This is a genomic window from Micromonospora sp. NPDC085948, assembly GCF_040686315.1.
GTDB lineage: Bacteria > Actinomycetota > Actinomycetes > Mycobacteriales > Micromonosporaceae > Micromonospora.
This window is the reverse complement of sequence record NZ_JBFBJW010000003.1, coordinates 341,726-399,396: the sequence shown is the minus strand read 5'-3', so window position 1 is coordinate 399,396 and position 57,671 is coordinate 341,726. Positions and strand designations below refer to the sequence as shown.

Below are 57,671 nucleotides of genomic sequence, written 5' to 3'. Positions count from 1 at the left end.
CCGGTCGGTGAGCCGAACGCCGAGGATGTGTCGGCGAACGTGTCGGCCGGCGGCCAGCAGCGCCGACCGCCAGGCCGCCGCCGCGAGTCGGGTCACCAACTGCCGGCGGGCCGGCGAGGTGCCGGGGGGTGGGCCGCCCAGCAGCGCGCGCCGCCCCTGCCACCAGCCCGCCTCCAACAGCCGGGCGTACGTGTCCTGCTGCTCCTGGGGCACCCAGAGCCGGTGCAGTTCGTAGCGGCGGCGCAGGCCCCCGACGGCGACCTCGTGCGTGACCGGAATATCCAGGCGGGCGAGCAACTGCCGCATCCGCTGCGCGGCGTCCTCCCGGTTGAACTCCACCCCCGGCGCGTGCGCCGGGTTCGGCCGGGCGGTGGTCGGCGGCGGCGTGCAGCGCAGCAGGCAGGCGGCCTCGAACGCGTCGCCGAGCGTCAGCCAGTCCAGCGGGGGCGGCGGCGCCGACGAGCGCGGCCGGTCGAGCAGGGCGGTTTCGCGGGTCAACGAAGGCTCCCTCGTCGGAGTCTGGGTGCCCCTACCGTGGCCCCTGCTTCGTCGTTACGGAACTCTTCCGGCCCAGCCTTGAGCAAATCTTGCGACTGCTCGCACCGCTACAGGTCGGTGACCACCAGGTCCACCTGCCGCACCCGGCCGGGCGCGGCGGCCTGCTCCTCGACCGTGTACTTCAACTCCCGCAGCGTGCCGAGCAGTTCCGCCGCCGAGCGCGGTCTGGCGCCGGCGACGAGGAGATCACGGACCAGCCGGCCCTTGGTCGCCTTGTTGAAGTGGCTGACCACCGAGCGGACCGGCACGCCGTCGACCTCCCGCTCGTGCAGCACCCGCACGCTGACGGTCCGTTCGGCCAGCCCTCCCCGCGGCGTCCAGGTGGCCGCGTACGCGCCGGAGCGCAGGTCCAGCACCGGACCGCGGCCGGCGGCGGCGTCCAACGCCTGCGTCAGCTCCCCACGCCAGTACGCCGACAACGCCCCGACGCCCGGCAGGCGGGCGCCGATCGGGCAGCGGTACGGGGGGATCCGGTCCGCCAGCCGGACCGCGCCCCACAGCCCGGAGCTGATCAGGATCGACCGACGGGCCGCCCGCTGCGCCGCGACCGGCAACGAGGTCAGCTCCAGCGCCTCGTAGAGCACCCCGGTGTAGAGCCGTTCCGCCGGCGCGGTGGCCGCCTCCCGCAGCCGGGCGTTGCGGCGCAGCTCGTCCCGCTGGCCCTCGCTGAGGCCGAGCGCCGCCCGCGCCGTCGCCTCGTCCGGCCCAGCGCTCAGCGCCACCAGCGCGTCCACCACCCGCTCCCGGGCCGGGTTCAGCTCGGGCAGCGAGAGCCGGTCCGGGGCCCAGCGCCGCCCGGTGCCGGCGTCGGCCTTGCCCTCCGAGGGCGGCAGCAGGATGAGCATCGGGTCTCCTCGACGGGCGGGACGGCGGCCCGGCCAGCGTACGACCCGCCCTCAGCGCCAGGGCCGCACCGGGGTCTCGGGGTGGTACACGCGATAGCCGCCCACCTCGCGCACCGGTGTGGCGTCGGCCCGGTCGGCGAGCAGCCGGCGCAGCCGCCGATCCATCGGGGAACCGGCCTCCACCACGTAGCCGGGCCGTGGAGCCCGCCCGACCTGCCGCCAGTACGGCCGGTAGCGGTTCTGCCCGGGGGACAGGTCACCGTCGAGCACCGCGCAGACCACCGTCTCGTCCGTGTTGAAGATCAGTCGGTTGCAGGTCCAGTAGTCCCCGTACACCTCGTGGGGTCCGTCGGCGCGCAGCGCGGCGGCCAACTCCCGGGCCTGGCGTTCCTCGGTCCGCGAGGCGGCGGTGCCGGTGGCCGCGAAGAGCACGGTGACCACGAGCGTGGTGGCGGTCAGAGCGACGAGCGCGGCGGCGGACAGCGCTCCGGTGAACCGCCCCAGCACGCTGCTGGTGCCCCGCCAGGCGGTCAGCGCCGCCACCCAGAGCGGCCAGAGCACCGCCGGCAGCGACAGTTGCAGCACCGACAGGTAGCGGGCGTTGTCCAGTGGGCTGGTCGCGGCGAGCGGACTGCGGACGTACGACAACAGGGTCAACGCGGCACCGGCGACCAGCGCGAGTTGTACGACCGGCCCGACCCGCTCCCCGCGCGGGCTCGCGCCGGCCCGGCGGTACGCGAGCACCGCGAGCACCGCGCCGACCAGCAGCAGCAGCGGATACACCACCCCGAACCACTGTTGCCAGCGTCCGCAGCCGTCCACCGGGCAGAGCCCGTGCGCCAGCGGCACTCCCTCCAGCAGGCCGCCCCGGAGCCGCTCCGACCACGGCGGCGACGGCCCCGCCTTGGTGCTGACCTCCCGGAACACGGTCCACGAGTCCTCACCCGGCCCGGCGCGCAGGTTGTCCCAGACCATCGGCGCGATCCCGACCACGACGCCCGCCACCAGCAGCAGGCCGGACCAGCCGAGAAGCTCGCGCCGCAGCGCCCACACCAGCGCCAGCCCGGCCACCGCCAGGTACGGCAGGATCAGCCAGTCCGACCAGGCGGCGAGCCCGACGAGCAGGCCGAACAGCGCGACGGCGAGCCGCCGACGGCGTACGGTGCCGGTCGCCAGCCCCACCGTGATCAGCAGCATCAGCAGCACCGCCGGCTTCACCTCCGGCCGTCCCCCGACGACGGTGAGCTGGTCGCGGACCACCCGCTCACCACCGAGCGCGAGCAGGCCCACCACGAAGGTGGCGAACCAGGGCGCGCAGAGCCGGCGGGTCAGCCGGTGGATCAGGTAGAGGAACAGCGCGTACAGCGCGAGCATCGGCAGCCGCAACACCGGCCAGCTCGGCCCGGCCACCGCCACCAGCGGCGCGGCCAGGTACGACTCCAACATCCCCATGTAGTGCTGGCCGTACAGGAAGACCGGGCGTTCCCGGCCCTGCCCGATGTGCAGCGCGGCGAGGCCGAAGGTGGCCTCGTCGCTGTTCGACACCGGCACCGTGTACAGCGTCAGGACCAGCCGGTAGACGACCCCGGCCAGCCCGAACAGCAGCGCGACGAGCGCCGGCCGGTCGAGTCGCGGGCGCCATCGCCCACGGTGCTGCTCTGGATGCGACACGACCAACGCCCCCGTCGTCGTCCCGACCGGAGTGTTTCACGACCGGACGGGCCGCCGAGGTGGATCGGCGCAGCCGGGGTTGTCTGGGCCGGCTCCGCGGTGGCCGGGCCGCAGCGGCACGGCCGGGGTCGGCTCGCGTGGCCGTGGCTGTCAACGTGTGGCAGGGTTGGCGCGTGCCACCCACTCCCGCCGGTCAACTGGCCGTTCCGAACCTGCACCGGGCTGCGCGGATCGAGGACGCCGTGCACCAGCTCGTCCAGCGCCGGCTGCGGCGAACCGGCTGGCGGGTCAACATCGTCGCCTACACCGGTTATGGCGCCCCGGGCTGGGTGCGGGTGATGTGTCGGGTGCTGCTGGGCCGACCGGACACCCGGCAGCGGGGTCGGCTCGACAAGGTCCGGGGCTGGCGCAGCTTCACCACCCTGCCCAACAAGCACGTCACGGTGACCATCGAGGCCGGTGGGGTACGGCACGAGACGCAGGCCGACCGCAGCGGCTTCGTCGACACACTCGTCGAGGCCGACCTGCCACCCGGCTGGGGCACGGTCCGGCTCAGCGTTCCGGACGCCGAGCCGGTCGACGCGCCGGTGCGCATCCTCGACCCGGAGGTCAAGTTCGGCATCATCTCCGACATCGACGACACGGTGATGGTGACCGCGCTGCCCCGACCGCTGCTCGCCGCGTGGAACACGTTCGTGCTCGACGAGCACGCCCGCAACGCCGTGCCCGGCATGGCCGTGCTCTACGAGCGGCTGGTCACCGCGCACCCCGGCGCGCCGGTCTTCTACCTCTCCACCGGCGCGTGGAACGTGGCACCCACCCTGACCCGCTTCCTGTCCCGGCACCTCTACCCGGCCGGGCCGCTGCTGCTCACCGACTGGGGGCCGACCGCCGACCGCTGGTTCCGCAGCGGAATGGAACACAAGCGGGTCACCCTGGCCCGGCTGGCCCGGGAGTTCCCCGACGTGCGCTGGCTGCTGGTCGGCGACGACGGCCAGCACGACCAGGAGATCTACCGGGAGTTCGCCGCCGCCCACCCGGAGAACGTCGCCGGGGTGGCGATCCGCCGGCTCTCCCCGACGCAGTCCGTGCTGGCCGGCACCCTGCCCGCCCCGGCGGGTCGCCCGTCGTCGGGGCCGGTGGGGCAGAAGTGGCTGTCCGCGCCGGACGGCGCCGGCCTGTGGCAACTGCTGCGCGACGCCAACCTGGTCTGAGCGCAACTCTCGCCGGCATCCGAGAATTGCAGCGCTGGCTACGCCCAACGGCCATTCATTGTTCACCTACATCAGCGCTGGGTTGCTATTCGCTGTTTACCTTGGCCAGATCGGCGCCGGGGCGAATCGGATCCGCGAGCGGAGTTTGATCGGCGGGCGGGCGAGCGGCAATACCTGTATGCGTCGAACCGTCCAAAAGAAGATCAATGTGCGATTGAAGACTTCTCACTCTCTGGTGTTCGTCATTGATCGAAGTGGTGGTTGATCCTTAAGCTGGCGGTGGGACCACCGAGGTGATCGAATCCTTTCTGTCTGAGCATTCTGCTGACCCTCGTGCGTCCCCTTCCGGAATATTCGACCGAACATCCAAGGAGCCCTGGGCGGATGATTCGAACCACCCCCCGTGCGGTCCTCTCCGCTCTGACCGTTGCCGTGGTCAGCCTCGGACTGATCGTGGCGCATCCAGGAAGCCGGCCCGCCTTCGCTAGCAACTGGGGATCGATCTGCGATACTGCCATCGCATGTGTGAGCCTCGCGAACAACTCGCAACACGCTATCCGGTTCGTCAACCTGACATCGTCCGACACGCCGACTTATCCGAATGACATTCCACGCATGCAGATCGCCGCTAATCACGCGATCGCCCAGTACAACGCCACTGACATGGTGGTTTACCGTGACGAGTCAGACCCGCTGCCTGACGTCTGGGTGCATGATTGGAACTACGGCAGCGTTGATTTCTTCGGCATCACCTACTGCACGGATGAGAATTCTGGTACCGGTGGAAGTCACCCCAATCGTTGGTGCCGAGGTCAGCAGAACAGATTTAACGCCTACTGGTACTGGAATGCGAGCGGCGTCTTCGATACCGACTTCCAGCGCCGTCTGCTCACTTGTCACGAATTGGGGCACACCGTAGGGCTGCGACACAACACCGTGTCTTCGAATAGTTGCATTTGGTGGGACCCATTTGTTGCGAACACGGGCTCCATTCTCCACGCTCATGACATCAGCCACATCAACGCGCGCTACTGACGGGGTGAAAGAAATGAGGGCGACGACGTCGCGATTCGCTGGAACCGTCGTTTCTGCAGTGATAGCTGTGGCCATGACGGCCGCCTGTGGGCAGCAGGGCATGACGAACGCGGAGCCGGCCGTGTCAGCGAACGTGCTGGACCGGTATACCGCGCAAGACCTCGGGTTCTACAAAGCAGTTCGCCTGGGTGACGGCGCTGTCCTCAGGCCGCAGCCGGTGTCGCTGGAGGCTGCTTTAGACGAGAGCACAGCCACGGTGTTAGCGACGCCTATCGGTGTTCGCGCTGGGCGGTTGATCCACGATCTCCAGTTCGTCGATGTGGAGCTCCGCATCGCCGAAGTGCTCCACGGTGCGCTCCGGCCTGAACTGAAGGGCGTTGTGCAGGTCGAGTTCCCGGTGGCATTCCTGCCGGCACCGGTCCAACCGGCGGTCGATCAGATGAGCTCGCATCTGCCGAAGAACCCGGCCGTCTGGCTGCTGCGCTGGGATGGTAAGCCGCCCGCAACACGCAAGCCCGGCGTCCCTGCGGAGGACCCCACTGTCGACAAGACGAAGTACAAGCTGGTTCATACGAATTGCGGTGTCTTCACCCAGGGCGAGAAGGGCGTCGTTGCCGCGACTGCGCAGTCGGGTGAGGGGCACGAACCGACAAGCGGTGCGCAGTCGGAGGCGCAGTCGCTGCCCAAGCTGAGTGATCTTGTGACACTCGTGCGGAAGAAATAGTCCGGGCACCTGTAACGGTTTGGAGGCGACCGGACATCTACCGGTAGAGCCTGGTCGGCCAGCCACATGAGCCAGGCACCGATGCGCGAGGCGGAGCTGGGTGGGATCGGCGGAGTCAGCATGGTTCGAACGGGTCTTTTCAGAGCACTACGACCTCATCGTCCACTATGCGCTTCGCCGCACCGGCACCTGGGAGGACGCGGCGGACGCCGCCGCGGAGACCCTGCTCGTCGCTTGGCGTCGCCGGGACACCGCACCAGCGGGCGATGCCGTACGGGCTTGGCTGTACGGCATCGCCCGCCGCGTGCTTGCCAACCAGGCTCGTACCGGCCGCAGGCAGGAACGCCTGATCGCGCGGCTGCGGGCCGAGCCCATCCTGGTCGAGCAGAGCGCCGACAGGACCCGCGACCCGGTCTGGGAAGCGCTGCGCCGCTTGAAACCTGCCGACCGCGACATCCTCATTCTCACCGCGGTCGAGGGCCTCAGCCCCACCGAAGTGGCAGTGGTCCTCGAGTGCAGTGCCGTGTCCGCTCGTGTCCGCCTGCACCGAGCCCGAACACGTCTGGCCCGGGAGATGCAACTGCCGGTGTCGGGCCGGCAGCACCAGCGGACATCGTGATGACGAGAAGGGGTGTCATGCGTCAGGAAGAGAATGGGCTCGTCGACGGGTGGGTACGGCGGGCCGTCGTGCCTGATCCGGCTGCGGTTGTCCGGCTCACCAGCACAGAGGCGAGGCGGGTGATGCTCGAAGAGATCGTCTCAGCTCGCGACAGTGTTGTGGACGAGGACCACCGGTCCGGAACGAAGCGCCGAGCCGTGCTGGTCGCCGTGGCTGCCGCAGCCGTGACCGGTGCAGGTGTGTGGGCTGTGAAGGCGGACGACCTGGCACGCCCCCCGGTGGCGAATCGGCCGACCCCAGTCGACTCGGGCCTCGACCGCTACCGTGCCTCCGATCAGCCCTTCTTCGAAGCGCTACGACCTTCAGAGGCCATGTCCATGGTTCCGCCGCCCGGCACGCTGGAGGCGGCGTTCGCCAAGGCGACCGCGACGGTGATCGCCAGGGTCGCCGCCGTCAACATCGGCCGCATCCTCCACGATCTCCAGTTCGCCGATGTTGAACTCCACGTGCACGAGGTGCTTCGCGGCTCGCTGCGGCCCGAGCTGAACGGCGTCGTGAGGGTGGAATTCCCCGCTGCTTTCCTACCCGGCGACATCAATCCGGTGCTCGACCGCATGCGGTCCCGCCTACCAGAGAATCCCGCCGTATGGCTGCTGCGTTGGAATGGTGAGCCGCCCCCCACTCGCAAGCCCGGCGCCCCCATCCAAGACCCCACCGCTGACCTGAGCCGATACAAGCTGGTCCATCCGACCTGCGGCGTCTTCGCCCAGGGCGCCGACCATGTGATCGCGGCGACAGCCCCTTCGTCCTATCCCGCCTATCGAGCCCAGAAAGAAGGCGAACAGTTCGCTCTCCTGAGCGAGCTGGCGGACCGAGCAAGGCAGTGACCCGCTAGCCTCCGAAACCCGGCCTCAGCTACGCCCCGGCACCTACTCAGGCAGTTCGGCGCCGGAGCGCCGGCTAGCACCGAACAACGCGTCGTCACGCAGGCAGAGCACCAGTGGTCAGCCCTGACGGAGCCAGACGGCACCCAGCGGTGGCACCTGGAGGGCAGCCGAGGCGACCATCCCGTGCCACGGCACGTCCTCGGCGCGCACCGCGCCCAGGTTGCCCACCCCGGAGCCGCCGTAGTGGTGGGCGTCGGTGTTGAGCACCTCGGTCCACGTACCACCGGCCGGCAGGCCGATCCGGTAGTCGTGCAGCGGCTGGGCGGAGAAGTTCGCCACGCACACCAGGGTCGAGCCGTCCGGGGCGATCCGGACGAACGACACGGTGTTGTTGGCGACGTCGTCGCCGGCGATCCAGCGGAACCCGGCCGGTTCGGTGTCCTGCGCCCAGAGCGCCGGGGTGTCCCGGTAGACCCGGTTGAGGTCGGCGACGAGACGCTGCACGCCGGCGCGGGCCGGGTCGTGCAGCAGGTACCAGTCCAGGCCGCGCTCCTCGCTCCACTCCCGGTCGTCGGCCAACTCGGAACCCATGAACAGCAGTTGCTTGCCCGGGTGCGCCCACATGTACGCCAGCAGCGCCCGCACGTTGGCCAGCCGCTGCCAGGTGTCGCCGGGCATCTTGCCGGCCAGCGAGCCCTTGCCGTGCACCACCTCGTCGTGGCTGATCGGCAGCACGTAGTTCTCGCTCCACGCGTACGCCAGGGAGAAGGTGAGCTGGTGGTGGTGGTGCTGGCGGTAGATCGGGTCCTTCGAGGTGTAGAGCAGGGTGTCGTGCATCCAGCCCATGTTCCACTTGAAGCCGAAGCCCAGCCCGCCCTCCGTGGTGGAGCTGGTGACACCCGGCCAGGCGGTGGACTCCTCGGCGATCATCACGACCCCGGCGTGGTGCTTGTAGACGGTCGCGGTCACCTCCTGCATGAGCGCGATGGCCTCCAGGTTCTCCCGGCCGCCGTACTGGTTCGGGGTCCACTGCCCGTGCTCCCGGGAGTAGTCCAGGTAGAGCATCGAGGCGACCGCGTCCACCCGCAGCCCGTCGACGTGGAACTGGTCGCACCAGTAGAGCGCGTTGGCGACCAGGAAGTTGCGGACCTCGTTGCGGCCGAAGTCGAAGACGTACGTGCCCCAGTCCGGGTGCTCGCCCCGGCGCGGGTCCGGGTGCTCGTAGAGCGGGGTGCCGTCGAAGCGCGCGAGGGCCCACTCGTCCTTGGGGAAGTGCGCGGGCACCCAGTCGAGGAGCACGCCGATGCCGGCGGCGTGCAGCCGGTCGACCAGGTGCCGGAAGTCGTCCGGATCACCGAAGCGGGAGGTCGGCGCGTAGTAGCCGGTCACCTGGTAGCCCCAGGAACCGCCGAACGGGTGCTCCATCACCGGCAGGAACTCCACGTGCGTGAAGCCCATCTCGGTGACGTACGCGGTGAGCTGGTCGGCCAGCTCGCGGTAGCCCAACCCGGGTCGCCACGAACCGAGGTGCACCTCGTAGACGCTCATCGGCTCCTGGTGCGGCTGCCGCTCGGCCCGTTGGGCCAGCCAGTCCGCGTCGTTCCACCGGTACGTCGAGTGGTGCACCACCGAGGCGGTCGCCGGCGGCACCTCCGCGTACGCGGCCAGGGGGTCGGCCTTGTCCCGCCACTGCCCGTCGGCGCCCAGCACCCGGTACTTGTAGCGCGCCCCGACGCGGGCGTTGGGGACGAACAGCTCCCACACGCCGCTGGAGCCGAGCGAACGCATCGGCCAGCCGTCGTCCGGGGACCAGCCGGTGAAGTCGCCGACCACCCGCACGCCGCGGGCGTTGGGCGCCCACACGCTGAAGGCGACGCCCTCGTCGAATACCCGCGCGCCCAGCGCGTCCCACAGCCGCTCGTGCCGGCCCTCCCGGATCAGGTGCAGGTCCAGCTCACCGAGCGTCGGTGGATAGCGGTACGGGTCGTCGTGCGCGGTGCCGTCGACCTCCACCCGGTAGTCGAGCACGGTGCCGTCGACCTGGGTCTCGAAGACACCCGCGTCGTGCACCCGCTTCATGGGGTGCCGTTCGTCGCCGACGAGCAGCACCACGTCACCGGCGCCCCGGCGCATCGTGCGGATCGTCGTCGAGCCCTCGGCGGGGTGCGCGCCGAGCAGCGCGTGCGGGTCGTGCGTCGCGCCGGTGATCAGCTGGTCCATCGGTCGTCCTTCGGGGCGGGGGCGGTCGGCGCGGTACCGCCGGAGAGTTCGGTGGGGACGTCGGTGACGGTGAGGTCCGCCGGTTCTACGCCGGCGGGCTCCGGCGCGGAGGGCGCGGCCGGGCGGCGGACCGTCAGCACGTGCGCCGGTTGCAGGTACGGGTCGAGCCGCACCGCGTTGCGCTGCCCCCAGTCGTAGCTGGTGCCGGTCAGCTCGTCGTACACGGTGAACCGCTCGTGCCAGTCGAACCCCAGCTCCGGCATGTCCAGGGTCGTGTTACCCCACTGCACCACACGTGAGTCGAACGAGCAGATCACGATGACGGTGTTGCCGGTGTCCGGGTCGTGCTTGGACCAGCAGAGCAGCGACGGGTTGTCGATCTCGTGGAAGCGCAGGTTGCGGAGCTGGTGCAGGGCCGGGTTGTCGCGGCGTACCCGGTTGAGGGTGGCCAGGAACGGCGCCAGCGATCGGCCCTGCGCCTCGGCGCCCGCCCAGTCGCGGGGGCGCAGCTCGTACTTCTCGTTGTCCAGGTATTCCTCCGCGCCCGGCCGGGCCACGTGCTCGAACAGCTCGAAACCGGCGTACATGCCCCAGGAGGGGGAGAGCAGCGCGGCCAGCACCGCCCGGATCTTGAACATCGGCGGGCCGCCGTGCTGCAACGACTCGTGCAGGATGTCCGGGGTGTTCGGCCAGAAGTTCGGCCGCATGTGGTCGGCCGACGCGACCAGCTCCTCGCAGTACTCCCGCATCTGCGCGGCCGTCGTGCGCCAGGTGAAATAGGTGTACGACTGCGTGAAGCCGATCTTGCCCAGGCCGTGCATGATGGCCGGCCGGGTGAACGCCTCAGCCAGGAACAGCACGTCCGGGTCGACCTTCTTCACCTCGGCGATCAGCCAGCGCCAGAAGTCGAACGGCTTGGTGTGCGGGTTGTCCACCCGGAAGATCCGGATGCCCTCGCCCACCCAGTGCAGCACGACCCGCAGCACCTCGGCCCGGATGCCCTCCGGGTCGTTGTCGAAGTTGACCGGGTAGATGTCCTGGTACTTCTTCGGCGGGTTCTCCGCGTACGCGATGCTGCCGTCGGCCCGGGTGGTGAACCACTCCGGGTGCTCGGTGACCCACGGGTGGTCCGGCGCGCACTGCAACGCCAGGTCCATCGCCACCTCCAGGCCCTGCGCCGCCGCCGCCTCGACGAAGGCGCGGAAGTCCGCAGGCGTACCCAGGTCGGGGTGGATCGTGTCGTGGCCGCCCTCGGCGGCGCCGATCGCCCACGGCGAGCCCACGTCGGTCGGCCCGGCGGTGAGCGCGTTGTTGCGGCCCTTGCGGTTGACCCGGCCGATCGGGTGGATCGGCGGCAGGTAGAGCACGTCGAAGCCCATCGCGGCGACGCCCGGCAGCCGCTCGGTGGCGGTCGCGAAGGTGCCGGACCGGTCCTGCGTCGCCCCCTCCGAGCGGGGGAAGAACTCGTACCAGGCCGAGTAGAGCGCCCGCTTGCGGTCCACCCAGATCGAGTACGTGTCACCGGAGGTGACCAGCTCCCGCACCGGGTGCTCCCAGAGCAGGTCGGCCAGCGCCAGGGCCGGGCCGACCCGCTGCGGCAGCGGCAGGTCGGTCTCGACGAGCGCGGTGAGCGCGTCGGCGATCCGGGGCCGCTCGGCGGTCGGGACCAGGTCCCGGGCGGCGGCGAGCACCCGCGCGCCCTCGGCCAGGTCGTTGGCCAGGTCCTCCGACCCCTGCCCGGCGGCGATCTTCTTCGTCACCGCGTTCTGCCAGGTCAGGTACGGGTCCTGGAACGCCTCGACGGCGAAGGCCCAGGAGCCGACGGCGTCCGGCCGGATGGTGGCGTGCCACCGGTCCTGGCCGGGCTCGCCGGGGCGCATCCGGGTGAACGGCCTGGTGACGCCATCCGGACCCATCCAGACCACGTTGCAGCCGAGCGCGTCGTGCCCCTCCCGGTAGGCGCGGGCCGACACCGGGACCGGTTCGTCGACCACCGCCTTGGCCGGGTACCGCCCGCACGAGACGACAGGGGAGACGTCTTCGATCGGGAACCGTCCAGTCACCCCGCCAACCTACTGCGCGAGATCCGTTCGCGCGCGGGCAAGCCCGCCGGTCCGCCCTACCCCGGGGTTGCGCGTCAAGATCCGTGCACGTTCGGGGGTACGTGCTGCCGCGCGGCGTCACCCTCCGACGTTGTGCGCGTCTTCGTGGCGTCGGTGAGGGGCAGATCACCTGTAGCGCCCACGGTCGGGCGGCGGCCCGGCGCCCGCGCTGGTGTTCGTCGCCCGCCAGGTCGGCCAACCGTGTGGCCAGGTGTCGGGCCAGTCGTCGACTCGGCCGGGCGGCACGCTCCCGGTGAGGCCGAGCACGTCTCGGGCGATCCTGCCGCCGATCTCGCCGATCTCCACCGCGGTCAGCGGCGCCCACCAGCCGAACCCTTTGAGGGCTCCGCCGACCACCACCCGCGCCTGTTCCGGCGGTATGCCTGTGGCGGTGAGGAACCACTGCAGGGTGAGTTGGGAGTACCCCTGCCAGCCGTCGTTGTCGACGACGGGGGCGGCGACGAAGGTCATCAACTGCTCGCCGGCGACCTCCCAGGCGACGACCTCCGCCGCGTCGCCGGCCCGCCCCGGATCGAGCGACGGCAGAAGGTGGTCGAACCGCTCAGCCAGGCTCTCCAACCAGCGCCGCCAGGCCAGCAGCGCGTCGGCGACGAACGTCGGCGCGTCCGCCGGGGCCGGGATGCGGTCGGTCACGAAGCCCACATGCTCCCTCTCCCGGGGGCCCCCAGTGCCAGCGATAGGCCCACGGGCCGTACCGGTCGGACAGCAGAGTGCTGACGGAATCGACCCAGGCGAAGGCCTCTGCTCCCCCGACCCACCCGCCGTCGCGGAAGGCCGGCGGGGGAGGCGGCGGAGGGACCAACGCCCGGACCGCCACCGACATCTCGACCGGGTCGAACGGGTATCGCGCCGGGTCGACATCCGCCCACGCCGCGAGCTGCGGTGGGCTGCTCGACCCGTCGTCCGCCATGGCTCAGCATCCTGGCAGCCGACCATCCAGGCGTCGAGCCAATACCCGAGACGCAGGAGACGCACCGTGTCGGGCTTGTGTCGCGTGTCGTGTGAGACACGTGACAGGGGCCTGACGCTGACCACGCCGTACGACTGACCACACCGGGCCGCTGACCGCCGCTCCCGTCGTCCGGCGGTCGTCCGCTTGCGCGCGGCCAAGCACCTCGCCTGCCCTGCCCCGTCGCGACGATCCGCAGGCTGCAAGCTCGCACAGAATCCTGGTTGTAGTGGTCTCGGCGCGTCGGCGATGCCACTAGATCCTGGTTCGAGCGGTCTCCGGAAACCCGAGTGGGTGCGGCGCAACATGACGCAGCAGCAGTTCGCCGACCGGCTGGGCAAGTCGACGAGTTGGGTGGACAAGGTCCAGCGTGGGGTACGTCGGCTGGCCCACTGAGAACCAGCTCAGCGCGATGGACCTGCGGGGAGCTCGGACTGGCCGTCGTGACCGAACACGGAGTCGACAAGTGCGTCCAGGCCGGCGTGCCACCGCGCTTCGGGCCAGTCGCGCAGGTGCTCGACCAGGTCGCTGCGGACGGCAGCGAGCAGGGCATGGGCCAGATAGTCCGCCGCCTGCGGGCCGCGTGCCTCCGCGACGAGGCCGGCCAGCAGGGCGTGCCAGTGGTCGTACGCCTCATTGCGGTACGGGCTGCCGCTCCCGGCGCTCTCGAGCGCCAGCGTGAGCACCCGGTTGTCGAGCTTGAAGCGCAGCATGGCCCGCAGCAGTTCGACGGCCTGCTCCGCCGCCGGCCGGTGGGGTGACACCGCGAGCGCAGCCTGCAACCGCAGTCCCCGTTGCTCGTAGAGGGCGCGGATGAGCCCGATGCGGTCGCCGAAGCGCCGGAACAGGGTGCCCTTGCCGACCCCGGCTGCGGTGGCGATGTCGTCCATGGACACCTGGTCGGGGTCGGCTGCGGCGTCGAAGAGACGCCCGGCGGCGGCCAGCACCGACTCCCTGTTGCGTAGCGCATCGGCCCGCACCGGACACCCCTCTCGCCAAACGGACTAGCGGTCCGTATAGTTTAAGCGGACCGGCGGTCCGCCTCTTGGCGCGACCGTACCGGACGACGAAAGGACGATCATGTCGGACCACCCCACCGCCGTGTTCCATCGCGGCATGGAGCTGCTGCTCGCCAAGGACATGGCCAGGTTCATCGCGCTGTTTGCCGAGGATGCGGTGCTGGAGCTCCCGTTCGCGCCGCCCGGCCAGCCGCGTCGGGTAGCCGGGCGCGCCGAGCTGCACGATTACCTGATCAACTACCCCGCGCTGCTCGACGTCCGCGAGATCCGCGATCGAACCGTGCACGAGACCAGGGACCCCGAGGTCATCGTCGTCGAGTTCGTGGCCTCCGGCTTCGTCGTCGCGACGGGTCGGCCGTACGAGGTGCGCTACATCGCCGTCCTGACCATCCGTCACGGGCGGCTCGTGCACTATCGCGACTACTGGGATCCGATCGCCGCACAGGAGCTGCTCGGTGGCGGCCTGGTGCGCTCATGATCCTGGTCATCGGTGGCACCGGGACCACCGGCCGCATCGTCGCCGCCACGCTTGCCGAGCGCGGTCACCCCACCCGGATCGCCAGCCGACGCCCCGCCGCCGGAGGGGTCCGCTTCGACTGGCGCGACCCGACCACCCACTCAGACGTGCTGGGTGGCGTGCGCGCGATCTACGCCATCCCCCCGGTCGGCGAGGTCGACCCGGCGCCGATCATGCTGCCCTTCCTCGAGCGGGCACGCGACGCCGGTGTCCGCCGGGTGGTCCTGCTCAGCTCCTCGGCCGTCCCGCCCGCCGAGCACGGGCTGGGCCTGGTGCACGCACGCCTCGGTGAGATGTTCGGGGAGTGGGCGGTGCTGCGACCGTCCTGGTTCATGGAGAACTTCGTGGGTGAGCAGCCGTACGCCCTGAGCGCCCGCGACCATGGCGAGATCGTCAGCGCCACCGGCACCGCCCGGGTCGGCTTCGTCGACCCTGCCGACATCGCCGAGGTGGCGGTGCGCGCTCTCACGGACCCGACGGCGCACAACACCGACCACATCATCACCGGCCCAGAGGCGCTGAGCTACGACGCTGTCGCCGCCATCCTCACCGAGGCCGGCGGCCGGCCGGTCCGGCACCGTGCGATCGACGCGGCGGAACTGGCCGAACGCCACAGCGCCAACGGCATACCGCCGGACTTCGCCCGCTTCCTCGCGAGCCTGGACACGGCGATCGCGGCAGGCGCGGAGGACCGGACGACGTCGACCGTCGCAGACGTGACAGGTCGTACGCCACGATCCTTCCGGGACTTCTGCCGGGACCGCGCGGGCGGCGATCGTCCTGGCTGACGCTCGGCCGGCTGTCTGGCTAGTTGCGTCGGTGGTAGTGGTTGCGGCGGGGGAGTTGTTCGGGGTCGAGCCAGGCGGGTGGGATGAACTCGGGGTGCCCGTTGTCGCCGAGCCGGACGGCCCAGTCGCTGTGGTGCACGTGGCGGTGGTGGTGGCCGCAGAGTAGGACGGCATTGTCGAGGTTGGTGGTGCCGCCGTCGGCCCAGTGGTGGATGTGGTGGGCGTCGCACCAGCGGGGTGGTCGGTCGCAGCCGGGGAAGGCGCAGCCCCGGTCTCGCAGCACCAGGGCGCGTCGTAGTGAGCCGGTGATGAGTCGGCGTTGTCGGCCGACGTCGAGTGGTTGGCCGGTGCCGCCGAGGACGGCGGGCAGGATTGCCGCGTCGCAGGCGAGCCGGCGCACGGCCTCGGGTGTGAGGTGTAGGCCGGTGTCGAGAGCGCCGTTGGTCAGCTGTCGGGTCAACTCGTCATAGGTGGTGGTGACGACGACCTGAGCGAGGTCACCGCCGTTTTGGGGGATGTCGCCGGTGCGTAGGGCGAGTCGGCAGATGTCGGCGAGGGCGTCGTGGCGGCGTTGGCCTGGGGTGCGGGCGTCGTCGGGGCAGGTGGGTGTGGTGAGGGGGTCGATGGCGGCGCGCAGCGCGGCGGCGGCTTCGGTGTCGAGGACGCCGGTGAGGCGGATTCGGCCGTCGGTCTGCTCGCTGATCGTGACGTGCCGGTCCCGCATGGCCCGCGACTCCTGGGCCCGCAGGGCAGCCTCGGCGGCGGCGTCGGCGACTTCCGGGGCGACGTGGTCGAGGATCCGGGTGCCGAGCTTGCGCAGCAGGGCGGCGTCGAACTGCGCCGCCCACTCGACGAGGACACCGACGGCCTTGTCGGCAGCCTCCGTGCCGGCGGCGGCGTGGACGGTCTCGACCGTCGCGGCGATGACCCGGACCTGCTCCACGTCGACCGAACCGCCGGCCAACGCGTCCCGCACCCCGGGCGGGGCGGTGTCAAGCGTCGCGGCCAGCTCGACCAGACGGCGGGCGGCGCCGACCCCGAGGCGCAGCCGGTCCCGCAGCCACACCGCCGTCGAGGACGCGCCCTGGGTCGTCGCGGTGCCGCGGCCGTCCAACTCCCGCACGAGGGCCAGCTTGACCGCGGCCAGCCGTTGCTCGACGCGGTGCACCGCGTCCAGCGCCACCACGAGATCGCGCTCGCCGGCGGCCCAGACGGGCGTGTCGAAGCAGGCCGCCACTGCGGCCTCGGCCTGCTCCAACGCATCGATCACAGGTAGAGATTAGAACGCCTGTACGACACTTTCCGGTGTCGTTGATCGTCCCGCCGCAGGCCGATCATCAGGACCACCGGAATGCGCGGAGGTGACGTAACCTCCCGCCATGATCGAACGGGTGAGGGTCGCGGTCGTTGGTGTCGGCAACAACACGTCGGCGTTGGTGCAGGGGCTTGCTCTCTACCGCCAGAGCGGCAGCCTGGTCGGCATCCGCCGGCCGACGATCGACGGGCTCGGGGTGGGCGACATCGACGTCGTGGCGGCCTTCGCCACCTCCGCGGAGAAGATCGGTCGGGATCTGACCGAGGCGATCTTCCTGCCGCCCAACAACTTCCCCCGGCTGAACTGCGACCTGCCCCGAGCAGGTGTGCCCGTCACGAAGGGCCTCGTCGACGCGACCGGGGTGCCGCGGGTCGCGGCGGCGTTGGCCGGTGCGGAGGTGCTGCTCTACTCGGCGCCGAGTGGCCGGCCGGAGACCGCGCGGGCGTACGCCGAGGCGGCGCACACCGCCGGCGTCGCCTTCATCAACACCACCTCCGACCCGGTCGCCCGCGACCCGCACCTGCTGGACAGGTTCACGGCGGCCGGACTGCCGCTATTCGGCGATGACCTGGCCAGCCAGTTCGGCACCTCGGTGCTGCACAAAGCGCTGCTGCGGCTGCTCGAGGAGCGGGGCCTCACGCTGGTCAGCTCGTACCAGGTCAACCTGGGCGGCACCGAGGACTTCCGCAACCTGGTCGCCAACCCCAACACGAAGAAGCAGTCCAAGCTCAACGCCCTGACGGAAGGCCACCCCGCCGGTCGACCCGCCGCCGAGCAACCCGCCGCCGACCGACCCGCCGCCGGCAGGGTCGAGGTGGCTCCGCTCGGCTACCTGCCGCACCTGCGCTCGCAGAAGGTGGCTCACCTCAACATCGAGGCGCAGGGTTGGGGCGAGACAGCGGTGAGCCTCGACGTGAAGCTGACGGTGCACGACCCCAGCGGTGCCGCCGGGGTCAACATCGACCTCATCCGCATCGCGGCCAGCGCGCTCCGCACCGGGCGTGGTGGCCATTCCGCCGAGGTGACGTCGTTGCTCAAGTCCCCTCCGGGTACGGCGGTCTGAGGCGGTGATGACCGTCAGCCCGCCACCCGCAGCCCGCGCCGAGGCTCGCCCCGTCAGCCCGCGCCGACGGAGCGGTACACGTCGAGGGTCTGACCCGCGATGGCGTCCCAGGAGAAGTGGTCCACCGCGCGCTGGCGACCGGCCAGGCCGAACCGCCCGGTACGCGCCGGATCGGCGAGCAGCGTGTTGATCGCCGCCGCCAGGTCGGCGACGAACGTCCCCGGTTCCAACGGGGTCCCCGACCCGTCGCTGACCTGCTCGATCGGCACCAGCAGGCCCGTCTCGCCGTCGGCCACCACCTCGGGGATGCCGCCGGTCGCGGTCGCCACCACGGCCGTCTCGCAGGCCATCGCCTCCAGGTTGACGATGCCCATCGGCTCATAGATCGACGGGCAGACGAAGACGGTGGCGTGGGTGAGCACCTGGATCACCTCGGGCTTGGGCAGCATCTCGGCGACCCAGACCACGCCGGAGCGGTTGGCCCGCAGCTCGGCGACCAGGCCCGCCACCTCGGCGGCGATCTCGGCGGTGTCCGGTGCGCCGGCGAGCAGCACGAGCTGGGTGTCCGCCGGCAGCTCCCGCGCGGCCCGCAACAGGTAGGGCAGCCCCTTCTGTCGAGTGATCCTTCCCACGTAGACGACGCTGGGTCGGGACGGGTCGATGCCGAGCCGGTCGAGCACGTCGGTCGCCTGATCCGGCGCGTACTGAATGGTGTCGATGCCGTTGTAGACCACCCGGACCCGGTCCGGGTCGATCTGCGGGTAGGCGGTGAGCACGTCGTTGCGCATCCCGCCACTGACGGCGATCACCGCGTCGGCGGCCTCCATCGCGGTGCGCTCGATCCAGGAGGAGAGCGCGTAACCGCCTCCGAGCTGTTCGGCCTTCCACGGCCGCAGCGGCTCCAGGCTGTGCGCGGTCACCACGTGCGGCACCCCGTGCAGCAGTTTCGCGGTGTGGCCGGCCAGGTTCGCGTACCAGGTGTGGCTGTGCACCACGTCGGCGCCGGCCGTGCCGGCGGCCATCTCCAGGTCCACGCCCATCGTGCGCAGCGCGGCGTTCGCGCCGGTCAGGCCGGGCGGTTCGGGGTACGCGGTGACGCCCGGCTCGGTGCGCGGCAGACCGAAGCAGTGCACCCGGACGTCGGCGCGGCGGCGCAACTCCCGGGCCAGGTACTCGACGTGCACCCCGGCGCCGCCGTAGACCTCCGGCGGGTACTCGCGGGTGAGCAGATCGACGCGCAGCGGGGTGGGTTCCGTCATGACCCCGCACCCTAATGCAGAAGAGTCCCCGTACGAGTGGTGAAGTCCGACGCGGGTGGATAGCGTCGTGGCATGGCTGCCAAGGTGCTCGCGATCGTCCTGGCGGGTGGTGAGGGCAAGCGCCTGATGCCACTCACCACGGACCGGGCCAAGCCGGCCGTCCCGTTCGGCGGGATGTACCGCATGGTCGACTTCGTCCTCTCCAACCTGGCAAACGCCGGCTATCTCAAGATTGTCGTGCTGACCCAGTACAAGTCCCATTCCCTCGACCGGCACATCACCAAGACCTGGCGGATGTCCACGCTGCTCGGCAACTACGTCACCCCGGTGCCCGCGCAGCAGCGTCGTGGCCCGTGGTGGTTCGCCGGCTCGGCCGACGCCATCTACCAGAGCTTCAACCTCATCAACGACGAGCAGCCCGACTACGTGATCGTCTTCGGCGCCGACCACATCTACCGGATGGACCCGCGGCAGATGGTGGAGGACCACATCGCCTCCGGTGCCGCGGTCACCGTCGCCGGCATCCGCCAGCCGCTGTCGATGGCCGACCAGTTCGGCGTCATCGAGGTCGGCGAGGACGGCCGGAAGATCCGGGCGTTCCGCGAGAAGCCCACCGACGCGGTCGGTCTGCCGGACGCGCCGGACGAGATCTACGCCTCGATGGGCAACTACGTCTTCACCACCCGTGCGCTCTGCGAGGCGGTCGAGCGCGACGCGGCCGACAAGTCGAGCAAGCACGACATGGGCGGCAGCATCATCCCGATGCTCGTCGAGCGGGGCGAGGCGAACGTCTACGACTTCCGCGACAACGAGGTGCCGGGCAGCAACGACCGGGACCGCGGCTACTGGCGGGACGTGGGGACGCTCGACTCGTTCTACGACGCGCACATGGATCTGATCAACGTGCACCCCGTCTTCAACCTCTACAACTTCGACTGGCCGATCTACACCGAGCAGCCGCCGTGGCCGCCGGCGAAGTTCGTCCACCAGTGGGGTGAGCGCGTCGGCCGGGCGGTCGGCTCGATGGTCTCGCCCGGTGTGGTGATCTCCGGTTCGCTGGTGGAGAACTCGATCGTCTCGCCGAAGGTGCGGGTGCACTCCTGGGCGCACGTCGAGGGCTCGGTGCTGATGGAGGGTGTGGAGATCGGCCGGCACGCGGTGGTCCGGCGGGCCATCCTGGACAAGAACGTGTTCGTCCCGGAGGGCGTCGAGATCGGCGTCGACCTGGAGAAGGACCGGCAGCGCTACACCGTCTCCGACAATGGCATCGTGGTGATCGGCAAGGGCCAGAAGGTCGAGCCGTGAGCGACAGGCACTCCCCGAGGAGGATTCCGCAGTGACCCACCCCCGTGCCGGCCAGCCCGCCGAGCCCGCCGACCTGGTCGACGTGCCGCGCCTGGTGACCGCCTACTACGCCGAGCATCCGGACCCCACGGACCCGGCCCAGCAGGTCTCCTTCGGCACCTCCGGCCACCGCGGCTCCAGCCTGCGCAACGCGTTCAACTCCGACCACATCCTGGCCGTCACCCAGGCGCTCTGCGACTACCGACGGGAGCAGGGGCTGGACGGGCCGCTCTTCCTCGCCCGGGACACCCACGCGCTGTCCGCGCCGGCCGCCGTGGACGCCCTGGAGGTGCTCGCCGCCAACGACGTCACCGTGCTCGTCGACAGCCGCGACGGTTACACCCCCACCCCGGCGCTGTCGCACGCGATCCTCACCCACAACCGGGGACGCACCAGTGGGCTCGCCGACGGGATCGTCATCACCCCGTCGCACAACCCGCCGGACGACGGCGGTTTCAAGTACAACCCCACGAACGGCGGGCCGGCCGACACCGACGTGACCCGGTGGATCCAGGACCGCGCCAACGCGATCCTGGCCGCCGGGCTCAAGGAGGTCCGCCGGATCACCCACGCGCGGGCGCGGGCCGCCGACACCACCGGGGAGTACGACTTCCTCGCCCACTACGTCGACGACCTGCCCTCGGCGATCGATATCGACGCCATCCGCGACGCCGGGATCCGGATCGGCGCGGACCCGCTGGGCGGGGCGAGCGTGGCGTACTGGGGTGAGATCGCCGAGCGGCACCGGCTGGACCTGACCGTGGTCAACCCGACGGTCGACCCGACCTGGCGGTTCATGACCCTGGACGGCGACGGCAAGATCCGGATGGACTGCTCCTCGCCCAACGCCATGGCGTCGCTGATCGCCGCCCGCGCCGACTATCAGATCTCCACCGGCAACGACGCCGACGCCGACCGGCACGGCATCGTCACCCCGGACGCGGGCCTGATGAACCCCAACCACTACCTGGCGGTGGCGATCGATCACCTGTTCCGGACCCGTACCGAATGGGGTCCGAACGCCGCGGTGGGCAAGACGCTCGTCTCCTCGTCGATGATCGACCGGGTCGCCGCGGACCTGGGTCGGCCGCTGCTGGAGGTACCGGTCGGCTTCAAGTGGTTCGTGCCCGGGCTGCTCGACGGAGCGGTCGGCTTCGGCGGTGAGGAGAGCGCCGGGGCGTCGTTCCTGCGCCGCGACGGCTCCACCTGGACCACCGACAAGGACGGCCTCCTGCTCTGCCTGCTCGCCGCCGAGATCCTGGCCACCACCGGGCGCAGCCCGAGCGAGCACTGGGCGGAGTTGGCCGAGCGGTTCGGCGCGCCCTCGTACGCCCGGATCGACGCCCCGGCCACCCGGGAGCAGAAGGCCGTGCTCGGAAAGCTCTCCCCGGACCAGGTCACCGCGACCGAACTCGCCGGTGAGCCGATCACCGCGACGTTGACGACCGCCCCCGGCAACAACGCCCCGATCGGCGGCCTCAAGGTCAGCACGAAGTCCGGCTGGTTCGCCGCGCGCCCGTCCGGCACCGAGGATGTCTACAAGATCTACGCCGAGTCCTTCCAGGGCCCCGACCACCTCAAGCAGATCCAAGAAGAAGCCAAAAACCTGGTAGACCAGGCCCTAACCCCCTAACCCCTGCCCCCTCCGGGTCCGCCTTGCCCAAGTTGATCAAGAAGTTTGCGTCAGGACACGCCGCGCGGGTGACGCAAACCTCTTGATCAACGGGGCTGAGGGTGGGGTGGGGGGTGGCAGGGCAGGGGGGTTAGCAGGGTGGGGGGATTTCTTGTTGGGCTCTTCGTCGTAGTTCTTCGGGGAGCAGTTCGCGGAGCTGCTCCGGCAGGAACGGCAGGTCGAGCAGGGTCATCTTCAGCTGGTTGCGTTCCTGGTAGCGCAGCGGGTCGAAGCGGACCACCAGGCCGGCGTTGCGGCGGTACGTGATGTCCACGGCCCCCTCCGTCGCGGCGTCGCGGAACACCAGCCCGTCCATCTCCACCACGACCGGCGACGAGTCGGGCCGGAGTTCCAACCGGATCTTCTCGTCCGGCGAGAGCACCACCGACCGGGAGATACCGGCCATCGGCGCCGACGGCGTGATCACCACCGAGTCCGCGGCGGGGGAGATCAGTGGGCCACCGGCCGCGTAGCTGTACGCCGTCGAGCCGATCGGGGTGCTCACCACCACGGCGTCGCTGCGGTAGTAGCCGTACTGCTGGCCGTCGATGCCGAGGGTGACGCTGACGAAGCCGGAGCCGGGCTGGCGGACCAACGCGATGTCGTTGAACGCCACGACGTCGTCACCGCAGACGTCGCAGGCGAGGCAGGCGTGCGACTCGACGGTGAAGTCCTTCGACAGCAGCCGGCTCAGCGCGTCGGGCAGCTCCGGCGGCTCGATCTCCACGAGAAACCCCAGATGACCCAGGTGTACGCCGAGCACCGGCTTCGGGTCACGGATGGCGGAACGTAGCGCACCCAGCATGGTGCCGTCGCCGCCGATGCTGATCAACGCGTTGGAGCGGGTGGCGACCTCCTCGGCCGGCACCGGTTCGACGCAGGACGGTACGCGGTGCTGGTCCTCCTCGCGCACCATCAGCGTCTTGTGGTGGCGCGTCGCCCACCGTTCGATGATCCCGACCACCTCGGTGACATCCCGGGTGGGGTGCAGCACAAGTCCCAGCCCCGACACCCGTACAGCTCACCACATTCGCGGTGGCCGCACCCGGCGTACCGCGAAGGTGCGCCGACGGTCCGGGGACCGTCGGCGCACCTCGCCGCCGTCAGGGTCGGGGTTGACCGCTGAGGTGCCTCAGCGAGCGGGCGACCAGGTCGTCGCGGGCCGCCGGGGGCAGCCCCTCCAACCCGAAGCCCAGGTAGACCGTGTCGGCGGTGGCCACCACGGAGCCCTCCTCGAACGCCCGCTGGCTGCGCGACCAGTCGGTGGCGTTGCCACCGGATCCGGCCGGCGGACCGGCGACCGTCCAGCCGTCCAGGTCGGCCGACTCGAACGAGGTCTCCGCCACGGTCGCCCCGTCGACGAGCACCCGGGCGTCGTCCACGAAGACACCCAGCCCCTGGGTGGCCCAGTCCGAGGCGTACGTGATCGACACCTCGACCTGCTTGCCGGCGTAACCGGACAGGTCCGTCACGAACTCCTTCCAGCCGCCGGAGGCGCCGGACGCCGCGTTCCAGCTGCCGGTGCTCCCGGTGGGCGAGCAGTCCGCACCCTGGTAGTGGGCGAGGAACGGGTGCAGCCCGACCCAGTCGCTGGCACAGCTCTCCCCGGTGGACGTGCTGGTCTTGCCGTTGACGTCCGGCAGGGTCGTCCAGTTGTCGGTGCCCACCTCGTGCGCCTCGACGAAGAGGAAGTCCCAGTCCTGCTCGATGTCGTACGAGGTGAAGAAGCGCAACTCCGCACTGCTCGCCCCGGTCAGGTCCACCGTGCGGGTGAGCCGCTTGTACGACTCGTCGCTCTGCCCGCTGTGCAGATACCACTCACCGGTACGCGGATCGAACGGCGCGCCGCCCGGCCGGGTCCAGCCCACCGGCGCGGAGCTGGCGAACTGGGGGAACTCGTCCGGCGGCAGGAAGCCCGACGTGGTCAGGAACGACGCGCCGTGCTCCTGGTTCTGCGCCGACCCGGGTGCGTTGAGCTGCCCGCTGAAGCCGGCGAACGCGCCGTCGGTGCCGGCGACCGGATACGGTCCCCCCTCCGGGGAGGTGCCGCCGTCGCTGACGTAGGTGTACGCGCCCAGCCAGTACTGCTGGAAGTCGTTCAACAACGGCAGGCAGGCGGCGGACTCGGCGTCGGTGCACTCGGGCGGCGCGTCCGGGTGGTAGACGTACGACCCGTTGGCGCCCTGGGCGTACAGCGCGTACTGGCCGCTGATCAGGAGCTTGCCGCCCTCGTTGAGGTAGTCCCGCACGGCCAGTTCGGTGGTCAGCGCCGCCTTGGCCGTGGTGCCGGGCACCTGGTCGGGGGAGCGCACGATGATGTCGTCGCCGGTCTCCCAGACCACCGTCTTGTAGTGCGACAGCACGCCCAGCGGGTGGGGTGCCGCGCGCTCCATCGCGTCGAAGTCGTACACGTCGCTGCTGCGCCCGGCGGCGCTCAGCGACGCCGCGACCTCGTCGGCGTACTTCGCGGTGGTGCCGGTCTGCGTCGGGCTGAGGCCGGTGACGTCCTCCATCGCGAGGACCAGCACGTCGCCGCCGATGTCGCGGTGCACCTGGTAGGTGAAGTGTTGACTGGCGACCACCCCGGCCCGGGGTTTGTTGCCGGTGAACCAGACCTCCACCCGGTCACCCGGCTTCGCGCCGGTGACCGTGCCGCGCAGCTCGGCGTAGTAGTCGTCGTGCGTGTCGCCGTACCGCTCGCCGCCGCGCCACTCGCGGACCGCGACCGTCTTCGGTCGCCCGCCGTTGACCGTGTAGTGCATCCGGACGTTCTTCAGCGCCCGGCGGGTGATCGAGGCGACCTGCTGGGTGCGCCCGTACGAGGTGTCGAACGCGTCCACCACGAAGTCCGGGGTGCTGCGGCCGACCACCGACACCGGGTCGTCCGGGTCCGCCGCGGATCGGGCCACGGCCAGCGCGAACGGCAGGTTCTTCTGCACCTCACCGGCGATGAGGGCCTCGTCGTCGGGGAAGATGAACTCGCTCGCGCAGTCCTCCGGGTGCCACTGGTCGTCCGGGTCGACCGCCGAGGCGGCCTCGCAGGTGGACATCTCCGGCGTGAAGCCCAACGTGCCGTACTTGACGGTGGCGTGGCTGTCGGTGTCACCGTTGGTGGTGTACAGCTCGGCGGAGATGTCCGGGTCGTAGCCGGGCACCGCCGGGTGCGCGTCGTCACCGGCCATCGCCTCGTAGATCACGTCGTCCGGGGTGGGGGTGTTCACCTGCCAGCCGACGCCGTAGAGCAGCAACTGGGCCGCCGAGTGGTAGTTGACGAAGAACTCGAACCCGACCCGCTTGAAGAGCCGGTCCAGGGCCTTGGTCTCCGGCTCCGAGTTGGGGCTCGGACCCCGGTAGGTCTCGCTGTTCGGCTCCGGTGACGAGCCCTCGTTGTCGTACCCCCACTTGTAGCTGAAGTTGCGGTTGAGGTCGACGCCGTCGCCCGAGGTGATCTGCCCGTCGCCGTTGTTGTCCCGCAGGTTCTTGCGCCACAGCCGGTTGCCGGGGGTGAAGGTGTGGTCGTAGCCGTCCGGGTTGGCGACCGGCAGGAACCACAGCTCGGTGGTGTCCAACAGGCGGGTGATCTCCCGGTCGGTGCCGTAGCTGTCCAGCACGTGGTGCATCAGCCGGCGGTTCATCTCCGGCGTGATCCACTCGCGGGCGTGCTGCGCACCGGCGTAGAGCACCGCCGGTCGCTTACCGTCCTCGACGGTCCGCGCGTTCTTGGTGACCTTGACGGCGAGGATCGGCTGGCCCTGCTGGGTGCGGCCGATCGTCTCCACCTTGGCCAGCTTGGGATGACGGGCCGCGGTGGCGTTCAGCTCGTCCCGGAGGCCGCCCGGCTCTCCGTAGGGACGGAACGCCGTCCAGCCGGCCGCGGCCTGCTCCCGCAGCGCCTGCGAGGCGTCCTTGCCGCGAACCTTCTTCACCGACAGGGGGACGCCCTGGTCGGTGAGCCTCTTGGCCTGCCGGCGGCTGAGCACCGTCTCGACTGTGGTCTGTCCGGCCGCGTCGGTCTTCGCGTCGTGGCCGAGGTCGACCCCCGCCGCGCGCAGTTGGTCCCGCTGTTTCGCGTCGACCGTGCCGACGTACACCTCCAAGCCGTCGCGTGCGACCGGGTCGGACGGTGGCTTCGCGCTGGCCGGCGGGGTCAACGCCAGTGCGCCGAGCAGGGTGAGCACGCCGGCGATCGCCAGTCGTCTCGGTCTCATTCGCGCCTCCTTGGGTGAAGGACCTGTAGGCGCGAGCCTTCGGTGCGGCGTGAACGATGTCAATAGTTCAATGGGCGCGAGGTGGCTGCCCGTGTTGGTGTGGGTGCCGCCTGTGATCGTGTGGTGGACTGGCTACCGGAGTGTCGCCGAGATGATGTCCGCGATGCGGTCACCCGCCGCGCCGTCCCACATCGGCGGGGTGGGCCAGCTGGCGGGTCGAGGCGCGGCCACCGTGCTCGCCACGGTCTCGGCGAGCGTCGACCGGGTGACGAGGCGGTTCGTGCCGTGCGTGATCGTGATCGGGCGTTCGGTGTTGGGCCGCAGCGTCAGGCAGGGCACGCCGAGCATCGTCGTCTCCTCCTGCACCCCGCCGGAGTCGGTGACGACGACGGCGGCGCCGCGCACCAGGCTGACGAACTCGAGGTAACCCAGCGGGGCGACGACCCGCAGCGCGCGGTGCGAGAGCAGGCCCGCGCTTTCGAGGTGTCGCCGGCCGCGCGGGTGCAGCGGCAGGATGACCGGGAGTTGGTCGGCGACCGCGTGCAACGCCTTGACCAGGTCGACGACGTCTGTCGCATCGTCGACATTGCCCGGTCGGTGCAGCGTGGCCACCACGTAGCGGTCGGGCAGCGCGAGCGTCGCCCGGATGCCGGCGACGTCGAAGCGGTCGAGATTGGCCAGCAGGGTGTCGATCATCGGGTTGCCGACCAGGTGGATCTTCTCCGCCGGGACGCCCTCGGTCCCGAGGTGCGACACGGCGTCGGGGCTGGTGGCGAACAACAGGTCGGACACGTGGTCGACGACGATCCGGTTGATCTCTTCGGGCATGGACCGATCGAAGCTGCGTAGCCCTGCCTCGACGTGCGCGACCGGGATGCCCAGCTTCGACGCGACGAGGGCGGCGGCGAGTGCGGAGTTGACGTCGCCGTAGACGACGGTGAGGGCCGGGCGGTCGGCGATCATCAGTTCTTCCAGGCCGGTCATGACGCTCGCGGTCTGGCTCGCGTGGCTTCCCGAACCGACTCCCAGGTTGATGTCCGGCTCGGGCAGGCCCAGCTGCCGGAAGAACACCTCGGACATCCGCTCGTCGTAGTGCTGTCCGGTGTGGACGAGGCGCTGCGTCACGCCGTGCCGCTCCAGCGCGCGGATCACCGGTGCTGCCTTGGGGAAGTTGGGACGTGCACCCGCGACGTGCAGAACGGCGTCGGCTGGCATGGCTCTCCTCGGAAATTCGGTGCGAATCAACGGCGGCGCGCCAATAGTACAAGTTATCCAGTTTATGGCATCTAATCGTCATAGAATGCCGAATGACGGATGCATTGCGGTGTGCGTCGCCCGGACCGGTGACCTGCCGTGAATGATGTTCTCAATTCCGAAGGCAGGCAGAGCCGCGTGAAGCAGATCGTCCAATCGGTGTCCGGCGGAGAATTGCGCATCGTCGACGTTCCCCAACCGGAGCCTGGTGCCACCGAGGTGCTCGTCGCCACGCGCAGGTCCCTGCTCTCGGCGGGAACCGAGCGCGCCGTGCGCGAGCTGGCGTCGGCGAGCCTGCTGCGCAAGGCGCGGACCCGGCCGGATCTGGTCCGCCAGGTCGTCAACCGGGCCCGCACGGGGGGAGTCCGCTCGACGCTCGCCGCGGTGCGCAGCCGGCTCGACGAGGACATGCCGCTCGGCTACAGCGCCGCGGGTGTCGTCGTCACGGCCGGCGCCGCCACCGACGGCATCCGACCCGGAATGCGGGTCGCCACCGCGTCGGTGGGGCACGCCGAGTACCAGGCGGTGCCGGGTCTGCTCGCGGTACCCGTACCGGAGTCGGTGTCCGACCAGGCGGCCGCCTTCGGCGCGGTGGCGGCGATCGCCATGCAGGGCCTGCGGCAGGCCGAGGTGGGTCTGGGTGGCTCGGTCGCGGTCGTCGGTCTCGGCCTGGTGGGGCAGCTGACGGTACGACTGGCGCTCGCCTCGGGCCTGCACGTCATCGGCATCGACCTGCGCGACTGGACCGCTCAGTTGGCCGGCGAGTGCGGGGCCGTCGGCCTGGTCGAGGCCGGTGCGGCGACCACCGAGCAGATCATGGAACTGACCCGTGGTCGGGGCGTCGACGCGGTCCTGATCACGGCGGCGACACCCTCGTCGGAGCCGGTGGCGCGCAGCACCGAGATCGCCCGCGACCGCGCCCGACTGGTCGTGGTCGGTGACGTCGGTCTGGACCTCGACCGTCGACCCTTCTACGAGCGTGAGCTGGATCTCCGGTTCGCGCGCAGCTACGGTCCCGGCCGCCACGACCGGGCCTACGAGGAGTGGGGCATCGACTATCCGATCGGCCACGTGCGCTGGACGGCACGGCGCAACATCGAGGCGTACCTCGACCTGGTGGCCAGCGGTCGGGTCGCGGTCGACGACCTGGTGACGCACGTGTACGAGGTGGAGCGCGCGACGGCGGCCTACGACGTGCTGGCCTCCGACCCGCGCTCCCTCGCGGTGCAGCTCAGCTACTCGGCTCCCGCACAGCCGTTCCGGCAGACGATCACCCTCCGGCCGCGCCGCACCTCGACGTCGCCACGGGGCGGCCTGATCGGGGCCGGCGCCTACGCCAAGGCGACGTTCCTGCCCGCGCTCAAGGCGGCGGGCTGGGGAGACGACCTGGTCGCCATCACGTCGGCCCGGGGCCTGTCCGCGCGGCACGCGGCCGAGCGCAACGGCATCGCCGTGGTCGCACCGACAGTCGAGGACCTGCTGGTGCGCGACGACGTCGACGTGGTGTTCATCCTCAGTCGCCACGACTCGCACGCCCGCCTGGTGGCGCAGGCGCTCGACGCCGGCAAGCACGTCTTCGTGGAGAAGCCGCTCGCGCTGACCCAGGACGAACTCGACGAGGTCCGGGCCGCCTACGACCGCAACTCCGGCCACCTGTTCGTCGGGTTCAACCGTCGACACGCGCCGATGGTCGTGCACGCCAAGTCGGCCCTGGCGTCCGGGTCCGGGCCGATCACCGTCGCCTACCGGGTCAACGCCGGGCAACTGCCCGCCGCCCACTGGTATCACGACCGACGCCAGGGTGGCCGCATCCGGGGCGAGGTGTGCCACTTCATGGACCTCGCGTCGTGGCTGGTGGGCGAGCAGCCGCGGGTCGTGCACGCGTACGGCAGCGGGCGCGGCGAGCCGGGTCTGGAGGAGGACGTGAGTGTCCTGCTCGGATACCCGGACGGGTCCACGGCGACGATCACGTACTCCACCCGGGGGCACCGGCGGACGCCCAAGGAGCGCCTGGAGGTCCTCGGTCGCGGGCACACGGTGGTGATCGACGACTTCCGGCGTCTGGAGATCGACGGCCGGGAGGTGAAGCGGGTGCCCGGCGGCAAGGGACACCAGGAGTTGCTCGCCCGCACCCGAGCGGTGATCGCCGGGAACGTGCCCGACGACCGGGACCTCGACGCCTCCTTCGGCACGACGAGGGCCGCGCTGTCCGCGATCGCCGCCCTGGCCGGCATCCAGGAACACCCGTCGCGGCTGCCCACCCAGGTCGACCTGGAGAGCGTGCGGGCCGGCTCGACCTCGTGACACCCCCGCGCCCGGCGGCCGGGCGCACCGGGCGCGACGGGTCAGCGCGGGGCGGCCTGGGTCAGCGCGGGGCGGCCCGGGTCAGCGCGGCGCGTCGCCGTCGACGAGCGGCGCGAGCAGCCGGCCGAGGGCGTGGGCCATCGCGGTACGAGACTGGTTCGCCCGGATCCAACTCCGGCCGGCGGCGCCCATCTTGGCCAGTTCGTCCGGGCTCGCCTGGGTGATCTGAGCGAGGCCGTGGGCGAGGTGGCCCGGCGGGGTCACGTATCCGGAGTCCGCGCCCAGCACGAGGTCGCCGACGGTCCCCGGGCTGTTGGTGACGATCGGCAGCCCGGCGGCCATGTAGTCGAACACCTTGTTGGGGCTGACTCCGGCCCGGAACAGCTCGACGTCGGCGAGGACGTGCACGCCGACGTCCGCGGCGTGCAGGAGGTCGGGGATCTCCGACTTCGGCACCGGGTCGAGGAAGCGGACGTTGGGGATGGCGCGGGCCTTCGCTTGAAGGCGTGCCTTCTCCACTCCCGCGCCCACCAGTACGACGTCGATCTCGGGCACCGCCTCGGCGGCGGCCAGCAGCAGGTCGAGTCCGTTGGCCGGGCCGTGTGCGCCGGCGTAGACGGCGGTCCGGCGGGTGAACCGGTATCGCTCCCGCAGTTCGGCGCGGGGTCGGCTGGGTACGAAGTCCTCGGGGTCCGCCGCGTTGGGGATGAAGGCGATCTTCTCGGGCGCCACGCCCTTGCCCTCGATCGCCGCCCGGACACCGGGCGCCATGATCACCACGCGGTCGGCGCGCCGGTACAGGAACCGTTCGAGGCGCTCCAACGCCCGGTACGCCACCGACGTCTCCGACAGCGTGCCCATCTCGACGAGCACTCGCGGCCACAGGTCCCGGACCTCCAGGACGAACGGCGTGCGCCGGAGTGTCGCCACGACGCAGCCGGAGAGGCCGGCCAGTAGGTGCGGCGACGAGGCGTAGACCACGTCGGGTCGGGGTTGGCGCAGGCTGGCCACCGTGGCCGTCACCGCGTAGCTGGCCCAGTTGACCACCCGGCCCAGACCGTTGCCCCGGTACGGCGTCACGGCGACCAGGTGAAAGCCCGGCTCCGCGCGCTGCGGCCGGCCGGTGATCATGTTGCGGCGGCTCGCGATGATCACGTGCGTCCAGCCGGGCAGCCGGCTGAACAACTCGACGTGCCGGGTGCCGCCGGGATGGCCCGGGGGCACGGCGAAGTGGTTGAGGACGAGGACTCTGCGGGGGTTCATCGTGGTGCTCGCACGTGGTGGACATCCCCTGATCCGAGGTGGGTGACGGTGAGGGAGGCGCCCGCGTCGCTCCAGGCCGCCTGGTAGCGGAAGCCGTCGAGCGCGTCCGGTTCGGGTGGCGGCCCGGGTACCGCGCCGAGCCCCCACAGCGCGGTGTCGGCCCGACTCTGGGCCGTGAGCCACGTCGCCGGCTCCCAGCGTCCGTACGTTCGGCTGTGCCAGCCCGCGAAGGGCGTCGACCGGCCGCGTACCGCCTGGTGCCCGTCGAGTCCGAAGAGGTCGAGCTTGGTCCCGTCGAGGATGAGCGTGTCGTCGTCCACCACGACGTCGGGGTGCAGCGGGACGGTGAGCGACCAGGACCGGGCGGTCGCCGGCGGGTCGGCGAACTCGACGATCGCCACGTACTGCTCGGCCACCACGACCGCCCGGCCGACGCGCACCGGGTGCTCGCCGCGCGCGTACGCGTCGTGCCAGCCGAAGAGGATCGTGCGGTCCGCCAGGACGAGCGGTGTGCCGAGGTGGCCATGGCCGGTGGTGAGCCAGCGGAACGCCCGGTGTGGGACGAGCTGGTCCTGCCCGTCCGGCCGGCGTACCGGGTGGGCGGCGGAGGTACGCAACCCGTTGCGGATCTCAAGCGGGCCGTTGTAGGTGCCCGTGCCCGGGTCGGCGATCAGCCACCTGCCGTCGTGTGTGATCCAGACCGAGGTCAGGTCGGCGTGGCCGTGCGAGGGGCCGCCGTCCACCTTGAACCACACGCGCCACGGCCCCCGGTCGACACGCGCGATGCCTCCGGAGGTCGTCGCGGTCGACCGCTGGCGCGTCGTCGCGCCGAACTCCTCCGCGGTGGACTCCGGGCCGTGCGGGGGCGCGTACCACGCCAGTTCGTCGAATTCGGCGTACCACCGCGCCGGCAGCCGTTCGCCGCACAGCGCGAGCCCGAGCGCGGCGGAGCCGGCCACGTCGAGCGGGTCGCCGGAGGACGCGAGCACCCGTCCCTCGTCCCAGTCGCCGTACTGCGGGACGTCTCCGTCGAACACGCCGAGCCGGGCGAGGTGCAGGCTGGCGGCGTGCAGATCCCGGCGGACGCTGGGCGGCGCGCCGCCGAGCAGCACCCGCACGATGAGCATTTCGAGGACGAACCGGTGGTACGACAGCGAGTCCTCGATCATCCGGCCGTCGGCGCCGAAGTGTCGGCGTTGCTGGGCGGCGAACATCTTCTCGCCGGTACGCGCCCACCAGCGGGCGCGCCGCGCCGCGGGGAACATCCGGGCGAGCAGCATGAGCCCGAGCGCGTCACCGAGCAGGTGGTTGTTGCGCATGCTGCTCAACGTGTAGGGCAGCTCGACCATCAGGTGTCGGGCGCTGGACAGCAGCAGCCGTTCCATGGCGGTCCCGACGTCGCCGGGTAGTCGATCGCCGACGAGCGCGAGGATCTGGTTCCAGGCGATGGCGCGCAGGGCGAGTTCGAGGCTGGAGTACCAGTTGACGCCCCGCTCCGGCGGGGACTGCGTACACCAGGCTCGCAGCAGTTCGTCGAGGCCGCCCTGCCACGGGCCGGTCGGGTCGAGGCGGGCCGCGCGGGCCAGGATCACCAGGTCACGGTGGCGTGCCGCCTCCCAGGTGTGCTTCACGTCGGACAGGCGAGCCTCGGAGCGGATGTCGATGCGCCACCACGGGTCGTCCGCCGGCCACTGCCGTCCGGTCAGCGGGTCGGTGCTCCACGGTGCCGACACACCCGTCGCCACGCGGGCGCCGAAGACCCGGAGCCCGTCGTTCAGCACCTGGCCGGCGTCGTCCAGGCAGCGCTGCCGTGCGCCGTCGCCGATCGGCCGCACGCCGGTCAGCGGCACCGACGCGGCCGGGTGGTGCCGGTGCGCCTCGCCGCGGAACAGGACCGCGTGGAATCCGGTGCGCTTGGATGCCTCGTACGCCGCGCGCAGCGGTGCCGACAGGCCCAGCGCGCGCATGTCCACGGCGATCGCGCGGAGATCGGGTTTCACCTTCGACGTCCCCTTGGGCAATGGCGATTCCGTCGTTTCGTCCCGACCGGGACCGTGGGTGTAGGAAGCTGCAAGCGCAGATCAAATCGGGCATTTAGGACGCTCTTCGGTGGTGCCCGGGTCGTGGTGGGGCGCGCCGGTCGGGGCGGGTCGTCGGACTGTCGTCTGTCCAACGCCGCCGGTGCCGCATCAGTGACGACACCGCCGGTGACGACGTCCGCGGATGCCGCCGCAGGGACGAGAAGGAGTGGTCGTGACAGCGCAAACCCGGGCGCCGCTCGGCCCCCGTACGCCGGTGCCGCCTCCGGCCGGTGCCGGATCACGCCCCGGAGGTCGGGCCGTGGCCGTGGCCGGACGGGGTGGCCGGCGGACGAGGATGACGACTCTCGCCGTCGCGCTGCTGTGTGTCGCGGCCTTCCAGGCGTCGTCGGCGAACGCCTGGCTGACCGTCCTGCAAGCCTCCGCCGCGGCGATCCTGCTCAGTTGCCGCCTTCCGCGCCCCCGACTGCCCGACGCGCTGGCGGTCGCGGTAGCGGCCTGGGCGCAGCTCACCGTCGTCTGGTCCAGCGACGTCGCGCAGACGCGGAGCGTGGCCCTCGCGTACACCTCGGCCGCTCTGCTGTTCGTCGCGGTCCGCCACGTCGCCACGACGCCGACGCACCTGCTCGCGGTCGGGGGTTCCTACATCGTCGGATGCGCCATCGCCGCGTGGCACCTGATCATCGAGGCGCGCGGAGCCGGGGGACAGGCCAGCGCGATGGACATGGCGGTGCGCTTCGGCATCGAGGGCACGAACATCAACTTCACGGCCTACTCCAGCGTCACCGCGTTCGTCCTGGCGCTGGGCCTGTTGAAGATCCGCGGTCAACGGCGGCTCTTCACCATCGGTCTGATCACCGCGTTGCCGGTGCTGGCGTCCGGGATCTTCCTGAACCGGACCAAGGGTGCCCTGGTCGCCCTGCTGCTCGTGGTGGTGTACGCACTGCTCAGCGAACTCAACTCCCGGGTGACCTGGGTGGCCGCGGTCGCCGTGGCGCCGACGCTGCTGGTGACGGTGCCGCTCGGTCTGGGGCAGAGCGCGTTGACGTGGGCCGACGATCTCATCGGCTCGGCGGCGACCGGCGACGTGCTGAGCCGTGTCGAGTTGTGGCGGTACGCGTCCTCCTACTGGTGGGAGGCCCTCTGGGTGGGCGGCGGCGCGGGCACCTTCGAGCTCTGGAATCCGTTGGGCATCCGCCCGCACAACGCCGTGCTCGCCGTCGCCGTGGACCTGGGTCTGCTGGGCCTGCTGGGCGTCGCGGCCCTGTTCGGGGTGGTGCTCGCCCGGCGGGCGGCGCAGTGCCCGGTCGGGCTCCGGGTCGCCGGGCTGTTCCTGGTGGGGGGATTTCCGCTCTGGCTGACCGGAGTGTGGGAGTTCGAGCGGGGGCCGTGGCTGGTACTCGCCCTGCTGTCGATGCTGCCGGTCCAGGTCGCCGGCCGTCGCCGGGCGGGCGACCCCGGGCGGCGAGCGACAGGCCTGCCGGGTCCGGTGCGGGTCCGCGCCGCCGGACGCCCGGCCGGGGCGACAGTTCTGGACTGGCCGGGGGCCATCACCCGGTGACCACCCGATCGTTGGCTCGTTCAGTGACTTCTGAGAGCCAGCGATTTGGACCACGACGCCGCGGAGCGACCGTCCGCGCCGCCGAAACCTGGCCTGGCACGACGACGGGCCGCGTATGGGCGTCGGGTGCTCAACAGTGTGGAGGGTCGGCGAGTGCAACCGCGGAATCCTGGCCGGGTCGACCCGCGACCGTCCGGGGCTGGCCGCCCGGCCGGGAGTGGTCCTCGGTGACCACCGTCGACGGAATCAGTCGTGGCCGGCACCGCTCGCCGGTCGGCGACCTGCAACTCCTGGCCGCGCCGCGACCTGAGCACCGGGTACCCCCGACCGGGGCGGCGCTCCGCGCGGCACCGGCCGGTCACACGGTCACCTGGCTGCCGCTGGTGCTGGCGCTGTCGTGGATGCTCGGCACGTTCGCCGTGTTCTGGTCGACGCGACTGGCCCGCGATGTCACCAACCCCTACCAGCTCTCCGCCTTCGTGCTCCTGGCGACGGCGCTGTTCGCCGGTGGGTACGTGGCGCAGATGGCCCGCCGTCCGCCCTCGCTGGCCGCCGCGACACACTCCATCGGCCGCGTCCGGCTGGTGCGTCAACTGGTCCTGGCCAGCGCGGTCTACTACGTCGTCGTGAGCCTGACGCGGCTGACCCAGTTCGGCGCCACCGGCCCCAGCAGCGTGTGGGCGAACATCCAGGCACCCGCCGCCGGATACGTCAACAAGTTCGACGTCTATCAGCAGGGGTTCGGCAGCACGAGCCCGTGGATGACCGCGCTCTTCCCGCTCGGCGTGCTCAGCGTTGCCCTCGTACCGCTGCTGGTCGTGCACTGGCGCAGTCTGCCCGGCTGGCTGCGACTCGCCGGCGTGGGCGCGACGACCACGCACATCGCGTTCTACCTCTTCATCGGCACGATGAAGGGCCTCGGCGACGTCGTCATCATGCTCGCGGCCGGAATGTTGATCGCGTGGGCGTCGGTCCGGCACCGGCCGCGGACCTACTCGCGCCGGCGTCGGGCGCTCCTGCTCGTCGTCGCGGCGTTCGTGCTCCTGGCCACCTACATGATCCACAATCACGCGACGCGGGCGGCCGAGTTCGGCACCACGGGCGACGTGGTGCGCGTGAACCCGTCGGTGGAACGTGTCCTGGGTAAACCGATGGCCGAGGGCATCGCCGCGATGATCGGTTACCCGACGCACGGCTACCTCGGGTTGTCCTACAACCTGCAGGTGCCCTTCGAGTGGTCCCGTGGTCTCGGCAGCGCGCCGTCCGCGGCGATCTTCGCCGAGCAGACTCTCGACGTGGACCTCACCGACCATCCGAGCTTCCCCGACCGGACGGAGAACGAGATGGGGTGGCCGGCGCGCATGTACTGGGCCACCATCTATCCGTGGCTCGCCTCGGACCTCACCTTCCCCGGTGCGGCGCTGTTCATGGGGTTGGTCGGGTGGCTCTTCGCCGGCTCGTGGCGTGCGGCGGTGTCGTCCCGCCGGGTGGTCCCGTCGCTGATCTTCGCGCAGCTCTGCATTCTCGTCTTCTACGTGCCGGCGAACAACCAGCTCGGGATGGCGCCGGAATCCATCGTCGGGATGGCCACGCTCCTGGCCCTGCACGTGCTGCGGTCGATCTTCGGCGAACATCGGGCGCCCGCCCCGGGTCCGACCTTCACCGCACGGGCTGCCAACAGGTAGGCGCCACGCCCGCCCGGGCTGGGCGGCGCGTGTGCGCCGTCAGCCCCACTGCCGGAAGAACCTGCCGAGCGGTTCCGCGTACGCCCGGTAGTCGAACGATTCGAGCGCCTGGCCGCGCGCGGCCTGGCGCATCATGCTGCGCTGCGCGGAGCTCAACCCCGCCGCCGCACGGAACGCCCCGGTGACCTCGGCGACCGAGTGGTCCCGGCAGACCAGGCCCTCCCGGTGGGGGCGCAGGTATCTGCCCATGTCGCTGGTGAGGTTGGCGATCACCGGTGTGCCGCTGGCGAGGCTCTCGCAGAACTTCGTCGAGAAGCCCGCGTCCGCCGCCCGCTCCGGCCTGCGGACGAGCACCGTGAAATCCGCTTCCTGTAGGGCGTTGGACACCTCGGCCTGCGGTAGCCGCCCCAGGCACCGCACCCCGTCCGGCAGCGGCCCACCGTCGAAGAGGCGGCGCACCTCGTCCAGCGTCGGGCCGTAGACGCGCAGCTCGACACTCGCGCCGTCGCGTTGGACGTTGCCCACCGCCTCGATGACGGTGCCCAGAAGATCCTTCTTGTTCCCGTGCGGGTTTCCCGCGTAGGCGAGCGTGAGCGGAGGTGCGTCGCCCGCGGTCTGCCGTGCCTCCAACGTCAGGCCCTTGACGTCGAGAGTGGGTGGCACCCGCAGGACGGGTCTGCCGCTGCCCCGGTAGTGGTCTTCCAGGTAGGAGCTGATCGCGATGATGCCGTCGCACCGCGGGTAGTAGTGGCGCAGGGCCAGCTTCATGCTGACGTGCAGCGGGCCGAGGTAGCCGCCCCGCACGTGGCGTCCGTTGAACCAGTCGACGACGTCGACGATCAGCGGCACCCGGTGCCGGCGACACCAGCGCTGGAGATGGAACATGTACTGCGCCTGACCGCCGTGCACCAGCACGTGGGACGGCTTGGTCGGCTGGGCGTCGAGCCACCGGACCGTCCGCTGACCCCAGCGCACGAGCGTCTGCACCGAACTGCCGAGGGGCCCCGCCTCCGGCGACGGCCGCTCCGCGAGACCGAGGTGGGAGACCGAGCCCGGTCCGTCGACGCCCGGCAGCGCCGTGCTGGTGAGCGGCTCCGGTCCGCCGCCGGCGACCACCACGTCGTAGCCGGCGGCGGCCAGCGACGCCACCAGTCCGTAGACCCGTCGGGACCCCGCCTCCCCCCACGGGAAGAGGAACGGACCCACACAGGCAACCCATCCGGTACGTCTCATCGCAGCACCCATCTAGGTCAGTTGCCGGCCGGCGACCCCGGCGGTGGTGGATCCGGTTCGTGCCGCCGAGCCCAACGTGGCGGCGAACCGCGCGGCCACGTTCTCCTTGGCGTGCTCCTGCCGTGCGAACGCGGTCCCGTTGCGGGCCAGCCGTTCCCGCAGGGCCGCGTCCCGGCAGAGGTCGGTCAGGCCGCGGACGAGCGCCGCCGTGTCGTCGGTGCCGACGATGACGCCCGCATCGGCCTCCTGGATGTGGTGCATCGAGGCCACCTCGGCCGGCCCGTAGCCGAGGATCGGCCGGCCCGAGGCGAGGTACTGGGGGATCTTCGTCGAGACCGAGTAACGGGTGTAGCGGCGGATCTCCTCGTCGAAGGACTCGATGTGGACGAGCACGTCCGCGCCGTGCAGCGCGGCGGGCACCTCGTCGCTGGTCAGCGACGGCCCCAGCCGTACCCGCGCCAGCGACGCGAAGTGTGGCGCGTGGCGGGTGAGGTCCTGCTCCGGAGCGTGGATGGTCAGCCGGACGGGCAGACCGGCCGCGGCCAGGTCGTCCAGTGCGGCGCCGATGTCGCGCAGCGACTCCCAGCGGTTGAGGTGCAGGGCGCCGACGTAGACCAGCTCCGTCGTCGCCCGCTGCTCCGCCGCGCCCCGGGGTGGGGCGAAGAAGGTCTCGTCGACGCAGTTCGCGAACGGGCTGAACGGGACGCCGTACCGCCGGGCGTACTCCTGGGCCATCGGCGCACTGATGACCATGCCGAGCGGTGCCCGGCGGATGAGTCGTGCGACCGTCTCCTGGACGGACCGGTCGGCCCGGCCGAAGAGTTCACCGTTGTCGTACAGGGTCGCCGGCCAGTCGTCGGTGAAGTGCGGCACGACCGGGACGCCGCAGGTACGCGCCGCGAGCGCCGTGATCCTCGTCAGCCGCACACTGCCGAGCATCGAGTAGACGACATCCGGCCGGAAGCCCCGCATCCACTCGATCAGCGCCGGGGGAACGCGGATCGGGCTGAGATCGGCGGTCGCCCGCAGTTGCGCGTAGATCTTGGCCAGGGCGGGCCGGTTCTCCGCCGCGGCGTGTACGGCGGCGATCGGCCGGCTCTGTTGCAGCGGCGTGCGACCGTTCCAGCCCGACATCCGCATGGCGTAGTACTGGATCGGCAGGTAGTGGTCGCGCGGCGGAAAGTGGAAGAAGTTCTCGCACACGTCCGTGGTCGGCGTGATGTTCCCGGTGTGCACCTGGGCGAGGCGGTCCTTGGGCCAGCCGGAGAAGAGGTTCGACAGGGTCAGGGCGGTGCCGCTGACGCGGCTGAAGGGCGTGTGGCTCACCACCAGTACCCGTGGGAATTCCTCGTCGAACACCATTGGTGCCTCCACCTCTCTCATGTGGTCCGTATTCTCAGCGCCCGCCGGTAGCCGAAGATGGCCGCCGGGACAACGGTCACGGTGTAGATGACAACGGCGGCGTACGGTGCCGCGGCCACTCCCCACCAGTGCACTCCGAGCAGTTTTCCGACAATGGACAGCGGTAGGTACAGCAGATAGCCGCACAACTGGGGGCGGACGACTCCGGCCGCGTTCTGCACCATGAACCGTGGTGAGATCGCCGCCAGCACGATCCACCAGCAGGCGAGGCCCAGCAGCAGTGAGCGGTTCCCGATCGAAATGGGAAGCCAGGCGGCGAGAATCTGCTCGCCGAACAGCACCAGGATGGTCGACGGCAGGAGGGCGATAAGCGTCGAGACGATCGTCATCCGGCGCACGGTGCGGCGAATCCAGTCGAGGTCGCCGCGCGCCAGGGCCTCACCGTGCATCGGCCACAGTGGTTGGTTGACAAGTGTCACGAGCGCGCCGAGCTGGTTGAACAATCTGGCCGGCACCGCGTATGCGGTGACGCTGGCGAGGCCCAGCAGGTGCGCGATGATCAATGGGTCGGCGTTGTCCGCCAGGACCATGATCAGGGTGACCAGGAAGAACATGCCGCCCAGGCCGAACAGCTCCCGGACTCCCCGACCGTCGACGAATCTCAGGCGGGGCGCCAGGTGCGGCAGCCGCCAGCCGAACGTCCAGACCGTGTTGGCGATGTTGACGAGCAACGGGCCGATGGCGATGCTGGCGATCACCGCTATCGGGGGCAGTTTCGCGTACACCGCGCCGAGCGCGAGGGGTAACGAGAGCGCGCTCGCCGTCGCCTGCCAGACATTGCTGGCCGCCACCTGCTGATACGCGTACTGGACGCGGGCGACAAGCGACAGCGGAATGTTGAGCAGGAACGCGGTCAGGCACACCAGGGCGACAAGGTGGGCGTCCCGCGCCGCCGTCCCGGTCGCGTTGAACAGCAGCGGCCACGGGACGAATCCACCGAGCAGAAAGAGCAGGCCACACGTCGGGAGCGCCACCCCGCACACCGCCGCGTAGGCGCTGGAGACGTACCGCCGGGCCGTGTCCGAGTCGCCGTCCACCCGACACGGCGCGAGCCTCGTCATGAGCCCGAGGCCGACACCCAGGTCCGCGAAGGCGACCATCCCGGTGACGGCGAGCACCGCGGCCCAGAGCCCGTACAGGTCGGCGCCCAGGTAGGACAGGGTCACGGGGAGGAGGACGAGTGGTACGAGAGCGCTGACCGCCCGGCTCAGCGCCGCGGTGGCGATCCAGGACAGCAGTCGACGAGCGCGGCTCGGGCCGGGGGGAGCGGCGTCGACCGTAGCGGGTGGCTCCAACGTCTGGACGGCCCGCCGCGACCTGGGCGATGCGGCGTGCAGCGGCTCGTACCGCTGAGACCTGCCGTCCCGGGTCCGCATCTGTCGGTCCTATCGCTTCGCGGCGAACGCCGGAGGGACGCGGCTGCCGCGTCGCGGCCTCGCGCTGGGGTTCCCTACGGTCATAACTGCCGGTGCGGGGGTTTGGGTGCGGCACTGGTCACCGTCCGCCGCGCCGGTCACCGGGACTGCAGGGGTACGCCCACCGGACCGCCCACCGTCGGGTCGATCGGCTGGGCGCAGAGCATCGCCAGGTGCTCGGTGAGCTTCACCGCGTCGTCGTACGGGTCGAGCCCGCTCACCTCCATCGGGTCGAGCGCCGGCACGGCGACGTGGGACACCAGCGGGTGGAACGGTCGGGTGTCCACCTCGCCGGTGCCGAACAGGTCCTCGTGCAGCTTCTCGCCGGGACGAAGGCCGGTGTAGACGATCGGCACCCTGCTGGACGCCTGCTCGGCCATCTGCCGGGCCAGGTCGGCGATGCGGACGGGCTCACCCATGTCCAGCACCAGCGCCTCCCCGTCCCGCCCGATCTCGGCGGCCTGGAGGACCAGGTGGACCGCCTCCTGGACGGTCATCAGGTAGCGGGTGACGTCCGGGTGGGTGACGGTCAGCGGCCTGGCGTCCTCGATCTGTCGCTGGAAGGCCGTCACCACCGAGCCGCGACTGCTGAGCACGTTGCCGAACCGGACGCTGAGGAAGGTCCCCGGGAACCGGGACGCGGCGTGCGCGGTCAGTCGCTCGGTGATCCGCTTCGAGTACCCGAGCACACTGATCGGGTCGGCCGCCTTGTCGGTGGAGATGTTGACGAATTTGGCGACGTCCTGGCAGGCGTCCAGCACCGACAGGGTGCCCCAGACGTTCGTCTTGACCGCCTCGCCGGGGTACCGCTGCAACAGGGTCAGGTGCTTGAGCGCCGCCGCGTGCAGGATGACCTCCGGACGGCGTTCCCGGATGATCCGGCGGAGGCCCTCGTCGTCGCGCAGGTCGGCGAGGATCAGCTCCGGGCTGTCCAGCATGGCGCGGCCGGAGAGCGACATCTGCAGGCCGTGCAGGGCCGACTCGTCCCGGTCCAGCATCATCAGCTCACCCGGATCGGCCTTCATCACCTGGCGGCAGAGCTCCGAGCCGATCGAACCGCCGGCACCGGTGACCAGGACCCGCCGCCCGGTCAGGCTGTTCGTCTTCAGCGGCAGGTCACCGATCACCTGGTGGCGGCCGAGCAGGTCGCCGATCTGCACGTCCCGGACGTCGGTGACGGTGATCCGGTGGTCGACGAGATCCCGCACGGGGGGCAGCACCTTGAACACCGCCCCGGCGGTGAGCGTGGCCTCGCGGATCTGGCGGATCAGCGCCGCGTCGGCGTTGGCCACCGAGAAGATGACCGCCTTCGCGCCGGTACGGCGGATCACGGCATCGATGTCGCGCCGCCCGCCGAGCACCCGCACCCGCCGGATGCGCAGGTCGCGCTTGTCGGGATCGTCGTCGAGGGCGCCCACCGGCAGGTACCGGCCGCGCGGGTCGCCGAGCATCGCCCGCAGCAGCTCCTGGCCGGCGTTGCCCATCCCGAACAGCAGCACCGGTGTCGACGACCGGACGTCGGGACGCATGGAGAGATCGCGCCGGTGCCGGTACGCGAACCGGGCACCGAGCATCAGGAGCAGGGCGAGTGCGCCGCCGACCAACGGGGTGCTCGCCGGCACCGGCCGCTCACCTGACGACAGCAGGGCGAGCAGCACGATGGCCGCCGTCAGGATGGCGGTGCCGGCGACACCCTGGACCTCCTGCAGGCTGCCCAGCGGGTGTCGTCCGGAGTAGAGCCGGCGTACCGCCGCCACGGCGACGTGCGCGACTGCCGCGAGCAGGCCGATCGCCGCGGCCCGGCCCAGTTGGCCCGCCGGGAGGTCGAACTCGAACCGGGTCCACACGGCTGCGGCGAAGCCGCTGACCCAGGCGGTGGTGTCGGTGGCGAGGAAGCCCGCGGTGCGGCGGCGAGCCCGGGCCCGCCGTGTCGAGCGGTCCGCGTGCTCCGTGTGCTCGGTCTCCTGCGACATGTGCTGGCTCCCTGACCCGTCTCCGACCGCAACCGCCGCGTACGGCGGAAGGGACTAAACGCCCTTTGTTCTTGTTACAGGCAGTCTCGTGTTTATGAGTGATTTCGGGTGAATAACGCACCGGCATCGCTCCCGCGTCGTCCGGTCGTCACACCGGGCGGGCTCCCGTCCGGAGGCTCAGGAACTCCTCGATCGCGACGGACACCCGGGCGATCTGCGGCTCGGTCAGGGCGCTTCCGCTGGGCAGCGTGAGCCCATCGGTGAACAGCCGCTCCGCCGCGCCGGTGAGCAGGCTCTCCGCGCCGTCGTGCATGGGTTGCAGGTGCATGGGCTTCCACACCGGCCGGGTCTCGATGTCCCGCTCGGCCAGGTGGACCGCCAGGTCGTCGGCCCGCCAGCCGCACCGCTCCGGATCGACGGTGATGACGGTGAGCCAACAGTTGGACTCGCCGTCCTCCGCCCCGAGCAGCCCGACGCCCGGCACCGGGGCGAAGAGTTTGGCGTAGTGGTCGCGCAGGTGCCGGCGGCGGGCGATCATCGCGTCCAGCCGAAGCAACTGGGCTCGACCGAGCGCCGCGAGCAGGTTGCTGAGCCGGTAGTTGTACCCCGTCTCGCGGTGCTCGTAGTGCCGCGTCGGTTCGCGCGCCTGGCTGGCGAGGTGGCGGGCACGGGTGAGCAGCGCGGCGTCGTCGGACACCAGCATCCCGCCGCCGGAGGTGGTCATGATCTTGTTGCCGTTGAAGGAGAGCACGCCGACACGCCCGAAGGAGCCGGCGGCCTGCCCGCGGTGGCGGGCGCCCAGGGCCTCCGCGGCGTCCTCCACCACTGGGACGTCGGCGTCCGCGCAGACCGGGACCAGGGCCTGGTAGTCGGCGCAGCTGCCGAACATGTCGACGGGAACGACCGCGCCGACCCGCTCGCCGCGCGACCGCAGCCGTCGCAGCGCCTCGTCGACGAGGGCGACGTCCACGTTGCCGGTCCGGGGGTCGCAGTCGACGAAGACCGGCCGCGCCCCGATGTAGCGGGCCGCGTTGGCGGTGGCGACGAAGGTGAGCGTGGGCACGACGACCACGTCGCCGGGGCCGACACCGACACCGAGCAGGGCGAGGTGCAGAGCCGCCGTCCCGGAGTTGACGGCCACGGCTCCGACGGCGCCGACCCGCGCGGCGACGTCCTGCTCGAACGCCTGGAGGTCCGGGCCGACCGGGGCGACCCAGCCCGAGCGCAGGGCGGCGATCAGGTACGACTCCTCGAGCGGCCCGATGTCGGGGGGCGACAGGTACACGGTGCCACTCATCGGGCACCGTCGATCACGAGACCACCAGGCATCGGCACGATCCCACCTCCAGCAGCGTCGGGGTAACGCTCGGTACACGTCCTGACCGGGTAGAAACCGGATGACCGCGCTGATAGGCGACAGTCGGCCAGCATTCCCCCGATCAACCCCGAAACTCGCAGACGGACACGGCCGGCTCGGCAGCCTTCTGCGGCGCGGTGATCCACCGCACGAGCGGTGAGCGTCGCAACGACCGGTCGGGCGAGGGGAAAACTGGCCGGTCGGGCGGGGGAGGGGCGGCCCCTTCGGCGGGGGGATCGTGCCGGTGCTCAGGTCGCCGGCGGGACGCGCTCGACGTCAGTACGGCGAGGGCCGCGAGGTGGCCGATCGCGCCGGCTGCGCCGGCAGTGCGGGCGCCGGGCGTCGAAGGTGGCCGACGATCGCCTCGCAGAACACCGTCTCGATGTCGCACTCCTCTTCGACGTGCTGCCACGCCTGGCCCGCCCGGACGTGGTAGCCGCTCGACCTCTCCGCGGTGACGGTGCCGAAGTGCAGGCACTGGAACTCGATCAGGTGGAAGCGGTCGCCGTCGTGGCCGATGTCCAGCGACGTGAGCGGGGTGCCGAGGATGTCGGCGACCTGCTCCGCGTAGGTGAGCAGCGCGGCACGGTCGACGCCCGCCAGGTCCTCGAAGTCGAAGTCGCCGCTGCCACTGGCCCGGAAGTCACCGGGGCGGTTACGCCGGTAGAGGGTGTAGTAGCGCGCACCCATCCGGAGCACCTTGAAGTCACCGCTCAGCCCCGGAATCAACGCCTGCACCAGGAACTTCTGTCGGTGCGTCGAACGCGGGTGGTGGTCTCGGCGAAGCAGTCGCCGGCCATGCTCGCGGACGGTCTCCGCGTGGTCGTGGGTGCGGCTGAAGGCACGGGCCGTGCGCAGCAGTTCCGGTCGGTCGGCCGCGCGGGCCACGAACCGGGAACCGGCGCCGTAGGCGGACTTGAGCACCTTCGGCCACGGCCCGTCCAGCGCCGCGTCGGCGAGTTCCTCGTACGTGCCGAAGGTGCGGGTGCCCAGCCGTTGGGCGTCGCGCGGGAAGAGTTGGGCGCGCAGCGCCTCCATCATCACCTTGTTGTGGTGCGCGCGCAGGTAGCGGTAGGCCGGAATGACCCGGGCGCCGGCGGTCTCCAACGCCAGCACCAGGTCCTCGATCCAGCTCTTGTAGTGCAGCCCGCGATCCTCCGAGGAGGTGTAGAGCACCGGGACCCCGCGCAGATCGTCGCTCAGGTCCAGGTCGGCGAAGCCGATGACCTCCGGTTCGAAACCGGCGCGGGTGAGTTGCCCGGTGATCCGGCCGAGGTCCATCGTGCACAGCCCGTGTTGGGTACGGGCGGTGGAGTAGAACGTGCCGCGGTAGTCGCTCAGGATCAGGATTCTGGTCATCTCGGACTCTCTGCGCGGACGGAGACTTCGAGGGATATGCACCTATTATGGAATTTGGCGAGGCTACCATCGGCCCCTGGATCGACCTGGACGACCGGCGGAGATGCGGGAGGCGACATGCGCGTGGTGCCCGAGCGGGCCGGCGTCGGGACGGGAGTCTGATGCGCGTCCGCCTCGATCAACCTGGAAAGCTGCTCCGCCCGGTGATCGGGACGCTCGACCGTCTCCTGCGTGCGGGGGCGCGGGTCCGACGGGCGATCCGGGGCCTTGCCCTCGCCGACCGCTTCGCCGCCCGGGGAGACAACTTCACGTTCGACCCGGACGGTGTGTACACCTGCGGGTCGATCGAGGTCGGCCACAACGTTGATCTCGGGTACCGACCGATCCTGATGGCGGCCCGGAGTCGGATCCGCATCGGTGACAACGTGATGTTCGGCCCCGAGGTGACGATCCGGGGTGGCAACCACCGCATCGACCAGGTCGGCGTACCGATGATCGCGGTCGACAAGGAGGCCGGCGACGACACCCACGACCGGGGTGTGACCATCGGCGACGACGTGTGGGTGGGCACCCGGGCGGTGATCCTGCACGGGGTGACGATCGGCCGGGGCGCGGTGATCGGAGCCGGTGCGGTGGTCACCCGGTCGGTGCCGCCGTACGCGGTTGCCGCCGGCAACCCGGCCCGGGTGATCCGCCTGCGGTGGCCGGTGGAGACCATTCGGGACCACGAGCGGCAGCTCTACCCGGCCGCGCGGCGGCTGACCGCCGCCGAGTTGGCCGGTCTCGCCGAGCTGCCGGTGCCCGAGCCGCGTCCGACGCCCGTGACGAAGTCGCTGACCACCGGTCTCCAGGCGCGATAGTCGAAGCAGTGGGACCGCTCGCGGGCGGCGCGACTCATCGCCCGCCAGGCCGGGTCGTCGAGCCGCAGCGCGCGCTCGATCCCGCGCCGGACGTCCTCCGCCGCCGCGCCGTCGAGGATGATTCCCTCACGGCCGTCCACGAGGTACCGCCGGAGATCACTCGTCAGGTTGAGCAGCACCGGGCACCCGGCGGCGAGGCTCTCCGGCACCTTGGAGGGGAAGCCCGCCTGCGCGTATCCGAGCGGCGGGCGGACCAGCACGGAGAAGTGCGCCCGGCGCAGCTCGGCGAGCACCCGGTCGCGGGAGACCCGACCCAGGAAACTCACCTGGTCGTCGAGGGCGGCCAGCCCGGCCTCGTCCAGGTCGGAGAGCTGGCCGGCCCGCTCCCGGCTGATCCCGGCGATCACCAGGTGCACCCGGGCCCGGTCGGCGGGCGGGAGGAGACGGATGCCCTCCAGGACCACGGCCAACTGGTCCTTCGCACCTGCCGACCCGGCGTAGAGCAGTCGGAGCCCGTCGCCGAGTGCGGGTGGTGCGGGGTCGGCGTAGTCGGCGCGGTCCACCTGGGGCGGCACCACAAGGGTCGGCCGGCCCTGGCGTACGAAGTGCCGCTCCAGCAGCTCGGAGATGACGATGACCTGGTCGGCGAGTCGTCCGGCCCAGAAGGACGCCCAGCGGTGCCGGAGGAAGTACGGCGTCCGCCAGCCGCGGGGGAACTGGGCCCGGTCGTGCTGCTCCAGCACGTCCACCGTCACCGGGCACCGCACCGCAACCCGCAGCACCGCCCAGGTCGCCAGGTCCCACAGCCCGAGCGGCAGGTGAACGCCGGCCAGGTCGCCCGGACGGACGCCCGCGCGGCGCAGCGCGGCCAGCACCCGCAGCGGGCGGAGTCGCCGGTGTGACCAGCGGCCGAGCGCCCCACCACCCCGGCGGCGACGGGGCAGCGTGATCAGGCGGACGTCGGGTGGCAGGTCCACGGGGGAGGGTGGGCGCGACCCGTCGTCGGGCCAGTCGTTGACCACCAGGGCCACGCCCCCCGGCGGGGTGGCGGACCGGACGAGTTGCAGGAGCCGGTTGGACATCGCGTCGCCGTGCGGAAACCGGTACGCGGCCAGCGCCAGCACCGCGGGCGTCGCGGTGGGCCGCAGGGCGGGGATCAGGTCCGTGCTGGTGGTGGGCTCGCCCACGCTCCACCCCCTCAGGAGATCCAAGTGATTTGTGCCATTATGACTGCTTAGTCTAGGCCGGCCGTCGAAATGAGGAGACATGCAGCGTGCAGCCGTGCGCGACGTCCGGCGCCGGCTCGCGTCGGCCGGAGTGCCGTCGTGAGCCGACCGGTGGTGGTACAGCACTCGGCTGGCGCCCCCGGGGCCAACGGCCCGCTGACCGCCGTGCAACGGGTGCTCGCCTCGCCCCTGGCCGACCGGTACGAGTTCGTCCGGATGCACCAGCACGCCGGCAACGGCAGCCTGAACCTGCCGCTGCTGCGGGAGTGGGTGCGCCTGCTGCGACGGGTCCGCCCGGATCTGGTGCACGTGCGGGGTCTGCAGAACGAAGGCTTCCACGGCGTGCTCGCCGCCCGCCTCGCCGGCTGCCCACGGGTCCTGGTCACCGTCCACGGCACCGTACGGGACCTGCGTCAGCCGGGTCGCCCCTGGCGGCGACGACTGCTCGTGCACGGGGCTGAGCCCCTGACGCTGCGGCTGGCCAGCCACGTCGGCACCGTCTGCGCGTACGCCGCCGGCCGGGACTTCCTGTCCGGCCTGGGCGCGAAGTTCGTCGGGGTGATCCCCAACGGGGTGCCGCTGCCGACCCGTCCACACGCCGTCCGGGACCGGGTCCGCGCCGAGCTGGGCCTGCGCCCCGACGACGTCGCGATGATCGCGGTGTCCCGGCTGACCTGGGAGAAGGGGTACGGCGTCCTCGCCGACGCGGTACGCCGGCTGCCGCCGTCGGCCACCCGCCGGGTGCTGCTGGTCGCCGGCGACGGGCCGGACCGCGACGGCATCGCGGCGGCGCTGGCCGACGCCGGCCAGGTCGAGGTGCGCCTGCTCGGCAATCGTCTCGACGTACCGGACCTGCTCGCCGCGGCGGACCTCTTCGTCTTCCCGACCCTGCACGAGAACCTCTCCAACGCGCTGCTCGAAGCGATGGCGTACGGACTGCCGGTGGTCGCCTCGGCGGTGGGCGGCAACGTCGAGGTGCTGCGCTCCGGCGGCGGCCGGCTGGTGCCGGCCGGTGACCCGGATGCCCTGGCCGCGGCACTGATCCCGCTGCTGGACGACGCCGCCGAGCGACGCCACGTGGGGGAGTTGGGTCGCAAGGTGGTGGCCGAGGACTACGGCCTCGACGTCATGCTCGGTCGCCTCGATCGGGTCTATCAGCAGATCCTCGGGGAGGGACGGTGACGCAGCGACGCGGCCCCCGGGTCACCCTGCTGGGCTTCACCGTGCCGGACGACCTGCTCGCCGAGATCATCGCCCGGGACACCCACCTGCCCACCCAGACGCACACCTTCGCCTGGAGCGTGGTGCGGAGCCTGCGGGCCGCCGACTGTCCGGTGCACCTGCTCTCCGCCGCGCCGGTGTCCACCTGGCCGGGCAACGGGCAGGTCCGCTTCCGGGCGGGGCGGTTCCGGCAGGACGACGTGGACGGGCAGCTGCTGGCGTTCGTCAACCTGCTCGGCCTCAAGCACCTCACCCGGTTCGTGGCCGCCTGGCGTACCGGCGGTCGGGCGCTGCGCGAGCGGGACGCCGACGTCCTGCTGGTGCACGGCGTGCACTCGCCGTTCCTCTGGTTCGGTGTGCTGCGCCGCCGCGGCGTCCACGTGGTGCCGGTGCTCACCGACCCGCCGGGTGTCGCGCTGCCCGGCGACGGTCGGCTGGTCCGGCTGCTGCGCGGGCTCGACGTCGCGCTGGTCCGGGCCGCCCTCGCCCGCTGCTCGGGGGTGATCGCGCTGACCGCCGCGCTCGCCGAGGACTTCGCGCCCGGCCGGCCCCGGCTGGTGCTGGAGGGCATCTGTTCGGCCGATCCGCTTGAGCTGCGCGAGGGCGCGCGGGCGGTGCTGCCGCCCGGTGCGACCAGGGACATCGTGTACGCGGGGGGCCTGAGCCGTGCCTACGGCGTCGACCGGCTGGTCGAGGCGTTCCGCGGTCTGCCCGGGGACGACCTGCGGCTGTGCGTGTACGGCCGGGGCGAGCTGGCGGGTTGGCTGCGCGACCAGGCCGCCGTGGATCGGCGCATCGTGCCTCCGGAGTTGCTGCCCCGGCCGGAGTTGCTGCCCCGGCTGGCCCGGGCGGCCGTGCTGGTGAACCCGCGTCCGGTGGACCAGGACTTCGTCCGCTGGTCCTTCCCGTCGAAGATCATCGAGTATCTCGCCGCCGGGGTGCCGGTGGTGAGCACCCGACTGCCCGGCATTCCCGGGGAGTACGCGCCGTGGCTGTCCTTCGCCGAGCCGGACACCGCCGACGGGCTGCGGACAGCCGTCGCACGGGTGTTGGCGCTGCCGGCGGACGAGGCCCGGGCGCTGGGCGCCGGCGGGGCCCGTTTCGTGCGGGAGACGCGTAACCCGGTCGCACAGGGTCGCCGCGTGCGCGACTTCCTCGCCGGGCTGGCCGGGCTGCCCGACGGGCGCGCCACTCAGCCCCGGCCGCGCGCCGCCGCCTTGCTGAGCAGGTCCTCGATCTGGTCGACGCCGACCCGCAACGACATCCGGTCCAGGTAAAGCTGGCGACCCCGCCGGCCCATCGCGATCCGCTGCTCGGCCGGCACCCGGGCGGCGGCGGCGAACTGGTCGGCCAACGCCCGCCAGTCGTCCGGCGGGCAGACCAGACCCGCCCCGCCCGCGCTGACCAGCGCGGCGGCGTCGCCGTCGGCCGACATCAGCACCGGGGCGCCGCAGGCCAGCGCGGCCTGCAACTTCGAGGGCACCGTCCCGCGCAACCAGGGCAGGTCGCGCAGCATGACCAACTGGTAGTCGGCGGCGGCGTACAGTTCGGCCATCTCGGCGGCCGGACGGCGACCGACGAACCGCACGTTGTCCGCGTCCAACTCGTCGGCGAGTCGCCGGGCCTGTTCCGCCCCCAGCCCGGTGCCGACGAAGACCAGGTCCACCGCGTCCGGCGCCGCCGCGGCCGCGCGGATGGCAACGTCGACGCCCTGCAACACACCCAGGTTGCCGGCGAACATCACCGTCACCCGCCCCCGGTGCCCGATCGTCGCCCGGGCCGAATCGGTGCCGGCCACCGGCCGGAACAGCGCCTCGTCGGTCCAGTTGAAGACGGTGCGCACCGCGCCGGGGTCGACACCCCGCTCGACCACCTGTTCCGCCATGGCGGGCGCGATCACCGCGATGCCGGCGCAGGCGCGGTAGATGCGGCGCATCATGGCGGTCAGGACCCGGTCCATGGCCTGCCCGGCCAGCCCCGGCGGGGCCATCCCGGACGCGGTCACCGACTCCGGCCACAGGTCCTGCACGTGCAGCACCGCCGGGACGCCACGCAACAACCGCAGCAGACCGGCGGCGGCGTACGCGGTGGGTGGCGGATGGTAGACGTAGAGCGCGTCGACGCCGTGCAGGTGGCGCGGGGCCGCCAGGGTGCTGGTGGCGGCGAAGGAGAGATAGCTCGCCGCCCGGCGCAGACCGGATCGGTCGTGACTCGGGTACGCGGGCACCCGTCGGACGGTCACCCCGCGATCGGTGGCCCGGTGGTTCCAGCGTTGCCGCCAACCCGGGTAGGTCCGCCCGAGCGGCAGGCTCGGGAAGGTGGTCAGCACCCGCACCTCGTGACCGCGTCGGGCCAACTCCGTGGCCAGTTGACCCGGCACGAAGGCGCTCTCCGGCGGGTACCACTGACTGATCAGTCCGATTCGCATGTGCCCGGCACTCCCGTCGACGTCAACTCGTCCACCTGGGCAGACAACTGACGGAAGGGAATGAAGGACACGCGGGTCGGTGTCCGCTTCGCGTGACTTGCGGCAACAGCGCTCGTTGTCACACTAGTGGCCCCGGCGGCGCTGCCACGGCCCCACCGAGCGGGCACCCCCAGCGCCCGCCGCCCGGGGCCGAGCCGAACGGGGAGACGCGTTGAAGGTAGTCGTGACCGGCGGCGCCGGGTTCATCGGCGCCAACCTGGTACGGGCGCTCGACGAGGCACCCCAGGTGACCGACGTCGTGGTGGTCGACGACCTCTCCACCGGCCTGCTGGACAACCTGCACGACCAGCCCGTCCGGCTGCACCGGGGCTCCGTGCTCGACCCGGACCTGCTGGACGAGGCGTTCGCCGGGGCGGCCACCGTGGTGCACCTGGCCGCTCTCGGCTCCGTGCCGCGCTCGATCGACCGGCCGCTGCCCAGCCACCACGCCAATGCCACCGGGACGTTGCTGGTGCTGGAGGCGGCTCGCCGGCACCACGTCCCACAGGTGATCCTCGCGTCCTCCTCGTCGGTCTACGGCGCCAACCCGGTGCTGCCCCGCCAGGAGGAGCTGCGCCCGATCCCGGTGTCCCCGTACGCGGTCTCCAAGTTGGCCGCCGAGGCGTACGCGGTCGCCTACGCCGCCTGCTACGACCTGGGTGTGCTGCCGTTCCGCTTCTTCAACGTCTACGGTCCCCGGCAGGCGGCGCACCACGCGTACGCCGCGGTGCTGCCCCGCTTCGTCACCGCCGCGCTCGCCGGCGAGCCGCTGCGCGTGCACGGCGACGGTCGGCAGGCCCGCGACTTCACGTTCGTCGGCAGTGTCACCTCGGTGATCGTCGACGCCGTCGTCCGTCGGGTGTCCACCACCGACGTGGTGAACCTGGCCTTCGGCGCGCGGGTCTCCCTGCTCGACCTGATCGCCGAGCTGGAGGACATCATGGGCCGGCCGCTGCCGGTCGTGCACGAGGCGCCGCGCCCGGGCGACGTACGGGACTCGCAGGCCGACTGCACCCGCCTGGGAGAGCTGTTCCCCGGGGTGCGGCCGGTGCCGCTGCGCACCGGCCTGGAGCGCACGGTGTCCTGGATGGCGGGTCACGTGCTCGCGAGTCAGTAGGGCCGTCGATGTCGTCCGGGGTCGTCGAGCGGACCCGGCGCGCCCGCCGACCGGGCACGCACCGTCGACTTCCCGACCGTGGTCGCCGGCTCGTCTCCGGGGTGGCGACGGCGCTGCTCAGCCGGGCGGCGGGGCTCATCGTGCCGATCGTCCTGGTGCCGGTGACGCTGCCCTACTTCGGCAACGACCTGTACGGCCTGTGGATGGCGGTGGCCGCGCTGGCCGGCATGGCCGCCTTCGCCGACCTGGGGCTGGGCAGCGGGCTGATGACGAAGCTCGCCCCCTGCTACGCCCACGGCGACACCGCGCAGGCCCGTCGCTACATCTCCAGCGCGTACCTGACCCTGTCGGGGCTCGCGCTCGCCCTCACCGGCCTGCTCTGGGTCTTCGCCGGTGCCGTGCCCTGGTCGGCGCTGTTCAACGTGACAGGTCAGGTCAGCCCGGAGCAGACCCGGATGATCTCGTTGATCTGTCTCACCGCGTTCGCGCTCAACATCCCACTCAGCCTGATCGCCCGCGTCCAGTACGCCTACCAGCAGGTCGGTCGGAGCAACGTCTGGCAGACCGCGGGCAGTCTGGCCGCGCTCGGCGCGGTGCTCGGCGTGGTCTGGGCCGGCTGGTCGCCGCTCCTGGTGGTCGCCCTGTCGGTGGCCGCGCCGCTGCTGGTCAACCTGCTCAACACGCTCTGGTTCTTCGGCCGGCAGGAGCCGCGGATCCGACCCACGCCGAGGGCCGTGCAGGCGCACGCCGCCCTGGAGCTGACCCGGCTCAGTGGGCTGTTCTTCGTGCTGACCGTGGTCATCTCGTTCGCCACCAACGCCGACACGCTGATCATCGCGCACGCGCTCGGCCTGTCCGCCGTCGCCGGGTACGTGGTGCCCGCGAAGCTGCTGTCCCAACTCGGCCAGCTCGTCGTCCTGGTCAACGTGCCACTGTGGCCGGCCAACGGCGAGGCGTTGGCCCAGGGCCAGGTGGACTGGGTCCGCCGCACCACCCGACGGATGACCGTGTTGTCCGTGCTCGCCGCCGGTCTGCCGGCCGCCGTGCTCGTCGCCTTCGGTGAGTGGCTGTTCGCGGCCTGGCTGCCGGTGCCGATGGGCGGTGACCGGTGGCTGCTGGCCGGGCTGGGCGTCTGGTGGCTGCTCCAGTCGGCGCTCTCGCCCCGGTTCATGGTGCAGAACGCCGGCGGCGTCCTCGTCCCGCAGTTGTGCGGCTGGGCGGCGTTCCTGGTGTTGTCGGTGCTCGGCAAGTGGTACGCCGCCGACCGCATCGCCGTCGCCGCCGTGCCCTGGGTCGGCGCGGTCGGCTACGCGCTGACCGTCGTGCCGGCGGCGCTGTACGGATATCGCCGGACGCTGCGGCTGCACCGTGGCCCGACCATCGAGCGGAGATTGGTGTCCGACCATGCGCGCTGACGACTATCCCCGCGTGTTGGTGGTGAGCGCGGCCGTGTTCGATCGCTCCACCGGCACCGGCATCACCCTGTCGAACCTGTTCACCGGCTGGCCGGGGGACCGCCTCGCCCAGCTCTACGCCGAGGACCGCGCCCCGGGTCCGGACGCCGTCGGCACGTTCGCCCGGTTCGCGCCGCGCAACGCTCCGGTGGAGTACCACCTGTTCCGGCAGTGGGAACGCGTCCGCCGACCGGTCCGGTCCGTGCTGCTCGGCGCGACCGGTGCGCCAGGCGCTGCCGGCCCGACCGGCGTGGCGCGCGATCCCGGGCCCGGCCCGGTGCGTGCCCGGCTGCGCACCCAACTCCGTGCCTTCGTCGACCTCAGCCCGGTCCGTGTTCCCGACGACGTCCGTCGGTGGCTGCGGGAGCAGCGGCCGGACGTCATCTACACCACGCTGGGCAGCATCCGGATGATGCGCCTCGCCGTCGCCGCCGCGCAGGAGTGCCGGGTGCCCCTGGTGCCGCACTTCATGGACGACTGGCCCACCACGCTCTACACCGGCGGTCAGGTTCTGGGGCTGCCCCGGCTCGCGGTCCGTGCCGGCTTCCGGGACGTCCTGCGGCACGCCTCGTACGGAATGGGGATCAGCGTGGCGATGGCGCGGGAGTTCGAACGCCGTTACGGGTTGCCCTTCGCCGCCTTCGGCAACTGCGTGGACGCCGCGGACTTCGCCGACCCGGACCGGCCCGCGCCGGACCGCCCGGTCGGGGCGCCTGTCGAGTTGGTCTACGTGGGCGGGTTGCACCTGGACCGGTGGCGGTCACTGCGCCGCGTCGGCGAGGCCGTCGTTCGCCTGGCGGACCAGGGGACACCGGCCCGGCTGACCGTGCACGCCCCGGCGACCGACCTCGCGCGGTACGCCGGCGCGTTCACCGGGCTGTCCGCGGTGCGCCTGGGCCGATCGTTGGCCAGCGACGAGGTCGCCGCTGTGCTGCGCCGCTCCGACGTGTTGGTGCACGTCGAGTCGTTCGCCGCCGAGCACCGTCGCTACACCCGCTACTCGCTGTCCACCAAGATCCCGCAGTACCTGGCATCCGGCCGTCCCGTCGTCGGATTCGGCCCGGCCGAACTGGCCTCGATGGCGCACCTGGCGGCGGCCGACGCCGGCGCGGTGGTCGGAACCGACGACCCGGCGGCACTCGTGGGGGCGCTCACCCCGCTCTGCGCCGACGCCGGGTTACGGGCCCGGCTCGGCGGGCGGGCGCTGGCGTACGCGGTGCGGCACCACCGCACCGACCAGGTGGCGGCCCGCTTCGCCGAGGTGCTGCGGGAGGCGGCGACCTGTCCGGTCGACCGGCCACCGGTGCCCCGATCCGGGCGGGCCGGGGCGCTGGCGGACGCCGACTGACGCGCCGACCGGCCCGTCAGCGGTGGAGGCCAGCCTGGACCGTCCGGCCGTCGCCGCTGCCGACGAGCGCGGCCGGGGCCGGGCGGTGGCGGCGGGCGCGGGAGTGCCGGGGCGCCGCCGGCGGACCCCAGATCCCCGGCAGTACGGTGACCAGCGCCAGCACCAGCCAGAAGGCGAGGGACGTCTCCCACTGGCCGGTCAGCCAGATCGGCAGCATGACGCCGGTGAACGCGCAGGCCAGCAGCAGTCCGGCTCGGCCGGTGCGGGCCGCGACGACGAGCGCCGCGGTCATCGCGCCGAAGTAGAGCAGCACGCCGACCAGCCCCAGGTCGTTGCCGACGGTGAGGAGCAGGTTGTGTGGCCCGATCTCGTACGGGTTGGTGCTGAGAAAGACTCCCGCGCCGGATCCGTTCAGCGGTGACTCCGACCAGGTCGACAACGCGTAGGGCCAGATCCAGAGGCGTCCGGAGATGTCGCCGGTGGGTCGTCCGTACAGGCCGTCGAGCCAGAGCAGCTCCGCCCTCGGCGTCAGCCCGAACGGCACCAGGACGATGAGCGTGGCGGCGAGCCCGGCGACGGTGACCCCGGTCAGTCGAGGCGCCACGCGGGTGGCCAGCGCGCCGACGAGACCGGCCACGATGCCGATGGCCGCGCCACGCGAGCCGGTGAGCAGCACGCCGTACCCGAGCAGCACGGCCAGGGCCAGCGGCGCGAGACGCAGGACCGGCCGGTGCGCGCCGGCCGCGGCGAGCACCAGGGCCAGCACCACGCCGGCGGCCAGGGTGTACGCCGTGCCGTTCACCTCCCGACCGTCGATGCCGTAGCGCTCGGCGAAGAGGACCACCTGCCCCTGGGACCGGGCGCCGGTCGCCACCTCGACGGCGACCACCGCGCAGCCGAGCAGGAAGGTCCAACCGACCAGCAGCAGGTCCCGGCGGCCCCGGACGACGTGTCGGCAGGCCACGAAGAGCAGGCTGACCGAGACGTACCGGTAGGCGGCGGGTCCGGTGATGTCGGGGTGGCTGGTCCAGAGCAGGCTGGCGGCGGCCCAGCCGGCGGTGAGCAGCGCGACGGTGTCGACCGGCCGCAGCCGGGGCAGCCGGCCGCTCAGCACGACGGCCAACACGGCGAGGATCGCCACGTAGTTGAACGACCACCACGGTGGCCGGGCCACCAGGTAGGCGGCGACACACAGGACCAGCACGGCGGGCAGGCTGCCGGTGGGCGCGGCCGGCGAGGGGCCGGGCTGTGCCGCGGGTCGCCGTCCGGGTGGGGCCAAGGGGGCGGGCACCAGTTGGGCACCGGCGGTGTGGTGGTGTCGCGGGGCGTGGGTCGGGTGGTGTCGCGGCGGCGCGTCGGCCAGCGTGTGCGCCCCGCGCCCGTCTGGACAGGCTCGGCGAGGCACGGAACCGTTTCTACCAGGTGCGACGGTGCGAAGTGGCCAAATCACTGCATACACCGACATGTTTTCTGAGTGCCCTATAGCTCGTTTGGCCCGTTTGCCGCCCATACACGTATCTGCTGCTGAGGCCCCTCGTTGACCCGGGTGCCGCATCCGGCGGGGCTTCCGCCTGACCACCGGAGACCGGCGCCCGTGCCACAGCGCGCAGCGGCTGTGCGTGCCGGGTCGACGGGTGAGAACCGCCCGTCGGGTGACGAACGGGAGAGTCAATGAGCGTGATGACCGCGGGCCGCCGGGTGCTGATCACCGGTGGGACCGGATCCTTTGGACAGACCATGGCGCGGCGACTGCTCGACCGCGATGTCGCCGAGGTGCGGATCCTCAGCCGGGACGAGGCCAAGCAGGACGCCATGCGGCGTTCCATCGGCGACGAGCGGATGCGCTACCACGTCGGCGACGTCCGGGACATCGACACGGTGCTGCGGGCCACGCGGGGCGTCGACTTCGTCTTCCACGCGGCGGCGCTCAAGCAGGTGCCGTCCTGCGAGTTCTTCCCCCTGGAGGCGGTGCGCACCAACATCCTCGGCAGCGGCAACGTGGTCGAGGCCGCCGCGCACAACGGCGTCAGCTCGGTCGTCGTGCTCAGCACCGACAAGGCCGTCTACCCGGTCAACGCCATGGGCATGAGCAAGGCGCTGATGGAGAAGGTCGCCCAGGCGTACGCCCGCAACAACCCGAACAGCGCCACCACCGTGTCCTGCGTCCGGTACGGCAACGTGATGTACTCGCGTGGCTCGGTCATCCCGCTCTTCATCGAGCAGATCAAGGCCGGCCGCGCGCCCACCGTCACCGACCCGGCCATGACCCGCTTCCTGATGTCGCTCGCCGACTCCGTCGACCTGGTCGAGCACGCCTTCCACCACGCCCGCCCCGGCGACGTGTTCATCCGCAAGGCCGCCGCCTGCACGATCAGCGACCTCGCCGAGGCCGTCTGCCAGTTGTTCGACGTGCCGTTCAAGCTGGACATCATCGGCGTACGGCACAGCGAGAAGTCGCACGAGACCCTCGCGAGCCGGGAGGAGTTGGCCCAGGCCGACGACTTCGGGGACTTCTACCGGGTGCCGCTGGACGCGCGCGACCTCAACTACGCGCTGTACGTCTCCGAGGGCGAGCTGGGCGAGCGGCCCGGCGAGGACTTCAACTCGGCGAACGCCACCCGGCTCGGCGTACCCGATGTGGTGCGGCTGCTCAAGTCGCTGCCGGAGATCCGCGCGGAGCTGGCGCTGCGGGATCCGGTGCTGGCGTGCTGAGCCTCGCCGTCACCGGCGCCGGCGGTTTCCTCGGCTGGCACGTGCGGGTCCTGCTGCGCGCGCTCGGCTGGCCCGAGCCGACCGTGCTGACCCGTACCGATCTGGTCGACCCGGCGGTGGTCGCCCGCAAGATCGCCGGGGTGGACCGGGTGCTGCACCTGGCCGGGGTCAACCGGGGGGAGCCCGCCGACGTGGCGGCCGGCAACGTCCAGCTCGCCGCCCAGCTCGCCAACGGCCTGCGCGCCTGCCCGGACCCGCCCATCGGGGTGGTCTTCGCCAACTCCGTGCAGGCCGGCAACGGCACCCCCTACGGCGACGCCAAGGCCACCGCCGCCGGCATCCTCGCCGAGACCGGCGTACCCCTGGACGAC

The 57,671-nt window shown here is 71.5% G+C and carries 43 protein-coding genes and 2 pseudogenes (2 of these 45 running past the window's edge); 22 read left to right on the top strand and 23 right to left on the bottom strand.

Annotation, left to right across the window (positions count from 1 at the left end; all coding sequences use genetic code 11):
• From AB0O48_RS11455 to AB0O48_RS11445, 3 genes are all read right to left on the bottom strand, one after another.
• Positions 1-498, bottom strand: partial view of a hypothetical protein gene (locus AB0O48_RS11455; RefSeq protein ID WP_357245805.1) — the 5' portion only. It extends 159 nt beyond the left edge of the window; the window shows 498 of its 657 coding nt (coding positions 1-498); it begins with the start codon at positions 496-498; its stop codon lies beyond the left edge, outside the window.
• 107 nt (positions 499-605) lie between these two features.
• On the bottom strand, positions 606-1,403 hold the full coding sequence (gene yaaA, locus AB0O48_RS11450; RefSeq protein WP_357245802.1) for a peroxide stress protein YaaA: 798 nt from the start codon (positions 1,401-1,403) through the stop codon (positions 606-608).
• A gap of 51 nt (positions 1,404-1,454) precedes the next feature.
• Positions 1,455-3,074, bottom strand: coding sequence for a hypothetical protein (locus AB0O48_RS11445; RefSeq protein WP_357245799.1), 1,620 nt, complete (start codon positions 3,072-3,074; stop codon positions 1,455-1,457).
• 173 nt (positions 3,075-3,247) lie between these two features.
• On the opposite strand from AB0O48_RS11445, the gene AB0O48_RS11440 reads away from it, so the two are divergent.
• From AB0O48_RS11440 to AB0O48_RS11420, 5 genes are all read left to right on the top strand, one after another.
• Complete coding sequence (locus AB0O48_RS11440; protein ID WP_357065533.1) at positions 3,248-4,288, top strand: phosphatase domain-containing protein; 1,041 nt, start codon at positions 3,248-3,250, stop codon at positions 4,286-4,288.
• A 384-nt stretch (positions 4,289-4,672) separates the two neighbouring features.
• Positions 4,673-5,323 (top strand): hypothetical protein, encoded by a 651-nt coding sequence (locus AB0O48_RS11435; RefSeq protein ID WP_357245796.1) that lies wholly within the window; start codon positions 4,673-4,675, stop codon positions 5,321-5,323.
• A 100-nt stretch (positions 5,324-5,423) separates the two neighbouring features.
• The gene (locus AB0O48_RS11430) at positions 5,424-6,047 is read left to right on the top strand and encodes a hypothetical protein (RefSeq protein WP_357245793.1); all 624 of its coding nucleotides are present in this window, start codon (positions 5,424-5,426) and stop codon (positions 6,045-6,047) included.
• A gap of 100 nt (positions 6,048-6,147) precedes the next feature.
• On the top strand, positions 6,148-6,666 hold the full coding sequence (locus AB0O48_RS11425) for a sigma-70 family RNA polymerase sigma factor (protein WP_357245790.1): 519 nt from the start codon (positions 6,148-6,150) through the stop codon (positions 6,664-6,666).
• Between the two features lie 17 nt (positions 6,667-6,683).
• Positions 6,684-7,553 carry a hypothetical protein gene (locus AB0O48_RS11420; protein ID WP_357245787.1) on the top strand — a complete coding sequence of 290 codons (870 nt, stop codon included), beginning with the start codon at positions 6,684-6,686 and terminating at the stop codon, positions 7,551-7,553.
• A 117-nt stretch (positions 7,554-7,670) separates the two neighbouring features.
• Here the strand turns inward: AB0O48_RS11420 and glgB are convergent, their stop codons facing one another.
• From glgB to AB0O48_RS11405, 3 genes are all read right to left on the bottom strand, one after another.
• The gene (gene glgB, locus AB0O48_RS11415; protein ID WP_365064858.1) at positions 7,671-9,773 is read right to left on the bottom strand and encodes a 1,4-alpha-glucan branching protein GlgB; all 2,103 of its coding nucleotides are present in this window, start codon (positions 9,771-9,773) and stop codon (positions 7,671-7,673) included.
• Positions 9,761-11,836 (bottom strand): maltotransferase domain-containing protein, encoded by a 2,076-nt coding sequence (locus AB0O48_RS11410; protein WP_357569958.1) that lies wholly within the window; start codon positions 11,834-11,836, stop codon positions 9,761-9,763. Before AB0O48_RS11410 ends, glgB begins: the two co-directional genes overlap by 13 nt.
• Positions 11,837-12,001: 165 nt before the next feature.
• Positions 12,002-12,529 (bottom strand): hypothetical protein, encoded by a 528-nt coding sequence (locus AB0O48_RS11405; RefSeq protein ID WP_365064854.1) that lies wholly within the window; start codon positions 12,527-12,529, stop codon positions 12,002-12,004.
• 565 nt (positions 12,530-13,094) lie between these two features.
• Between AB0O48_RS11405 and AB0O48_RS11400 the strand changes: the two are divergent.
• Positions 13,095-13,232, top strand: a pseudogene (locus AB0O48_RS11400) (helix-turn-helix domain-containing protein); the annotation flags it as partial.
• Positions 13,233-13,249: 17 nt separating this feature from the next.
• Here AB0O48_RS11400 and AB0O48_RS11395 read toward each other — a convergent pair.
• Positions 13,250-13,825 (bottom strand): helix-turn-helix domain-containing protein, encoded by a 576-nt coding sequence (locus AB0O48_RS11395; protein WP_365064851.1) that lies wholly within the window; start codon positions 13,823-13,825, stop codon positions 13,250-13,252.
• 136 nt (positions 13,826-13,961) lie between these two features.
• Here AB0O48_RS11395 and AB0O48_RS11390 point away from each other — a divergent pair, with 136 nt between their 5' ends.
• Both AB0O48_RS11390 and AB0O48_RS11385 read left to right on the top strand, forming a co-directional pair.
• Positions 13,962-14,342, top strand: coding sequence for a nuclear transport factor 2 family protein (locus AB0O48_RS11390; protein WP_357569955.1), 381 nt, complete (start codon positions 13,962-13,964; stop codon positions 14,340-14,342).
• Complete coding sequence (locus tag AB0O48_RS11385) at positions 14,339-15,169, top strand: NAD-dependent epimerase/dehydratase family protein (protein WP_365064848.1); 831 nt, start codon at positions 14,339-14,341, stop codon at positions 15,167-15,169. Before AB0O48_RS11390 ends, AB0O48_RS11385 begins: the two co-directional genes overlap by 4 nt.
• 19 nt (positions 15,170-15,188) lie before the next feature.
• Here AB0O48_RS11385 and AB0O48_RS11380 read toward each other — a convergent pair whose 3' ends face one another.
• Positions 15,189-16,439: a DUF222 domain-containing protein gene (locus AB0O48_RS11380; protein WP_357569953.1), complete on the bottom strand. Its 1,251-nt coding sequence runs from the start codon at positions 16,437-16,439 to the stop codon at positions 15,189-15,191.
• 109 nt (positions 16,440-16,548) lie between these two features.
• Between AB0O48_RS11380 and AB0O48_RS11375 the strand changes: the two genes are divergently transcribed.
• On the top strand, positions 16,549-17,547 hold the full coding sequence (locus AB0O48_RS11375) for an inositol-3-phosphate synthase (RefSeq protein WP_365064844.1): 999 nt from the start codon (positions 16,549-16,551) through the stop codon (positions 17,545-17,547).
• 53 nt (positions 17,548-17,600) lie between these two features.
• Here AB0O48_RS11375 and glgA read toward each other — a convergent pair whose 3' ends face one another.
• Positions 17,601-18,806, bottom strand: coding sequence for a glycogen synthase (gene glgA, locus AB0O48_RS11370; protein WP_357569951.1), 1,206 nt, complete (start codon positions 18,804-18,806; stop codon positions 17,601-17,603).
• 72 nt (positions 18,807-18,878) lie between these two features.
• Here glgA and glgC point away from each other — a divergent pair, with 72 nt between their 5' ends.
• Complete coding sequence (gene glgC / locus AB0O48_RS11365) at positions 18,879-20,111, top strand: glucose-1-phosphate adenylyltransferase (protein WP_357245759.1); 1,233 nt, start codon at positions 18,879-18,881, stop codon at positions 20,109-20,111.
• A 31-nt stretch (positions 20,112-20,142) separates the two neighbouring features.
• On the top strand, positions 20,143-21,783 hold the full coding sequence (gene pgm, locus AB0O48_RS11360; protein WP_357245756.1) for a phosphoglucomutase (alpha-D-glucose-1,6-bisphosphate-dependent): 1,641 nt from the start codon (positions 20,143-20,145) through the stop codon (positions 21,781-21,783).
• Between the two features lie 130 nt (positions 21,784-21,913).
• On the opposite strand, the gene AB0O48_RS11355 is transcribed toward pgm, so the two are convergent.
• From AB0O48_RS11355 to wecB, 3 genes are all read right to left on the bottom strand, one after another.
• A complete protein-coding gene (locus AB0O48_RS11355) occupies positions 21,914-22,834 on the bottom strand; it encodes an NAD(+)/NADH kinase (protein WP_357245753.1) in 921 nt (306 codons plus the stop codon).
• Between the two features lie 91 nt (positions 22,835-22,925).
• Positions 22,926-26,030 (bottom strand): M14 family zinc carboxypeptidase, encoded by a 3,105-nt coding sequence (locus AB0O48_RS11350; protein WP_365064839.1) that lies wholly within the window; start codon positions 26,028-26,030, stop codon positions 22,926-22,928.
• A gap of 132 nt (positions 26,031-26,162) precedes the next feature.
• The gene (gene wecB, locus AB0O48_RS11345) at positions 26,163-27,245 is read right to left on the bottom strand and encodes a UDP-N-acetylglucosamine 2-epimerase (non-hydrolyzing) (RefSeq protein ID WP_357245747.1); all 1,083 of its coding nucleotides are present in this window, start codon (positions 27,243-27,245) and stop codon (positions 26,163-26,165) included.
• Between the two features lie 177 nt (positions 27,246-27,422).
• Here wecB and AB0O48_RS11340 point away from each other — a divergent pair, with 177 nt between their 5' ends.
• Positions 27,423-29,588, top strand: a complete 2,166-nt coding sequence (locus AB0O48_RS11340) for a bi-domain-containing oxidoreductase (RefSeq protein ID WP_365064836.1) — start codon at positions 27,423-27,425, stop codon at positions 29,586-29,588.
• Positions 29,589-29,669: 81 nt separating this feature from the next.
• Here AB0O48_RS11340 and AB0O48_RS11335 read toward each other — a convergent pair whose 3' ends face one another.
• Both AB0O48_RS11335 and AB0O48_RS11330 read right to left on the bottom strand, forming a co-directional pair.
• Positions 29,670-30,851, bottom strand: a complete 1,182-nt coding sequence (locus AB0O48_RS11335; protein ID WP_365064833.1) for a glycosyltransferase family 4 protein — start codon at positions 30,849-30,851, stop codon at positions 29,670-29,672.
• The gene (locus AB0O48_RS11330) at positions 30,848-32,851 is read right to left on the bottom strand and encodes a heparinase II/III family protein (RefSeq protein ID WP_357569947.1); all 2,004 of its coding nucleotides are present in this window, start codon (positions 32,849-32,851) and stop codon (positions 30,848-30,850) included. The genes AB0O48_RS11335 and AB0O48_RS11330 overlap by 4 nt, the downstream gene beginning before the upstream one ends.
• A gap of 253 nt (positions 32,852-33,104) precedes the next feature.
• On the opposite strand from AB0O48_RS11330, the gene AB0O48_RS11325 reads away from it, so the two are divergent.
• Both AB0O48_RS11325 and AB0O48_RS11320 read left to right on the top strand, forming a co-directional pair.
• Entirely contained in the window at positions 33,105-34,451 is a 1,347-nt protein-coding gene (locus AB0O48_RS11325; protein ID WP_365064829.1) for an O-antigen ligase family protein, read from the top strand.
• 227 nt (positions 34,452-34,678) lie between these two features.
• A complete protein-coding gene (locus AB0O48_RS11320; RefSeq protein ID WP_357245733.1) occupies positions 34,679-36,136 on the top strand; it encodes a hypothetical protein in 1,458 nt (485 codons plus the stop codon).
• Positions 36,137-36,175: 39 nt separating this feature from the next.
• On the opposite strand, the gene AB0O48_RS11315 is transcribed toward AB0O48_RS11320, so the two are convergent.
• The 6 genes from AB0O48_RS11315 to AB0O48_RS11290 all read right to left on the bottom strand — a co-directional run bounded on the left by AB0O48_RS11315 (position 36,176) and on the right by AB0O48_RS11290 (position 44,895).
• Entirely contained in the window at positions 36,176-37,369 is a 1,194-nt protein-coding gene (locus AB0O48_RS11315; protein ID WP_357245730.1) for a glycosyltransferase, read from the bottom strand.
• Positions 37,370-37,381: 12 nt separating this feature from the next.
• A complete protein-coding gene (locus AB0O48_RS11310; protein WP_357245727.1) occupies positions 37,382-38,752 on the bottom strand; it encodes a glycosyl transferase family 1 in 1,371 nt (456 codons plus the stop codon).
• Positions 38,749-40,167: an oligosaccharide flippase family protein gene (locus AB0O48_RS11305; RefSeq protein WP_365064824.1), complete on the bottom strand. Its 1,419-nt coding sequence runs from the start codon at positions 40,165-40,167 to the stop codon at positions 38,749-38,751. The genes AB0O48_RS11310 and AB0O48_RS11305 overlap by 4 nt, the downstream gene beginning before the upstream one ends.
• 137 nt (positions 40,168-40,304) lie before the next feature.
• Positions 40,305-42,179 carry a polysaccharide biosynthesis protein gene (locus AB0O48_RS11300; RefSeq protein ID WP_357245721.1) on the bottom strand — a complete coding sequence of 625 codons (1,875 nt, stop codon included), beginning with the start codon at positions 42,177-42,179 and terminating at the stop codon, positions 40,305-40,307.
• A 148-nt stretch (positions 42,180-42,327) separates the two neighbouring features.
• Positions 42,328-43,476: an aminotransferase class I/II-fold pyridoxal phosphate-dependent enzyme gene (locus AB0O48_RS11295; protein ID WP_357245718.1), complete on the bottom strand. Its 1,149-nt coding sequence runs from the start codon at positions 43,474-43,476 to the stop codon at positions 42,328-42,330.
• Between the two features lie 336 nt (positions 43,477-43,812).
• Positions 43,813-44,895 (bottom strand): hypothetical protein, encoded by a 1,083-nt coding sequence (locus AB0O48_RS11290; RefSeq protein ID WP_365064820.1) that lies wholly within the window; start codon positions 44,893-44,895, stop codon positions 43,813-43,815.
• Positions 44,896-45,056: 161 nt separating this feature from the next.
• On the opposite strand from AB0O48_RS11290, the gene AB0O48_RS11285 reads away from it, so the two are divergent.
• Positions 45,057-45,755 carry an acyltransferase gene (locus AB0O48_RS11285; RefSeq protein ID WP_357245713.1) on the top strand — a complete coding sequence of 233 codons (699 nt, stop codon included), beginning with the start codon at positions 45,057-45,059 and terminating at the stop codon, positions 45,753-45,755.
• Positions 45,756-45,775: 20 nt separating this feature from the next.
• Here the strand turns inward: AB0O48_RS11285 and AB0O48_RS11280 are convergent.
• Positions 45,776-46,837: pseudogene (locus AB0O48_RS11280) on the bottom strand (glycosyltransferase); the annotation flags it as partial.
• Between the two features lie 243 nt (positions 46,838-47,080).
• Here AB0O48_RS11280 and AB0O48_RS11275 point away from each other — a divergent pair.
• Both AB0O48_RS11275 and AB0O48_RS11270 read left to right on the top strand, forming a co-directional pair.
• Entirely contained in the window at positions 47,081-48,163 is a 1,083-nt protein-coding gene (locus AB0O48_RS11275; protein ID WP_357245710.1) for a glycosyltransferase, read from the top strand.
• Entirely contained in the window at positions 48,160-49,479 is a 1,320-nt protein-coding gene (locus tag AB0O48_RS11270) for a glycosyltransferase (RefSeq protein WP_357245708.1), read from the top strand. Before AB0O48_RS11275 ends, AB0O48_RS11270 begins: the two co-directional genes overlap by 4 nt.
• Here AB0O48_RS11270 and AB0O48_RS11265 read toward each other — a convergent pair.
• On the bottom strand, positions 49,395-50,630 hold the full coding sequence (locus tag AB0O48_RS11265) for a glycosyltransferase family 4 protein (RefSeq protein WP_357245705.1): 1,236 nt from the start codon (positions 50,628-50,630) through the stop codon (positions 49,395-49,397). The two genes, AB0O48_RS11270 and AB0O48_RS11265, sit on opposite strands and share 85 nt — an antisense overlap.
• A 211-nt stretch (positions 50,631-50,841) precedes the next feature.
• Between AB0O48_RS11265 and AB0O48_RS11260 the strand changes: the two genes are divergently transcribed.
• From AB0O48_RS11260 to AB0O48_RS11250, 3 genes are read left to right on the top strand one after another with little or no spacing between them, the layout of a single operon-like run.
• Complete coding sequence (locus AB0O48_RS11260; protein ID WP_357245702.1) at positions 50,842-51,786, top strand: NAD-dependent epimerase/dehydratase family protein; 945 nt, start codon at positions 50,842-50,844, stop codon at positions 51,784-51,786.
• Positions 51,787-51,794: 8 nt separating this feature from the next.
• A complete protein-coding gene (locus AB0O48_RS11255; protein ID WP_357245700.1) occupies positions 51,795-53,201 on the top strand; it encodes a lipopolysaccharide biosynthesis protein in 1,407 nt (468 codons plus the stop codon).
• Entirely contained in the window at positions 53,191-54,588 is a 1,398-nt protein-coding gene (locus AB0O48_RS11250) for a glycosyltransferase (protein WP_357245697.1), read from the top strand. Before AB0O48_RS11255 ends, AB0O48_RS11250 begins: the two co-directional genes overlap by 11 nt.
• Positions 54,589-54,604: 16 nt before the next feature.
• Here the strand turns inward: AB0O48_RS11250 and AB0O48_RS11245 are convergent, their stop codons facing one another.
• Positions 54,605-55,879: an O-antigen ligase family protein gene (locus AB0O48_RS11245; protein WP_357245694.1), complete on the bottom strand. Its 1,275-nt coding sequence runs from the start codon at positions 55,877-55,879 to the stop codon at positions 54,605-54,607.
• 380 nt (positions 55,880-56,259) lie between these two features.
• On the opposite strand from AB0O48_RS11245, the gene AB0O48_RS11240 reads away from it, so the two are divergent.
• Positions 56,260-57,300, top strand: a complete 1,041-nt coding sequence (locus AB0O48_RS11240; protein ID WP_365064812.1) for a polysaccharide biosynthesis protein — start codon at positions 56,260-56,262, stop codon at positions 57,298-57,300.
• On the top strand, positions 57,294-57,671 hold the beginning of the coding sequence (locus tag AB0O48_RS11235) for an NAD-dependent epimerase/dehydratase family protein (RefSeq protein ID WP_365064809.1). It continues 747 nt past the right edge of the window; the window shows 378 of its 1,125 coding nt (coding positions 1-378); it begins with the start codon at positions 57,294-57,296; its stop codon lies beyond the right edge, outside the window. The genes AB0O48_RS11240 and AB0O48_RS11235 overlap by 7 nt, the downstream gene beginning before the upstream one ends.

Coding starts and splice junctions, on each gene's coding strand:
- yaaA (WP_357245802.1), bottom strand. CDS start 1,403: ATGCTCATCCTGCTGCCGCCCTCGGAGGGCAAGGCCGACGCCGGCACC.
- AB0O48_RS11435 (WP_357245796.1), top strand. CDS start 4,673: ATGATTCGAACCACCCCCCGTGCGGTCCTCTCCGCTCTGACCGTTGCC.
- AB0O48_RS11430 (WP_357245793.1), top strand. CDS start 5,424: ATGACGAACGCGGAGCCGGCCGTGTCAGCGAACGTGCTGGACCGGTAT.
- AB0O48_RS11420 (WP_357245787.1), top strand. CDS start 6,684: ATGCGTCAGGAAGAGAATGGGCTCGTCGACGGGTGGGTACGGCGGGCC.
- glgB (WP_365064858.1), bottom strand. CDS start 9,773: ATGGACCAGCTGATCACCGGCGCGACGCACGACCCGCACGCGCTGCTC.
- AB0O48_RS11390 (WP_357569955.1), top strand. CDS start 13,962: ATGGAGCTGCTGCTCGCCAAGGACATGGCCAGGTTCATCGCGCTGTTT.
- AB0O48_RS11385 (WP_365064848.1), top strand. CDS start 14,339: ATGATCCTGGTCATCGGTGGCACCGGGACCACCGGCCGCATCGTCGCC.
- AB0O48_RS11375 (WP_365064844.1), top strand. CDS start 16,549: ATGATCGAACGGGTGAGGGTCGCGGTCGTTGGTGTCGGCAACAACACG.
- glgA (WP_357569951.1), bottom strand. CDS start 18,806: ATGACGGAACCCACCCCGCTGCGCGTCGATCTGCTCACCCGCGAGTAC.
- glgC (WP_357245759.1), top strand. CDS start 18,879: ATGGCTGCCAAGGTGCTCGCGATCGTCCTGGCGGGTGGTGAGGGCAAG.
- AB0O48_RS11350 (WP_365064839.1), bottom strand. CDS start 26,030: ATGAGACCGAGACGACTGGCGATCGCCGGCGTGCTCACCCTGCTCGGC.
- wecB (WP_357245747.1), bottom strand. CDS start 27,245: ATGCCAGCCGACGCCGTTCTGCACGTCGCGGGTGCACGTCCCAACTTC.
- AB0O48_RS11335 (WP_365064833.1), bottom strand. CDS start 30,851: ATGAACCCCCGCAGAGTCCTCGTCCTCAACCACTTCGCCGTGCCCCCG.
- AB0O48_RS11315 (WP_357245730.1), bottom strand. CDS start 37,369: ATGAGACGTACCGGATGGGTTGCCTGTGTGGGTCCGTTCCTCTTCCCG.
- AB0O48_RS11310 (WP_357245727.1), bottom strand. CDS start 38,752: ATGAGAGAGGTGGAGGCACCAATGGTGTTCGACGAGGAATTCCCACGG.
- AB0O48_RS11305 (WP_365064824.1), bottom strand. CDS start 40,167: ATGCGGACCCGGGACGGCAGGTCTCAGCGGTACGAGCCGCTGCACGCC.
- AB0O48_RS11300 (WP_357245721.1), bottom strand. CDS start 42,179: ATGTCGCAGGAGACCGAGCACACGGAGCACGCGGACCGCTCGACACGG.
- AB0O48_RS11295 (WP_357245718.1), bottom strand. CDS start 43,476: ATGAGTGGCACCGTGTACCTGTCGCCCCCCGACATCGGGCCGCTCGAG.
- AB0O48_RS11290 (WP_365064820.1), bottom strand. CDS start 44,895: ATGACCAGAATCCTGATCCTGAGCGACTACCGCGGCACGTTCTACTCC.
- AB0O48_RS11285 (WP_357245713.1), top strand. CDS start 45,057: ATGCGCGTCCGCCTCGATCAACCTGGAAAGCTGCTCCGCCCGGTGATC.
- AB0O48_RS11265 (WP_357245705.1), bottom strand. CDS start 50,630: ATGCGAATCGGACTGATCAGTCAGTGGTACCCGCCGGAGAGCGCCTTC.
- AB0O48_RS11255 (WP_357245700.1), top strand. CDS start 51,795: ATGTCGTCCGGGGTCGTCGAGCGGACCCGGCGCGCCCGCCGACCGGGC.
- AB0O48_RS11250 (WP_357245697.1), top strand. CDS start 53,191: ATGCGCGCTGACGACTATCCCCGCGTGTTGGTGGTGAGCGCGGCCGTG.
- AB0O48_RS11240 (WP_365064812.1), top strand. CDS start 56,260: ATGAGCGTGATGACCGCGGGCCGCCGGGTGCTGATCACCGGTGGGACC.